At 52.6% G+C, this 57,671-nt stretch carries 52 protein-coding genes, 1 tRNA gene and 1 pseudogene (1 of these 54 running past the window's edge); 28 read left to right on the forward strand and 26 right to left on the reverse strand.

Translation table 11 applies throughout. The features are described 5' to 3' along the window. On the reverse strand, positions 1-1,701 hold a 1,701-nt coding region (locus tag SE15_RS07140), incomplete at its 3' end, for a CpXC domain-containing protein (RefSeq protein ID WP_201778071.1). A gap of 221 nt (positions 1,702-1,922) precedes the next feature. Here SE15_RS07140 and SE15_RS14915 point away from each other — a divergent pair. From SE15_RS14915 to SE15_RS07155, 4 genes are all read left to right on the forward strand, one after another. Beyond that, positions 1,923-2,180, forward strand: coding sequence for a type IV toxin-antitoxin system AbiEi family antitoxin domain-containing protein (locus SE15_RS14915; RefSeq protein WP_408033394.1), 258 nt, complete (start codon positions 1,923-1,925; stop codon positions 2,178-2,180). Then, complete coding sequence (locus SE15_RS14490; protein ID WP_160316684.1) at positions 2,116-2,271, forward strand: hypothetical protein; 156 nt, start codon at positions 2,116-2,118, stop codon at positions 2,269-2,271. Before SE15_RS14915 ends, SE15_RS14490 begins: the two co-directional genes overlap by 65 nt. Next, entirely contained in the window at positions 2,268-7,358 is a 5,091-nt protein-coding gene (locus SE15_RS07150; protein ID WP_054521442.1) for a DEAD/DEAH box helicase, read from the forward strand. The genes SE15_RS14490 and SE15_RS07150 overlap by 4 nt, the downstream gene beginning before the upstream one ends. 585 nt (positions 7,359-7,943) lie before the next feature. Next, positions 7,944-8,144, forward strand: a complete 201-nt coding sequence (locus SE15_RS07155; protein WP_054521443.1) for a hypothetical protein — start codon at positions 7,944-7,946, stop codon at positions 8,142-8,144. Between the two features lie 276 nt (positions 8,145-8,420). Here SE15_RS07155 and heR read toward each other — a convergent pair. Beyond that, positions 8,421-9,201, reverse strand: a pseudogene (gene heR, locus SE15_RS07160) (heliorhodopsin HeR). Positions 9,202-9,421: 220 nt separating this feature from the next. Then, on the reverse strand, positions 9,422-9,661 hold the full coding sequence (locus SE15_RS07165) for a hypothetical protein (protein WP_054521444.1): 240 nt from the start codon (positions 9,659-9,661) through the stop codon (positions 9,422-9,424). 22 nt (positions 9,662-9,683) lie between these two features. Between SE15_RS07165 and SE15_RS14810 the strand changes: the two genes are divergently transcribed. Beyond that, the gene (locus SE15_RS14810) at positions 9,684-9,809 is read left to right on the forward strand and encodes a hypothetical protein (protein ID WP_269082271.1); all 126 of its coding nucleotides are present in this window, start codon (positions 9,684-9,686) and stop codon (positions 9,807-9,809) included. A gap of 145 nt (positions 9,810-9,954) precedes the next feature. On the opposite strand, the gene SE15_RS07170 is transcribed toward SE15_RS14810, so the two are convergent. From SE15_RS07170 to SE15_RS07190, 5 genes are all read right to left on the reverse strand, one after another. Continuing rightward, positions 9,955-10,767, reverse strand: a complete 813-nt coding sequence (locus SE15_RS07170; protein WP_054521445.1) for a sugar phosphate isomerase/epimerase family protein — start codon at positions 10,765-10,767, stop codon at positions 9,955-9,957. Between the two features lie 78 nt (positions 10,768-10,845). Continuing rightward, on the reverse strand, positions 10,846-11,403 hold the full coding sequence (locus tag SE15_RS07175) for a GIY-YIG nuclease family protein (protein ID WP_054521446.1): 558 nt from the start codon (positions 11,401-11,403) through the stop codon (positions 10,846-10,848). A gap of 115 nt (positions 11,404-11,518) precedes the next feature. Further along, positions 11,519-13,333 (reverse strand): ATP-binding protein, encoded by a 1,815-nt coding sequence (locus tag SE15_RS07180; protein ID WP_054521447.1) that lies wholly within the window; start codon positions 13,331-13,333, stop codon positions 11,519-11,521. Positions 13,334-13,337: 4 nt separating this feature from the next. Continuing rightward, positions 13,338-14,489: a DNA double-strand break repair nuclease NurA gene (locus SE15_RS07185; protein ID WP_054521448.1), complete on the reverse strand. Its 1,152-nt coding sequence runs from the start codon at positions 14,487-14,489 to the stop codon at positions 13,338-13,340. Beyond that, entirely contained in the window at positions 14,486-15,607 is a 1,122-nt protein-coding gene (locus SE15_RS07190; RefSeq protein WP_201778072.1) for a Druantia anti-phage system protein DruA, read from the reverse strand. The genes SE15_RS07185 and SE15_RS07190 overlap by 4 nt, the downstream gene beginning before the upstream one ends. Positions 15,608-15,765: 158 nt before the next feature. On the opposite strand from SE15_RS07190, the gene SE15_RS07195 reads away from it, so the two are divergent. The 12 genes from SE15_RS07195 (at position 15,766) to SE15_RS07250 (ending at position 26,525) form a co-directional block, all read left to right on the forward strand. Further along, positions 15,766-16,050 (forward strand): transposase, encoded by a 285-nt coding sequence (locus SE15_RS07195; RefSeq protein ID WP_054521450.1) that lies wholly within the window; start codon positions 15,766-15,768, stop codon positions 16,048-16,050. 275 nt (positions 16,051-16,325) lie between these two features. Continuing rightward, positions 16,326-16,694 (forward strand): chorismate mutase, encoded by a 369-nt coding sequence (gene aroH / locus SE15_RS07200; RefSeq protein ID WP_054521451.1) that lies wholly within the window; start codon positions 16,326-16,328, stop codon positions 16,692-16,694. Positions 16,695-16,725: 31 nt separating this feature from the next. Next, a complete protein-coding gene (aroF, locus tag SE15_RS07205) occupies positions 16,726-17,739 on the forward strand; it encodes a 3-deoxy-7-phosphoheptulonate synthase (RefSeq protein WP_054521452.1) in 1,014 nt (337 codons plus the stop codon). Then, on the forward strand, positions 17,736-18,596 hold the full coding sequence (locus SE15_RS07210) for a prephenate dehydrogenase (RefSeq protein WP_054521453.1): 861 nt from the start codon (positions 17,736-17,738) through the stop codon (positions 18,594-18,596). The genes aroF and SE15_RS07210 overlap by 4 nt, the downstream gene beginning before the upstream one ends. Further along, complete coding sequence (aroA, locus tag SE15_RS07215; protein WP_054521454.1) at positions 18,593-19,906, forward strand: 3-phosphoshikimate 1-carboxyvinyltransferase; 1,314 nt, start codon at positions 18,593-18,595, stop codon at positions 19,904-19,906. The genes SE15_RS07210 and aroA overlap by 4 nt, the downstream gene beginning before the upstream one ends. Beyond that, positions 19,893-20,783: a shikimate dehydrogenase gene (locus tag SE15_RS07220; RefSeq protein ID WP_054521455.1), complete on the forward strand. Its 891-nt coding sequence runs from the start codon at positions 19,893-19,895 to the stop codon at positions 20,781-20,783. Before aroA ends, SE15_RS07220 begins: the two co-directional genes overlap by 14 nt. A gap of 3 nt (positions 20,784-20,786) precedes the next feature. Beyond that, positions 20,787-21,896 (forward strand): chorismate synthase, encoded by a 1,110-nt coding sequence (aroC, locus tag SE15_RS07225; protein WP_054521456.1) that lies wholly within the window; start codon positions 20,787-20,789, stop codon positions 21,894-21,896. Beyond that, positions 21,893-23,494 carry a 3-dehydroquinate synthase gene (aroB, locus tag SE15_RS07230; RefSeq protein ID WP_054521457.1) on the forward strand — a complete coding sequence of 534 codons (1,602 nt, stop codon included), beginning with the start codon at positions 21,893-21,895 and terminating at the stop codon, positions 23,492-23,494. Before aroC ends, aroB begins: the two co-directional genes overlap by 4 nt. After that, entirely contained in the window at positions 23,484-23,957 is a 474-nt protein-coding gene (aroQ, locus tag SE15_RS07235) for a type II 3-dehydroquinate dehydratase (RefSeq protein ID WP_054521458.1), read from the forward strand. Before aroB ends, aroQ begins: the two co-directional genes overlap by 11 nt. A 22-nt stretch (positions 23,958-23,979) precedes the next feature. Further along, complete coding sequence (locus SE15_RS07240; protein ID WP_054521459.1) at positions 23,980-24,279, forward strand: YciI family protein; 300 nt, start codon at positions 23,980-23,982, stop codon at positions 24,277-24,279. Between the two features lie 23 nt (positions 24,280-24,302). Continuing rightward, positions 24,303-25,142: a prephenate dehydratase gene (pheA, locus tag SE15_RS07245; protein ID WP_054521460.1), complete on the forward strand. Its 840-nt coding sequence runs from the start codon at positions 24,303-24,305 to the stop codon at positions 25,140-25,142. Positions 25,143-25,274: 132 nt separating this feature from the next. Beyond that, entirely contained in the window at positions 25,275-26,525 is a 1,251-nt protein-coding gene (locus SE15_RS07250; protein WP_054521461.1) for a glycosyltransferase family 4 protein, read from the forward strand. A gap of 5 nt (positions 26,526-26,530) precedes the next feature. Here SE15_RS07250 and SE15_RS07255 read toward each other — a convergent pair whose 3' ends face one another. Then, positions 26,531-28,021 (reverse strand): B12-binding domain-containing radical SAM protein, encoded by a 1,491-nt coding sequence (locus SE15_RS07255; protein ID WP_054521462.1) that lies wholly within the window; start codon positions 28,019-28,021, stop codon positions 26,531-26,533. Between the two features lie 152 nt (positions 28,022-28,173). Between SE15_RS07255 and SE15_RS07260 the strand changes: the two genes are divergently transcribed. The 6 genes from SE15_RS07260 (at position 28,174) to SE15_RS14345 (ending at position 33,881) form a co-directional block, all read left to right on the forward strand. Further along, entirely contained in the window at positions 28,174-29,394 is a 1,221-nt protein-coding gene (locus tag SE15_RS07260; RefSeq protein WP_054521463.1) for a sensor histidine kinase, read from the forward strand. Continuing rightward, on the forward strand, positions 29,363-30,016 hold the full coding sequence (locus SE15_RS07265; RefSeq protein WP_054521464.1) for a response regulator: 654 nt from the start codon (positions 29,363-29,365) through the stop codon (positions 30,014-30,016). Before SE15_RS07260 ends, SE15_RS07265 begins: the two co-directional genes overlap by 32 nt. 63 nt (positions 30,017-30,079) lie before the next feature. After that, a complete protein-coding gene (locus tag SE15_RS07270) occupies positions 30,080-30,937 on the forward strand; it encodes a hypothetical protein (protein WP_054521465.1) in 858 nt (285 codons plus the stop codon). Between the two features lie 144 nt (positions 30,938-31,081). Continuing rightward, complete coding sequence (locus SE15_RS07275; RefSeq protein WP_054521466.1) at positions 31,082-32,176, forward strand: glycerol dehydrogenase; 1,095 nt, start codon at positions 31,082-31,084, stop codon at positions 32,174-32,176. Positions 32,177-32,796: 620 nt separating this feature from the next. Continuing rightward, a tRNA-Asp gene (locus tag SE15_RS07280) sits at positions 32,797-32,869 on the forward strand. A gap of 202 nt (positions 32,870-33,071) precedes the next feature. Further along, complete coding sequence (locus SE15_RS14345; RefSeq protein WP_152965570.1) at positions 33,072-33,881, forward strand: hypothetical protein; 810 nt, start codon at positions 33,072-33,074, stop codon at positions 33,879-33,881. A gap of 9 nt (positions 33,882-33,890) precedes the next feature. Here SE15_RS14345 and SE15_RS07290 read toward each other — a convergent pair whose 3' ends face one another. The 3 genes from SE15_RS07290 to SE15_RS07300 are packed head-to-tail and all read right to left on the reverse strand — an operon-like array spanning position 33,891 to position 36,449. Next, entirely contained in the window at positions 33,891-34,556 is a 666-nt protein-coding gene (locus tag SE15_RS07290; RefSeq protein ID WP_054521468.1) for a class II aldolase/adducin family protein, read from the reverse strand. Between the two features lie 28 nt (positions 34,557-34,584). Next, positions 34,585-35,655 carry a s-methyl-5-thioribose-1-phosphate isomerase gene (locus SE15_RS07295; protein WP_054521469.1) on the reverse strand — a complete coding sequence of 357 codons (1,071 nt, stop codon included), beginning with the start codon at positions 35,653-35,655 and terminating at the stop codon, positions 34,585-34,587. Between the two features lie 14 nt (positions 35,656-35,669). Further along, a complete protein-coding gene (locus tag SE15_RS07300) occupies positions 35,670-36,449 on the reverse strand; it encodes an SDR family NAD(P)-dependent oxidoreductase (RefSeq protein WP_054521470.1) in 780 nt (259 codons plus the stop codon). 35 nt (positions 36,450-36,484) lie between these two features. Between SE15_RS07300 and SE15_RS07305 the strand changes: the two genes are divergently transcribed. Continuing rightward, positions 36,485-37,006: a cupin domain-containing protein gene (locus SE15_RS07305; protein ID WP_054521471.1), complete on the forward strand. Its 522-nt coding sequence runs from the start codon at positions 36,485-36,487 to the stop codon at positions 37,004-37,006. 29 nt (positions 37,007-37,035) lie between these two features. Here SE15_RS07305 and SE15_RS07310 read toward each other — a convergent pair whose 3' ends face one another. The 12 genes from SE15_RS07310 to SE15_RS07365 form a co-directional block, all read right to left on the reverse strand. Then, positions 37,036-38,376 carry an amidohydrolase family protein gene (locus tag SE15_RS07310; protein ID WP_152965571.1) on the reverse strand — a complete coding sequence of 447 codons (1,341 nt, stop codon included), beginning with the start codon at positions 38,374-38,376 and terminating at the stop codon, positions 37,036-37,038. Between the two features lie 69 nt (positions 38,377-38,445). Further along, the gene (locus tag SE15_RS07315) at positions 38,446-39,279 is read right to left on the reverse strand and encodes a QueT transporter family protein (protein WP_054521473.1); all 834 of its coding nucleotides are present in this window, start codon (positions 39,277-39,279) and stop codon (positions 38,446-38,448) included. Between the two features lie 126 nt (positions 39,280-39,405). After that, positions 39,406-40,197, reverse strand: coding sequence for an S-methyl-5'-thioinosine phosphorylase (locus SE15_RS07320; protein WP_054521474.1), 792 nt, complete (start codon positions 40,195-40,197; stop codon positions 39,406-39,408). Between the two features lie 25 nt (positions 40,198-40,222). Then, positions 40,223-41,005 carry an energy-coupling factor transporter transmembrane component T family protein gene (locus SE15_RS07325; protein WP_054521475.1) on the reverse strand — a complete coding sequence of 261 codons (783 nt, stop codon included), beginning with the start codon at positions 41,003-41,005 and terminating at the stop codon, positions 40,223-40,225. Between the two features lie 7 nt (positions 41,006-41,012). Continuing rightward, complete coding sequence (locus SE15_RS07330; RefSeq protein ID WP_054521476.1) at positions 41,013-42,725, reverse strand: ABC transporter ATP-binding protein; 1,713 nt, start codon at positions 42,723-42,725, stop codon at positions 41,013-41,015. A gap of 28 nt (positions 42,726-42,753) precedes the next feature. Beyond that, positions 42,754-43,623: a MurR/RpiR family transcriptional regulator gene (locus tag SE15_RS07335; RefSeq protein WP_054521477.1), complete on the reverse strand. Its 870-nt coding sequence runs from the start codon at positions 43,621-43,623 to the stop codon at positions 42,754-42,756. A gap of 727 nt (positions 43,624-44,350) precedes the next feature. Further along, entirely contained in the window at positions 44,351-44,782 is a 432-nt protein-coding gene (locus tag SE15_RS07340) for an SRPBCC family protein (RefSeq protein WP_054521478.1), read from the reverse strand. Positions 44,783-44,896: 114 nt separating this feature from the next. Next, positions 44,897-45,217: a putative quinol monooxygenase gene (locus SE15_RS07345; RefSeq protein WP_152965573.1), complete on the reverse strand. Its 321-nt coding sequence runs from the start codon at positions 45,215-45,217 to the stop codon at positions 44,897-44,899. Between the two features lie 26 nt (positions 45,218-45,243). Then, a complete protein-coding gene (locus SE15_RS07350; RefSeq protein ID WP_054521480.1) occupies positions 45,244-45,465 on the reverse strand; it encodes a hypothetical protein in 222 nt (73 codons plus the stop codon). 90 nt (positions 45,466-45,555) lie between these two features. Continuing rightward, positions 45,556-49,044: an AAA family ATPase gene (locus SE15_RS07355; protein ID WP_054521481.1), complete on the reverse strand. Its 3,489-nt coding sequence runs from the start codon at positions 49,042-49,044 to the stop codon at positions 45,556-45,558. Positions 49,045-49,258: 214 nt separating this feature from the next. Next, a complete protein-coding gene (locus SE15_RS07360; protein WP_201778073.1) occupies positions 49,259-49,759 on the reverse strand; it encodes a gluconokinase in 501 nt (166 codons plus the stop codon). 38 nt (positions 49,760-49,797) lie between these two features. Further along, positions 49,798-50,724 carry a VOC family protein gene (locus tag SE15_RS07365; protein ID WP_054521482.1) on the reverse strand — a complete coding sequence of 309 codons (927 nt, stop codon included), beginning with the start codon at positions 50,722-50,724 and terminating at the stop codon, positions 49,798-49,800. Between the two features lie 271 nt (positions 50,725-50,995). Between SE15_RS07365 and SE15_RS07370 the strand changes: the two genes are divergently transcribed. The 4 genes from SE15_RS07370 to pckA all read left to right on the forward strand — a co-directional run bounded on the left by SE15_RS07370 (position 50,996) and on the right by pckA (position 55,947). Further along, entirely contained in the window at positions 50,996-51,334 is a 339-nt protein-coding gene (locus SE15_RS07370) for an Asp23/Gls24 family envelope stress response protein (RefSeq protein WP_054521483.1), read from the forward strand. Between the two features lie 19 nt (positions 51,335-51,353). Next, positions 51,354-51,821 (forward strand): transcription antitermination factor NusB, encoded by a 468-nt coding sequence (gene nusB, locus SE15_RS07375; protein ID WP_054521484.1) that lies wholly within the window; start codon positions 51,354-51,356, stop codon positions 51,819-51,821. Between the two features lie 71 nt (positions 51,822-51,892). Continuing rightward, positions 51,893-54,316, forward strand: a complete 2,424-nt coding sequence (locus tag SE15_RS07380) for a glycoside hydrolase family 113 (protein ID WP_054521485.1) — start codon at positions 51,893-51,895, stop codon at positions 54,314-54,316. Positions 54,317-54,348: 32 nt separating this feature from the next. Then, positions 54,349-55,947, forward strand: coding sequence for a phosphoenolpyruvate carboxykinase (ATP) (gene pckA, locus SE15_RS07385; RefSeq protein WP_236690005.1), 1,599 nt, complete (start codon positions 54,349-54,351; stop codon positions 55,945-55,947). A 28-nt stretch (positions 55,948-55,975) separates the two neighbouring features. On the opposite strand, the gene SE15_RS07390 is transcribed toward pckA, so the two are convergent. Together SE15_RS07390 and SE15_RS07395 are read right to left on the reverse strand one after the other, a co-directional pair. Then, the gene (locus SE15_RS07390) at positions 55,976-56,737 is read right to left on the reverse strand and encodes a prepilin peptidase (RefSeq protein WP_054521486.1); all 762 of its coding nucleotides are present in this window, start codon (positions 56,735-56,737) and stop codon (positions 55,976-55,978) included. 17 nt (positions 56,738-56,754) lie between these two features. Then, a protein-coding gene (locus SE15_RS07395) for an MFS transporter (protein ID WP_201778074.1) crosses the window boundary here: on the reverse strand, positions 56,755-57,671 show its 3' portion. The gene runs 394 nt beyond the window's last position; 917 of the gene's 1,311 nt are visible here — the last part of the coding sequence; the start codon falls outside the window, past its right edge — the gene reads right to left on this strand; it ends in the stop codon at positions 56,755-56,757.

The following is a 57,671-nucleotide window of genomic DNA, read 5'->3' on the forward strand; positions in this document are numbered from 1 at the left end:
GTTTTCGTAGTGCGCTTCGGCCGCCTGCGCGTGGGCCTCCTCCCCACTCCGCTCGTAGCGCCTTAGCCACAGATTGCCCAGGGCGTGCTCGGTCATCGCCCAATCCGCAGGGGCCACCTCGCGACGGCGCACTTCCAGGGCGTTTTCGTAGTGCGCTTCGGCCGCCTGCGCGTGGGCCTCCTCCCCACTCCGCTCGTAGCGCCTTAGCCACAGATTGCCCAGGGCGTGCTCGGTCATCGCCCAATCCGCAGGGGCCACCTCGCGACGGTATTCCTGCAGGGCGTTTCGCAAATGCGCTTCGGCCGCCTGCGCGTGGGCCTCCTCCCCACTCCGCTCGTAGCGCCGGGCAAACAGGATGCCCAGGGCGTGCTGCACAGTCGCCCACTGGGACGGGGCCACCTCGCGACGGTATTCCTGCAGGGCGTTTCGCAAATGCGCTTCGGCCGCCTGCGCGTGGGCCTCCTCCCCACTCCGCTCGTAGCGCCGGGCAAACAGGATGCCCAGGGCGTGCTGCACAGTCGCCCACTGGGACGGGGCCACCTCGCGACGGTATTCCTGCAGGGCGTTTCGCAAATGCGCTTCGGCCGCCTGCGCGTGGGCCTCCTCCCCGCTCCGCTCGTAGCGCCTTAGCCACAGATTGCCCAGGGCGTGCTCGGTCATCGCCCAATCCGCAGGGGCCACCTCGCGACGGCGCACTTCCAGGGCGTTTTCGTAGTGCGCTTCGGCCGCCTGCGCGTGGGCCTCCTCCCCACTCCGCTCGTAGCGCCTTAGCCACAGATTGCCCAGGGAATGCTCGCTCATCGCCCATGCTTGCGGATGGAGGCTGCGGGTAAACGTCCGGCCGATTTCTTCGAACAACCTTTGTGCCTGTACGGCCCAGGCATCTTCACCGCTGATCTCATATAGCCTGAAATATGAATTTGCCAGGTTACCTTTCGCACTGGCGGCAAGCATCGGATCATTCTGCCGCTGGGCGTCTTCGATCAGCGCCTGCCAGCGGGTCAGCACGTCAGGCCACAGCTGTGGCCGGTTCTCGGCTTGTCCTTGCAGGGCAAGGGCTTCCTGAAAACGGCACTGGAGTTCGTTCTCCGCCGGAGACAAGTGATCTCCAATGGCGCGTTCCAGTTTCTCGCGCAGGTCGGGGCGGGATTCTAGCAAGCGCTGCAGGTCTTCCGGCGTGCGGATCTCCACCCCGCTGCGGGCGAGTTCTTCGAGAGCCTGGCGCAGTTCGGGGGGCAGTTGGGCGGCAAGGGCTTCCGCCATCTTACGCTCCACCGCCTCCAGCCCTTCGCTCAGCGCCACGGGCAGGAGCGGGCGCGGCACAATAGGTATATTTTCCAGCCAGTCCTCCTGCCAGGCCGCGCCCAGGCTGGCTTGCAGGTGTTCCAGCAGGCCGCGCGCCTGTTCGCGGTCTTGTTCCGCGGTGGTCTGCCGGGCGGGGGAGAAGAGGAGCCTCACCCCTACCCCCTCTCCCCCCGGGAGAGGGGGATGGCTAAAGTAGAGAAGGAGGGGAACATCCACCTGTCCCAGCGGGCCGCATCGCGGGCAGGCAATCTCGTGCAGTACCCCGTTTTTGGCCCGTTCCAGCAGGTCGGGGCGCTCGGCAGCATCCACAATGAGCCAGATTTCGGCGCGGAACGGTTGCTCGCATTTGGGGCAATTCAAGTCAGCGGTTTGTTGAAAAGAGTTGGACGTCCTCATAGCCCCCGGTCTTAAGGTAGTCTTGCTTTACTATAGCACAAGTTCCCAACGGCAGCAACCGAGGAAAACTCCCCGCCGCCTCCCTGATCTCCCCCTCCTGAGCGGCGTATGGCTCGGCCCTTGGGATAGCGAAGAGGGATGCCGTTGACAATCCCCCAACACTCGATAATAATGTAAGCATAAACTAGAATCTTGTTGTAGTTCCTGCACACAAAACCTGCATGACCGACCCTCAACATCCCTTTCCAATCGCCGAAAACCAGGTAGGCTATTTTACAACGCTCCAGGCGTATCGGGCCGGATTTTCCTATGTCCTTTTGGGCTATGATCTAAAAACCGGCCAATTCCTACGCCTGCGCCGCGGCGTCTACCGCCTCCCACTGTTTCCCCGCCACGCCCCATGCCGACCTGTACATGGTCTGGCTTTCGGCCGGGGAAAAGGACGTGTTCTCGCACGAAAGTGCCCTGCTGCTCTATAGTCCGACCGACCTGTGGCCCATGGAAATTCACCTCACCGTGCCGCGCACCGACTCGCTAGCAATGGAAATGACCTGGAGGCAAGGGGTATGACCATCTTCGACCTGCACACCGCCGTGCTGAACGAATACCGCGACTTTGTACGTTCCTTCATTCACATTGCCGACCCGCGCATCCGGGAATTTGTGGAGCGCACCCTGGAGGAAGAAGCCCATCTCTGGCCCGATCCCCTGCTTCAGGTGAGTCCCTCCTACCAGCACGGCGCCAGTGTAGACGAACTGGCAACCCGGGGCGTGCTCCATCCTGAAACGGCGCGCATCTTCCGCACACCGCAGGGGCAGCCCTACCACCTCTACCGCCATCAGGAACAGGCGCTCGAGAAAGCCCACCGCGGCGAAAGTTACGTCGTCACCACCGGCACCGGCTCCGGCAAGAGTCTCACGTACTTTCTCCCCATCGTGGACTTCATCCTCCGTCGGCCGGCTGCCGACACCACCGTAGCGCTCATCGTCTATCCGATGAACGCCCTGGTCAATTCGCAACTCCAGGCCCTAGAAGCCCTCAAAGCCGGTTACAAAGCCCGCACCGGACGGGCCTTCCCCATCACCTTCGCCAAATACACCGGCGAAACCAAGGAAGATGAGCGCCAGGCTATACGCCAGCATCCCCCCCACATTCTGCTCACCAACTACATGATGGCCGAACTGATGCTCGTCCGCCGCGAGGATCAGCGTTTCCTGGACCCCACCAGGGGAGGCTTGCATTTCTTGGTCTTCGATGAACTGCACACCTACCGCGGGCGGCAGGGTGCGGACGTCGCCATGCTCATCCGTCGCCTGAAGGAACGCGCGGCCGCGCCAAACTTGATTCACATTGGCACCTCGGCGACCATGCTCTCTGACCGAGACGCCACCCCGGTTCAGCGCCGCCAGGCCGTAGCCGATTTCGCCACCCGTCTTTTTGGTCACCCCTTCAGCGAAGCCGATGTCATCGAGGAGACACTCGTTCCCTTCACCCAGGGCGGCCTGCCCACCCCCGCAGAACTCCGCGCTGCCCTCTCCACCCTGCCATCTTCCATGCCCCTTTCCGAGTACCGGCAACACCCTCTCTCCCGCTGGATCGAACACACCTTTGGCCTTGCCCCCGAACCCGACGGGGGTTACCAACGCCGCACGCCCATCACCCTGCCCGAAGCCGCCGCCCAACTCGCCGAGCAGACCGGACTCGACTTAAAGAAATGTGAGGGAGCCCTGCGCGCTTGGCTTGCTCTTGGCGGTCAACTGGAGCGCGAAGAGGGCGGCCGTGCCTTCGCCTTCAAATTGCACCAGTTCATCAGCCAGGGCAGGGCGCTCTACGCCACCCCTGAGCCTGCAGACCGCCGCCGGTTTAGCCTCGATGGTCGCATACAGGCCGATCAGGGGCGCATCTTCCTGCCGGTCAAGTTCTGTCGCCAATGTGGGCAAGAGTATTACCATGTCTTGCAATCCGATGATCACTTCTCGCCCCACCCGCTTGGCGCGTTTGAAGAACTAGGCGAAGCCTACCGGCCCGGCTACCTGATGCTGGCCCCCCTTGAAAACGACTGGAGCGAGGACTACCTGCCCGAAGAGTGGCGCGAACCCAACGGACGGGTTAAGCGCGACGTACGCGAACGGGTCCCGCGCCCGGTCTGGGTACGTCCCGACGGCAGTTTCTCCGCCCTGCCGTCTCCAGACGCCGTCAAAATGTGGTATCAGCCCGAACCGTTCGGGCTGTGCCTGAACTGCGGCGAGTTTTACAGCCGCAAGGAAGAGGAATTCCGCAAATTGGCCTCCCTCTCCAGCGAAGCGCGTTCCAGCGCTACCACCGTGCTGGCCGTTTCACTCTTGCGCCAGGCAGCACGAACGGGCATTGCCCGTGACAAACTGCTCACCTTCACCGACAACCGCCAGGATGCCTCGCTGCAGGCCGGGCATTTCAACGACTTCATCCACCTGGCCGTGCTGCGCTCGGCGCTGGTCTCCGCCTTGAAGCAACACGGCACGCTCACGCCCGACCGCGTGGCTCAGGAAACCGTTGCCGTCTTGCAGCGCAGTTTCACCCTGCGCGAGATTGCCCTCAACCCCGAACTCGACCCCCACTCGCAAGCCGCCCGCGAAGTCTGGGAAACCTTCACCGAACTGACCGAATACCGTCTTTACGAGGACCTGCGGCGCGGCTGGCGCGTCATCCAACCCAACCTGGAGGAACTCGGCTTGCTGCGCATCGAATACCGAGGGCTCCAGGCGCTTTGTGAGCAGCAGGAAGCCTGGAATTTTTCTCCTGCCCTGACCCTCCTCGCCCCCCAGCAGCGAGAGGCACTCCTACGCCCCATACTCGATCATTTCCGTCGTAAACTGGCGCTCAACGCCCGTCTTCTCCAGGAACAGGCGCAAAGTCAACTGCGTCGCCGCTGCGAGCAGCACCTCAACGAGTTCTGGGGCCTTGACCCCTATAACCACGAATTGCGCCCGGCGAATTGCTTCCTGCTGTTAGGGCGATCTTCCCGCTCGGTTGATGGCTTTAGCCTCAGCTCGCGAAGCGCGGTGGGGCGTTACCTGTGTCGCCAACTGGGCCTGAGCAGCGAAGAATACCGTCCGGTAATCGAAGCCCTGCTCGATCTGTTCGTGCGCCACGGCCTGCTGGCGCGTCTCGATCCAATAGACGACCACCAGCGCTTCCAACTCGATGTTGCCTGTCTCGTGTGGCAGGCCGGGGATGGCACGCCGCCACCGCTCGACCCGCTCTACACCCGCCGTGCTTCCGCCGAAACCTACGCCAGCGTTAGGCGCCCGGTCAATGCCTTCTTTCAGCGTTTCTACCAGGAAAGCGCCGCCGACCTGGCCGGACTGGAAGCGCGTGAACACACGGCCCAAGTGGTCGCACCCGGTGAGCGTGAAAAGCGTGAGCGCCGCTTCCGTTGGGAAGCGAGCGACAGCAGCAAAGAAAGGGAGCTGGGCCGCCGCCTACCTTACCTAGTCTGCTCGCCGACGATGGAACTGGGCATTGACATCGCCGACCTGGACATGGTGCATCTGCGCAACGTCCCGCCCACCCCGGCCAACTACGCGCAGCGCAGCGGTCGTGCCGGGCGGCAGGGCCAGGCCGGTCTGATTTTCACCTACTGCGGCGCCCTCAACCCCCATGACCAGTACTTCTTCCATCACCGCCAGGAGATGGTAGCAGGCAGTGTGCGCGCCCCTAAACTGGACATTGCCAATGAAAGTCTCCTGCGCGCCCATTTACACGCCCTCTGGCTGGCCGAAATAAGCCTGCCCCTGCGTCAGTCCATCGAAGAAATCATTGACATCGAGCAGGATTCCTTACCGCTGCGCCCGGAAGTGCAGGCTGCCATCCAGTTGAGCGCCTCCACCCGCCAGCGGTTGCGCGAACGTATGCGTCGCGCCCTGCAGGCGGATGAACCCCTTCTTCGCGCTATGCCCTGGTTCTCCGATGAATGGTTGGACCGCATCCTTGAGGAGTCTCCCCAGGCGTTCGACCGCGCCTTCGACCGCTGGCGCGAGCTTTATCGCGCTGCGAAACGCCAAAGGGAGGAAGGCCGTGCGGAAGAAGATCGCGCTCGCAAACGCGAGGATCAGGAACGGGCAAAACAAAAACAGGAAGAAGCCCGCCGTCAATTGAACCTTTTGCTTCAGATTAATGTCAAAGAGGAAGAGAGCGATTTCTATCCCTACCGCTATCTGGCCAGCGAGGGCTTTCTGCCCGGTTACAACTTCCCGGCTCTGCCGGTGCGGGCCTGGGTGCCGCGCGGCGAGGGCGAATTCATCCCTCGACCGCGCTTTATGGCCTTGCGTGAGTTTGCGCCTGGTAACTTTCTCTATCACGAAGGTGCGCGCTGGGAAATCATTGGCTTCCAATCCCCGCCCGGCGGACTGGATGAACGCCGCCGTTCCGTGCGTCTGTGTTACACGTGCGGTGCTTTCTGCGAACCTGATCTGGACCTCTGCCCGGTCTGCAAGACTCGCTTCCACGGCGAAAACAGTCTGATCGCCTCCCTGCTGGACATGCCCAATGTCAAAACTCGCCGCCGCGAACGCATTACCTCCAACGAAGAAGAACGCCGTCGCCGCGGCTATCACATCGAGACGTTCTACCAGTTTTCACCTGCTTCGCCTAGAATAATCGAAGCCGACATCTGCCCCTCTCCCCTCTCCTACTCTCCCTTCTTCCACCTTACCTACGCCCCTTCTGCCGCCCTGCTGCGCGTCAACCATGGCCTGCGGGCCGCGCGTACCGAGGGTTTCGTCATCGACTTCGAGAGCGGTGCCTTCATCTCCGAAACCCAGGAGCAATCCCCGCGTCCCAAGCAGATTCAGCGGCTGGAGACCGTGCGCCTGAGCGTGCAAGATACTCAGAACCTGCTCCTGCTCCGCCCTACCGATCCAGCCTTGTTCCAGAATCGAACTTTTGAAACCACCCTCCGTGTAGCCCTACAACGCGGCTTAGAGCAGGTCTACCAACTGGAAGAGAACGAACTGGCCACTGAAAACATCGGCCGGGACGAGCACCGTGCCATCCTATTCTACGAGACCTCCGAGGGTGGCAGTGGTGTCTTACGCCGCCTTGTCGAAGAGCCAAATGCCCTAGCCGAAGTTGCCCGTGCTGCACTGGAGCGTGCCCACTATGACGAAAACGGTAAGGATCAGAACCCCGATTGTGTCGCCGCCTGCTATGAGTGCCTGCTCAGTTACAGCAATCAACTGGAGGCCCTCTTCATAGATCGGCGCGTGGTGCTTCAAGTCCTGCTGGATCTGAGTCGTAGCCGCGTGTTGCGGCGCGTCGGCAAGCGTACCTATTCAGATCACCTAGCCTGGCTACGCTCACTCACCGACGCCCGCTCCGAGCTGGAACGCCGCTTCCTCGACTTCATTGCTGTCCATGGCCTACGCCTGCCCGACAACGCCCAGCATGAACTCCACGAACCGCGCTGCGTCCCCGACTTCTTTTACGAACCGAACGTGTGCGTCTTCTGCGATGGTCCTGTCCACGACCAACCCGCACAACGCCGCTATGACGAGACCCTACGCGCCGAACTGCAGGCGCGCGGTTACCAAGTGCTTGTTATACGATACGACCGGGACCTGAGCGAACAGATCAGGAATTTTTCTCATCTTTTCGGAATAACCTCCTCTCAATCCTAGGGAGCAGTGCTTTTCATAATCTGATAAATGAGGGGAAGCCAAAATCATTGTGAGCTGCCAAGCAACAGTATGCATCTGGGAGAAAAGGACGCTGGAAGGGACGCAGGGAGTTCAACGCGGCATTGCGGAGAAGGCTCAAGGGGTGTCCGTATTGGCAGGCCGGTAGGCGATTTTGCCCCATCGTCACATCCCGCGTATAAAACACCCCATTCTCAATGCTCCAGTTCCAAAAGCCAAAATACAGCCTGCCACGCCTCTCCATCCTCCACCACTTCCTGGTTCAGCACCTTACGTTGTGCTTTCAAAATGCCTAATAGTGTAAGTCTCCTGCATGCGATGGTCACACACCAGAGCCGATGACCGCAAGCACGGTAGGTTCTGGCGGTTTTATTTTTCGGCGCGGTACAGGGCTAGATAGGGTGCAAGTCCCCACGGGCCAACTTCTTGCGGTAGCCATTCACTCTGTAGGAACGCGGAACCTCAACCACGGGATGGGGTGCGCCGTGCTTTGGGGTCCCGGTCTGCGATGGGGGGACGGCAGACGGAGATCCCGAAGTCCCCATCCAAACCCAAGGAAGCGCACCCATGCTGTCCCCCAAACTGCGAACCGCGTTTGCGCTGTCGCTGCTTCTGATGGGTGTCATCCCGATCCTGCCTCCGCTAATGCTGGCCCTGGTGAAGCGTCTGCGCCGTCCGCGGGTGCGGGTGTCGGAAGCGACGGCGCTTGGCCGCAGAGGCACGGCGCTGCTGCTGGGGCCGCGGCAGGGCAGAAGCGTAGGCCGCTGACTTTCCGCGACATGAGCCACCCGTTCGCGTCTCTCTCCTCGCCACTATGGGGTTGATCCGATACATTTCACCCACCCTGTAATTCCTGCTCGGCGTGGTCTTTTACCATTGACCCTTCGAGCCGGCGCGGGTGGTGGACTTTAGCATGGTGTGGGCAGTACTAGCGCTGTACCTATTGGAAGGCTGGCGGCATCAGTGGCAGTGCAATCGTCTGTCGGCTCTGAAGAAAAAAGGGGTGGACCTGGCTTCCACCCCTTTGACCGAACAAAAAGGGGGTTACATGGGTGCGAGCGTGCCTGTCCAGATCAACCACGCCAGCACGGTCTTCGCCAGCAAGCTTAGAACGATATAAACCAAACAGGTAATCCTTCCACGGCCCCAATTTTTTGTACTGCAAGACCATGTTGACGGCAAAAATATTGAAGAAGGCAAAGAGGGTGGGAACAATGGCATACACGAACGTCGGAGGCTTGGCATCGCCCGAATTGACTGCGCCGACAAAATACAGTGTAATCACTACCCACGGAATAAATCCAGCAATCGAACCGTAAATGAACGCCGTCCAGTCCACTTTTTGCGTGTACTGATTATGCAGTTCCATCATGATGCCGAATAGATTCATGGTGGCGTTCAGTGCAAAGATCAAAATAATTGCACCCAGATCCCAAATCCCCACCAGCATGCCGATCAGCACAATCATCAGGGAAGAACTGAGGGCGTACTCATAAAAGCGAATGGGGTTCATACCTTTCTTCAGATTTTCTACATATCGCCCATAACCGATGGTCGAGAGGTAGAAGTGCGCCACCGCCGAAATAAGCAGAAAACCCGCTACAGCGATCCCGAACGGCAGTTCGAAAACCAGTTGGGGGTTGGGACTCAGCGAACGGGTGGTGCGATCGAAGTTTAGGTAGTTGGTGAAGATGGGATAGGTGGTGTCATTGCTGACCAGAATCATGAAAATACCCTGAATGAAATGCAGGAATCCCATGATTAGATTAAAGCGGCGCAAACCGCGAAACACGTTTGGAGACGTCTCTACTGTAAGGGTGGTCATTTGATCCTCTCTTGATTAATCATAAAAACTATTTATAGTTATTGACGCTATTATAACCCTCATTTCTGTTTTATCTATTTTTTTAGAAGTTTTGTATAATGTTTGCACCCCCCAACACTGAAGCTAGAAAAAACAAGAACAGCCTCACTTGCGTCAGGCTATCTGTAAACAAAATAAAAACGCACTTTTTAAAACTTTACGGTCTTTACAGGGTCCACCCTCAAATGAGGACAACCCCGTCACAAGAGCTGGTAGCAAACAACCGCCCATCGTAGGAAAAAGCAGAGTCGGAAACGTTCGGGTCCGCCTTATGTACAAAGATGGCTTTTTGATTCTTTAAATCAACTGCCAGCAGCCTGCCGTTGTCTTGGGTGACAAGAGCCAAATCCTCGCCAGTATTTAACGCCACAGAGCTGAAATGACACCAGTCCAAACGCTCCTCGAAATTAGTGATTCTCATCTCATCCAGAGACCAAACCGTTATGCCAATATCTGCCGTCACCATGGTGGTGGCACGGGCGCACTTGGGGCATTCGCGGCTGGAGACGACGGGGCGCTACCTGTACCCGACCGCTGAGCGCATGCAGGAGGCGGTAGATGGGGTTTGAGGAGGGGAAACAGCTTGCGTTACCCGCTGGTGGGCGGGACGAGAGGATGCCACTTTGACGGAATCCACTTCAAACCACGCAAAGGGTCTGAAAACGCGGCGACTCCCACCAGTCGGGTGCACATTGTGTTAGCCCGCTCAGTCCTTCAAGATGATAACCCTATCGAGCGTTCTTTCGATGCGAAATAGGCAATTAGCTTGCGAAGGTCGCTCATTTTGACTTCCATTCCATCTTCAACTTCAAGAGAAATCGTTGCCTGTGGAGCGTGCTGCAATAAGGCAGTGTAAAAAGACTCAAAATCAATCGTGCCACGCCCAAGAGACCAATGATTGTCGCCAGTTTGATCGTTGTCATGCAGATGGATATGCCAAAGCCGATTGCCCATCCTACGTACCCATTCCAGCGCATCCAGTTCAGAAAACATATGCTGATGTCCGATGTCCATGCAAAGACCTAACCATGGATTGTCTACTTTATTTACAAGTTGAACCATCAAATCAGGTGACTTGTCTGTGTCATTCTCCAGAACAATCACGATGCCAGCATCAGCCCAACGGTGAATCTCCCGCTGCCAGAATTCAGTATTTCCCACGAGCCAATCTTCTTGTAGCTTGAATAAGTCGTTTTCGACCCTGTAGCCACTATGCAAGACAACACAACTTGCTTTGAGTTTCACAGCCACATCAAAAGTCATATCTAATCGGCGGTGAACTGCCTCGCGGAGGAGATGATCAATATGGGCGTATTCCATTCCAATGAAAGGACCATGGATGGCAAGGGTGCCCTGGAATTGATTACGAATAGCCCGATGTAATGTGAGCCGCGTTTGCCAATCCTGTTCAGAACGAATACCAATCATGCCGTAGCTGCCGAGCTCGATTCCAGCGCCAAGTTCAGCGATTTCAGCCAAGAAGGGGAGTTGTTCTGGTTCCCCACGCATACACATCATAAAGTTCATCTTGAAGTTCTCCTGATTGCGTTCGAGCGGGCTAACGGCTGGCGCTTCCCCTGCGCCGCAAAGCACAGCGGAGCGGCGTTAGGTGGAAGCGCGCGTTGGCCCGCTTTGCCTTTTCTTTTTTACTTCTCCAAGATATTCTTTGAGGTAGCTGATAGAACATTGGTTCGCAGATATATGCGGATACTGTTTTGCCATCCAATCCAAGAAATCAGTGAAATCAGCAAAATCGCTCAGTAAATAATACCCATCCCTGCTATATTCGATGCCCTTGTGCTTCATCCACAGTTTAAGTACACGCGCGGGCACTCCAAGGATTTTTTGAAGTTGCAGAAATGACTTATATCTCTCATTACTTGGCAAAGAGCTGTTGAGAGGAGGGTTGAACTTGTAGATGTAGTGTGCTTCAAGAGGTGTTAGGTATTCAGCAGGACATTCCAATATCGAGAAGCTATCAAACTCCTTGAATACATCTCGATTGTGTTGAGCAATTCTGGCGTAAATATCTGTTGACTGACCGACGTACACAGTAGTTGTACCCTTGATCAAGAAATACAAGCCTGTTATCTTCGGAAACGCTGGTTGTCTTCTAGCCAGCACTTGTTCTTCGTCTAAATCATAGTCTTCGTAGAAGGCCATTTTCTCTCGCACCCTTAGACCTAGAGCGGGCTAACGGCACCGAGCTCAGCCGCTGTGACCGAGGCGGCGAAGCTGCCGAGGGAGCAGTCGGCTGGAGCGATTTGTTAGGCCGTCCTTATTGCCCCAACTTGTTGGTATCCAGGAACTCCTCAACAGTATTGAAAGCGTTGAAGAACAACGGCGTCCCAGCAAACGAGAGTGGAGAGACTGGACCAATGGTCATAAAAGAATACTCTCTGCTTGCGATGTCAAACGACGAATGTGGGTCACGAAACAGCTGATAGAGGTCAAGGGCTTTGCTTCGCCCTCCTACCAGTTCGCTCAATGCTTTGAATTCGGCCCCCATCCCCAGACCAAAACCAAAGAAAAAGATGCGTAACTGCTCCAGGATTTCACGATGCAGACTGGAGAGAGTCTGACTGATGAACATCCATCCGACACCGTATTTGCGAGTGGTGCGTGCTGCGTCAATCAACATCCCACGCACCGCCCTTTTCTCTTCATTTTCAGGGTCTTCGCGGGGTGCAAGACGGTGCGCTTCATCCATTAGCACTAGCGTATTGAGGCTGCGATTCTTTATGTAAGCATATTCTGCCGCTGTACGCACACCTTCCAACAACCGTTTGATAACCAGTGCTTGGATCATATCGTTCCAGAAGAGAGCATTCCCTTGGGACTGCGATCGATCTCCACCAAACAGGGGCAGGCTTTCTATACTACTGTGACTGGTCTGAGACATCTGCTCAACCGACAAATCTATCACAATGAGAGGGCGTTGGGCTTGGGCGAGGTCAAACAAGCTAGCCAATAATCTTTCCACTCTCTTTGCCCCTGGTCGATCTTCCCGAAACAGTTGTGTAACAGGAAGCCAAACCGTTTGGTATAGATCGTTCTGGTTGGTATCAGCCATCTGCTGATGTACTCGTTCCCTAGCATCCTTTGAAGCATAGAATCGCACCAGTATACGTTCTTCCTGTAGGTATTTCCAGACCTTATCGAAGTTCTCTCTTCTGTGCAAATCAGCAAGACGTACGCTGTCCTTTTGCAACTGTTCACTTATAACCTCCGTAGCTTGACGCTGATTGTCCACTGCTTTAACGCCAAGTCTTTGAAAGAAGCCAGATTCTAAAAGAATATGTTCAAACAAGTTCCACCGGTCTAGTACCAAATTCCTCACGCCAAGCACCTGGACCGGTTTCTTAAGCCTGTTTAAAACATCCCTCATCGGCAACTGAAATCCGCCTAGAACTGCTTCACCCCGTATTTCCTTGGCAAATTCACCCTGAGGATCAATGACCAGAATCGCCATCTCGGGATAGCGGGCATAAGCCAGCAGGATCATCTTGGCGAGCACAGACTTGCCAGAACCGGTTTTGCCAAAAATGCCCAGATGGTAGGCCTCTCCAGCACCCCGGGGACCGGTATCAAAATGCTTGAACCAAAGCGGCAGAAGGGGCTTGGAACCGTAGACGTGCCCCAAGTAGAAAAGTTGGTCGCGGTAGGGCGAGAGCAGCTCGGACAGAACATCATCATTGACAAGATGGATGGGTGTGCCTGTAGCTGGGACAGTTCCCAGGATGCTGGGGCGGTAACCGTTGGATCCAGAAGAAAAGACAGCGCTAATCGTCATCTCTCCCAAGTGAGTATCCTGGCGCTCGCTGACTGCATCTACCCGCCCGCGCTGACGAATCAGGCTGCGCATCGTTGGATCCTCGTGCCAGACGTTGCGGAGTTTTACCTCGGTAATCTGCCCCAGCGCGTAATGAGAAAGGCCGTCCTGGTGATAGCGAAACAAGGCGAGTTCACCGACCAGCTTCTTGTTGACGGCGCTAGCCAAGATGTCCAAGGCCATTTCGCTAGTCGAGGATGGTGACCCTATAACGCCGATCCGCTCCGTCTTGTCTATAAGTTGGTCAAGACTCTTCTGCATAGGCTCATACTCCTGATTCAGTGCGATAGCCATGCAGGCCCAGAAAAACCTCGCTGATGCTTCCCTGGTAGCTCTCGGCAATACGCTGACTAGTTATCTGCCGGAACGTAGGAATAGCCTTTGGCAAGTGCTTTACTATCCGATCGGCCATATAGAGAGGATAGGGCTCTAGCACGGCTGGTGTACCACATTGGTGACGAATTCCATGGAGTGCAGTAGCCAAGCGCGCTGGATTTTCTGTTACTGCACGGCTCATTTCAATCCGGAGGGCTGGAAGCCAAGAATAAGGCCGATAGTAGATGACCTGGATCTCGCCCAATGATGTAATGATCTTCTCTGCAATGTGGTCGGCTGCTTTCCTACTAGCAGCCTCAAGCGGCTCCAGATTTAAGTGCCAAGGTTCGGGCGGTTGTTGCAGTGACCAGGGGGTTGTGAATTCACCAGCTTCCAGCAAAAAGCTTAAAAGCCCACGGTCGTCGTGTGTGTTGGGCCATCCCATCCTCTGCCCGATTTCCCGCTTTGTGGTGTACTTAGGTATTGCTAGCCAACAACGGTCACTTCGAGTTGACGCGAGTATCGTCCAGTAGGCTTCCAAGGCCAAGCTTGCCTGGTCAAGAAAACGGGCTGTGGTGTGCAAATGGAGAGTATCTCGACTCTTGTTCAATGCCTGATTGAAGTGAATAAGAGGAGTAGTGAGAGAGCCATCTAGGAAAATAACCTCGTGCGGCGCTTGAGCAGCTAACTGTAGCTCCATGCCGATCATCAGGGCACGTAGCATCGTGCCTGTTTCGGCCTCATGAGCCTCCGTTTCTACCCAAACGAGATGACGTGGCTCTGGCCAATGGCGCGTTTCTGAAGGCGGTGTTAAGCCTTCTACCGCAACGGCAGCCGCGGCGACTAAGTCGCTAGCTAGAAGTCGTTCCACAGTATAGGAGCCATCTATACCGCATGTCGTTGGAATAGGCACATATGGAAGTTCAGCATCACGGCGAAGCAAGCCTGCCTTTTCCAGGCTTGCTCGCCATTCCTGGCGGTGAGTGCGCACTCGCTCAAAATCACCTAAAAATTTCTGGCTAAGATCCTCTGTGCGTTGGAGAACCTCGTCCACCAAAGCAGCAGGGAGTTCACCAAAGGGACGTTCTACAGATTCCATCATTTTGCGGCCTTATCCTGTTCAATCAGCAATAGACTCTTGATCTCCTCTTTGCGCCACTTTCTCCATCCATCCATACGCTCTGCTCGTGGCAGCAACCAGCGTTCTCGCCACCAGGTGACTAGATCGGAGAACGGTAGGTTACGATAGGCTGGTTCAGTGTCACGGCCTTCCATATACGCCTCTAGATTGTCCACGAGACGAAACAGAAACACTTCACGCTTTATGCCGTGGCGGAGCAAGTCAGAGGAAAGGCCTAATCGATCTAGCGCGCGCACCATGGTTTGCCATTTCCGGCGCGGGCCAGTACCAAAACCGCCCCGTGTTGAAATCCCCTGACTTTCCAAAAAACGGCGGAATAATGGGTAAAGTTCCATCAGGTGGAAGGTGCCATAACCTTCGGTATAACCAAGAGACTCGGCAATACGTATTCCATTATACCGTAGGCGGTTATATAGGCTGCTCCGTCCAAAAGCACTGGTGGTCGTAAGCGCTACCAGATGAGGCGGCAAGATACGCTGTGCCATTTCGGTCGCACGTCCAGAATACTTATGCCAATAAACCTGGCGAATTTCATTAGAGGCTGCTATTAATGCTACCAGTTTCCCGCCCAACAGGCGATCATAGGGTGGTACAGCCCCCAACGTTTGAATGTCCATAGTCTGGTTGACCATTTCTGTCTTCCTGCCAGGGGGATAACGAAATAGGCGATCTCGCGCCGGAAAACTAAGAGGGGGAGACTGTAAGGCCAATAACCCAATGAGTTTATTGTTAGCCCGATCCATAATGAGGAACCGCAAGCGGCGACCATAGCCCTTGGAGAAGGGAATAGACCAAAGTAGTCGGGCCACACGGAAGAGATTATGTTGTTGTTCTGTAGTAACTTCGACCAATATGGGCTCAATATGCTCAGGTATGATTTCTTCGCCATTGGCGAAGAAAGGAAGATATTCAGGAAGATGTCGCCGAAGCCAATCCTGACGAGTTATGATTTCTAGTTGAGAAGCTGGCCTGTGGATCTGCCGCAAGCCCTCCTTGTCAATCAAAGGAGGATGTAACGTGCCATCTTCTGATATCAAAAAGCCGGCTTCCTTAAGCCTGTCAATTACAAGCTTCTTCAATCCTCCTGCATCCATTTCTAACGGCCTTTGTCGTATTGTGTTTGAGGAACGACGGGGCCTAACCAACACACCTTCAAGGACGGCCTCGCTATTATTAATTATATGGCTTTCTCAAAGTTCCTTGACGAATAAACAAAATTGTCCTCCTCGGTAAAAAAGTGATCCAAACCCGCCAGGCAGTAGAATACGGCATCACCAGCCTGACCCGCGAAAAAGCCTCGCCCAAGCGGGTACTGCAAATCAGACGCAAGCATTGGTTGATTGAAACCGGCTTGCATTATCGCCGGGAGGTGACCTTTCGGGAAGATGCCACGCGAATGACGAAAGGGACTGCGGCCCGGATACTGGCCACGGTGCATAACGTTGTCCTGGCATTGATCAAGCAGGCCGGACATCTTGACCGGGTTTTTGCCCTCCTTGCCTCAGGTCATTTACGACTTTGAGCGACTTTGAGAAAGCCATCCGTGATAGAACGCGAACCCTTGACATTTTTTATTAGAGTGAGTATTATTGCCCCCAATCCAGCCCAAGTAACCCGATTCCCCTATGTCAAGCATTGCCTTTTTCTACTTTTATTTTTATTCGAAACCACCTCGGAGCAGGTTGCTCCAAGAGGGTGGTTAGCCGTATGTGGTAGAAAAAGGCAACCCCCAGATTGGAAAAAACGACGTGGAGCAACCTGCTCCACGTCGTTGCTTTATATTCGGAGGTTGTCCTTATGTCCCTCATAGCCATCCGCGGTGCCATTACTTGTGACGAAAATTCAACCGCAGCCATTCTCGACGCCACGCGCCAGCTGATGAGCGCCCTCATTGATAAAAACCATCTCGATCCCAACCACGTCATCTCTATAATCTTTTCCGCTACTCCCGATCTGAATGCTGCCTACCCTGCCCAGGCAGTGCGCCAAATGGGCTGGTCTCAAGTACCCATGTTATGTCTGCAAGAAATGTATGTCACAGAAAGCCTTCCCCGCTGTTTGAGGGTCCTGATCCATTACGAGGCTACTTCCCCGCTTTCCCCCTGCCATGTTTATCTTGGTGATGCCCAATCTCTCCGTCCTGATTGGGCTCACATGAACAAATGAGATATTCAAATCTTGCGAAAGGAGGAGCACAATGATTGTCGTTATGAAACCCCAGGCTACTGAGGAACAAATCCAGCAAGTTATCCAGCGCATTGAGGACTACGGCTTAAGAGTGCACCTCTCCAAAGGCACTGAGGTGACCATCCTGGGAGTTATCGGTGATGATCGTATCATCAATCGCGATCAACTGGTGCACATGGAGGGGGTAGATAAATTGATCCCGGTGCTCAAGCCCTATAAACTTGCCTCGCGTGAGTTCCATCCCGAAGACACCGTCTTTGAGGTGAAAGGGGTGAAAATCGGCGGAGAGCAAGTTGTGGTAATCGCCGGGCCGTGCGCAGTCGAAAGCCGCGAGCAAATCCTGGAGGCCGCCCAAAAAGTTAAAGAAGCTGGGGCTCACATGCTGCGTGGTGGCGCCTATAAACCCCGCACCTCGCCTTACTCTTTCCAGGGATTGGGAGAGGAAGGTCTAAAGTACCTCAAGGAGGCCAGCGAGAAAACCGGGCTTCCCGTTGTAACAGAGGTCATGGACATTCAAACCCTGCCGCTTGTTTCTGAATATGCGGATGTTTTACAAATTGGAGCACGAAACATGCAAAATTTTCCCCTGCTTCATGCCGTGGGTGAATCGCAAAAACCCGTGCTTCTAAAACGTGGAATGTCCTCAACCTTGGAGGAATTGCTCATGTCCGCTGAATACATCCTCACCCATGGCAATCAACAGGTCATTCTTTGCGAGCGGGGCATTCGCACCTTCGAGAACTATACCCGCAACACCCTGGATATTAACGCGGCACCGGCCCTGAAGATGCTTTCACACCTACCAGTTTTTATTGACCCAAGTCACGGTACGGGGCGCTGGGAGTTGGTAGAACCGGTCTCTCGGGCCGCAGTGGCGGCCGGTGCAGATGGCCTCATCATTGAAGTGCATCCGCGTCCCGATCAGGCACTCTCAGATGGCGCCCAATCGCTCACCCCAGAGCGATTTGCAAGCCTGATGAAAACCCTTGTGCCAGTGGCGCTTGCTGTGGGGCGGTCTCTATGAAATCACTGGACGAGGTCAACTTTACCATCATAGGGCTGGGACTGATGGGCGCCTCCCTGGCCGCTGCCCTTCGACCTCACTGTCGGTCCATCTTTGGGGTTGATCAAGATCGTGAAGCCCTTGAATGGTGCGAAGCCCAACGATGGATAGATCGTGGCTATCAGCATCCCGAACAAGCGGTTGCTCAGGCCGATGTAGTGGTATTGGCCACTCCGGTACGCGCGATCCTTGATTTACTAGATATCATTCCCACGCATTTAAGCCCTGGCACCATCCTCACTGACATTGGGAGTACCAAAGTTGCCATCTGTCAAAAGATGCAAGAACTTCCACCCCATATCCACACAGTAGGCGGTCATCCCCTGTGCGGCAGGGAAGTGTCTGGTGCCTCGCATGCCGACGCCCAACTATTCAAAGATCGCACTTACGTTCTTGTTCCCACTCCAAACACCTCTGGCAATGCACTTGATCTGTTGACACAGATGGTAACGGCCATCGGCGCACGCCCCTTGCTCCTGAACGCTGAAACTCATGATCACCTGGTTGCCATCACCAGCCATCTCCCCTACCTGTTGGCCTGCGCTCTAACCCAAACAACCGCCCGAGTCCCTGATCCGGATGGCTTGCTTCGGCAGTTGACCGCCAGCGGTTTCCGAGATACCTCGCGCCTGGCAGGTTCCGATGTGAAAATGATGCTAGATATTCTGCAAACCAACCGTGAGAATATTCTGAAGGGTCTGGAAATGTATTTGCAAACTCTGCAGGGGTTGATTAACACCTTAGTGGAGGAACGGGAGGAGGATCTAAAAAACTGGCTGGTAGGCGCACAAGAAACCCGCAGGAGGTTACTGTTATGAGTGCAGTTCGCGTTCTTCCGTGCACAGGCTTGCAGGGCTCTACCACCCTGCCTGGGGATAAATCCATTTCTCATCGGGCTCTGCTGCTCGGCGCGCTGGCAAACGGCCCCAGCACGATAAACAATTTTTTACCCGGTGGGGACTGCCTGGCAACAGCGGGAGCCTTGCGTGCGCTCGGTATCTCCATCGAAACGCCATCTGAGCGCACCGTGATTGTGCACGGCAGGGGACTGAATGGGCTTCAACCATCCCACTCACCCATTAACTGCGTCCGTTCAGGGACAACTATGCGCCTGCTCGCCGGGCTTTTGGCAGGTCAATCATTTTCAAGTATTCTTACCGGAGAAGAACAGCTACTGCGGCGGCCGATGGAAAGGGTAGCGATACCCTTACGGCAAATGGGCGCTGAGATCCAAACCACAAACGGGCACGCTCCTCTTCATATCCAGGGACGGAGGCTCCATGGTACTCAACTCACGCTTGAAGTTCCCAGCGCTCAGGTCAAGAGCGCTATCCTGCTGGCTGCCCTTTATGCCGATTCCCCTACCACAATCCAAGAAACCGCACCAACCCGCGATCATACCGAACGCATGCTGCAGGCTATGGGTGCTGTTCTCGAAGTGCACACTTCCAACAAATATCGCAAAATGACCCTTTTCCCACATCGGCATCCCCTTACTCCCCTGGAAATCGAGGTGCCAGGCGATTTCTCTTCTGCGGCCTTTCCCCTCGTGGCCGCGCTGATCATCCCCGGTTCTCACATTCACCTCAAGAATATCGGCATCAACCCCACTCGTACCGGGCTTCTGGATGCCCTCATCCAAATGGGAGCCAGTGTCCGCATCCATAACGAGCGGCTGGTCGCTAATGAACCGGCCGCCGACCTGGAAGTACAATCCAGTCAACTCAAAGCGATTGAGATTGCCGGAGATCTTGTGGTGCGCATGATTGACGAATTCCCCATTTTCGCCATCGCTGCCACCCAGGCTCAGGGGAAAACAGTCGTCCGCGACGCCGCCGAACTCCGGGTCAAGGAAACAGACCGAATTGCAACCGTTGTCACCGAGTTACGTAAATTGGGTGCTGTCATCGTGGAGCGGCTGGATGGCTTTGAAATCACTGGGCCGGTAAAACTTCAGAGCGCGGCCGTCAGCAGCCATGGCGATCATCGCCTAGCAATGGCACTCTTTGTTGCGGGTCTGATAGCCCGTGACCCCATTTTTATTGATGATGTTGCCTGTGCTGCCGATTCATTCCCGGGTTTTTTGGAGACTATGCAATCTTTGGGAGCTGAGTATGCCTCAAATTGATAGCCAGACCCAAAAAGTAGGACTGATCGGCTGGCCCTTAGAACATAGTCTTTCGCCTTTGATGCACAATGCCGCCTTTGATCATCTGGGGCTTAACTGGGTGTATCTTGCTTTGCCCTTTCCGCCTCACCATCTCGAGGATGCTTTGCGCGGTTTGCGCTCATTGGGGTTCAAAGGTTTTAACATTACCGCCCCCTATAAACAGGCTATCCTGCCTTTCGTGGATGACATGAGTCCATTAGCCCAGATCCTCGGCGCCATCAATACTGTAATAATCCGAGAAACAGCTGACGGGAGCCGTGTCTTCTACGGCGATAACACCGATGTGGAGGGGTTCCTGTATGCTGTTCAACCCTTGCTTCAAAGAGTTGCTCACGACCATGCACTCATCCTGGGCGCCGGAGGTGCTGCACGTGCCGTTGCCTACGCTTTGTGTAAAGTCGGCTTCAAGACTCTGACCTTTATGGCACGCAATCTTGCGCGGGCTCATTTGTTGGAAGAAGAGGCCCAAAAATGGGGGTTTTCCACTTCGTTTAAGTCAGTACCGCCTTCAGCCGCAAGCCTCTGCGCCCTGGCTGAGCAAATCTCACTCCTGGTCAATGCCACCCCCGTGGGTACCTGGCCGACCATCCACGCCTCACCACTCCCTGATGATTTCGTCATCCCACCTCATTGCTTGGTAGTTGACCTGGTCTACAACCCGTCTAAAACTCGCCTGCTACTTCAGGCAGAAAAAGCTGGCGCTCTGGCCATCAACGGGCTAGGAATGCTGGTTCAACAAGGGGTTCTATCTTTCCGCGCCTGGACCGGGCTTGATGCACCCATAGAGGTAATGGTCCAGGCCTGCCTTAATGCCATTCATCATGTGGAGGAATGAGAGATGTTGCGCTTTCTGACCGCCGGTGAGTCGCACGGACCCTGCTTGCTGGCCATCATCGAAGGATTACCCGCCGGTTTGCCCCTCAATGTGGAAGCAATAGATCGTGAATTGTGGCGCCGCCAACAGGGATATGGACGAAGCCATCGCATGAAAATCGAGCAGGATCGGGTAGAGGTCTTGAGTGGGGTCATAAGGGGGGTAACCACTGGGGCACCTGTAGCGCTTCGAATTGAGAATCGCGATTGGGCTAATTGGAAAGAAAAATGGGAGCAGAATCTTTTGGAGCCACTAACCGTGCCACGTCCAGGACACGCCGACTATGCCGGAATGGTGAAGTACCGTCTTCTGGATGCTCGCCCGATTCTGGAGCGCGCCAGCGCCAGAGAAACTGCAGCACGGGTGGCCATCGGTGCTATTGCTAAACAACTGTTGGCACAATTCGGCATAACCATCGGGAGTTATGTTTGCCAGATAGGTTCTGTGGTGGCCAATATCCCGCCCCACTCCTACCCGGAATTATGGAAAGCCGCAGAGGCTAGCGAAGTGCGCTGCCCCAGCCCAGAAGACAGCGAACGCATGAAAAATGCCATTGATGAAGCACGCCGGGCTCGGGATACCTTAGGAGGGATCTTCGAAGTCCAAGCTCTCAACGTACCCATTGGACTCGGCTCGCACGTGCACTGGGATCGGAGGCTTGATGCCCGAATTGCGGCGGCCATTATGTCCATCCAGGCCATCAAGGGAATCGAGATTGGCCCCGCCTTTGAGAATGCCGGACTGCCGGGCACTCAAGTTCATGACGATCTATACCTCAGTGAAAATCAAACCGTGATCCGCACGACCAACCGTGCCGGAGGTATTGAAGGTGGTATGAGCAACGGCAATCCCATCGTAGTCAGAGCTGCGATGAAGCCAATTGCTACGACCGGCACACCTCATCAGTCGGTAGACATAGTCAACCTGCATGCTGCAACTCCGATCTATCAGCGCTCAGATATTTGTGCCGTCCCTGCCGCCTCGGTGATCGGCGAAGCCATGTTAGCTTGGGTCCTCGCCGAGGCGCTGGTCGAAAAACTGGGAGGCGACAGCCTGGAGGAAATGCGGCGATGAATCGGCGTATTATCCTCACCGGGTTCATGGGAACCGGTAAGACCACGACTGGGAAGATGGTCGCCGAACGACTTGGAATACCATTTGTGGATCTAGACGAAGAAATTTCTCGTCGGGCGCAGCGCAGCATCGCTGAGATTTTTGCCCAGGAGGGAGAACCGGCTTTCCGCAGGCTCGAATCCCGACTATTACGCCAGATCCTCGAATTGAAAAACGAAAATGTCGTCCTGGCAACTGGCGGTGGTACCTTGTTGAGTCCGTCCAACCGCTTACTCTGCGAGCAGGCCGGTGTTGTCGTTTGCCTGACCTGCAGACCTGAGGTACTAAAAGAACGTCTCCGGGCTGGAGAGATTGCAGAACGTCCACTGCTTAACACCGAGCACCCTGAAGGAGCGCTGCAAACTTTGTGGGAAGAACGTCAAAAAACTTATGCAGAGATTTTCTGGCAGTTGGACACATCCCGAAAAACCCCTGACCAAGTTGCCGAAAGCATTATCCGGATAGCCGAGATTCTGACCATGGAAGTTGAGTATCCCGGTGGCCGTTATAAAATCCTGATCGGCGAAGCTCTTTCAGAGTTGATTGGGACGATCCTGCAATCCCACCGGGTTTCACCCGGAACCCGGGTGGCTCTAATTTCAAACGAAACCATCGCTTCACTGCACGCACCTGCTCTTATGACCCACCTTCAGGCAGATGGGTATCCCGCTACGCTCATTAGCATCCCTGATGGAGAAGCCTACAAGACCCTTGATACTGTGCTTACCCTATATAATCAGTTGTTGGAAGCCAGAGTGGATCGCGGCAACCTGATCATTGCCTTAGGAGGTGGAGTGATTGGAGATCTTGCCGGGTTCGTCGCTTCTACCTACATGCGAGGATTACCCATCATCCATATCCCGACTTCGCTCCTCGCCATGGTGGATGCCAGCATTGGGGGAAAAACCGGTCTGGATCTGCCCCGTGGTAAAAACCTGATCGGAACGTTCAAGCAACCCCTGGCAATCCTGGTGGATCCCACTTACTTATCCACGCTCCCTCCGGACGAGCTGCGGTCGGGGATAGCCGAGGTCATCAAACATGGGGTCATCGGAGATTCCTCCCTTTTTACGCTGCTTGAAGCAGGTCCTACCAATGTGGCGCTCAATAAAGAGGTGCTGGCCCAAGCAATTCTTGTCAAAGCCCGCGTCGTGCAGGCAGACCCCTATGAACAGGATCTGAGAGCGATTCTTAATCTGGGACACACCATTGGCCACGCTCTAGAGACACTAAGCAACTATACAATCCGCCATGGTGAAGCCGTCAGCATAGGAATGGCTGCTGAAGCCCTGCTAGCACAACAACTGGGAGTGACCTCACCTGAAGTTGTTAGTCGGATTCATAAAGTCCTAAGAAAGTGGTCTCTCCCACTTTATCACCCTCTCTTAGAAAATGAGACTTTGCTTGAGATGATCCAACATGACAAAAAGCATAAACGTGGTAAATTGCAATGGCCCCTTCCCAACCAGATTGGTAAAGTGATCCTGGTATCAGATATTGACGCCCCCAGTATCATACGAGCCATTGAAACGCTCCGCGAGGTAGCCTATGAGTCGTGAATCCCGGTTCCATATTTTAGTCATCCACGGTCCTAATCTTGGTCTGTTAGGACAACGTGAGCCTTCTGTGTATGGAAAAAAGTCTCTTGAACAAGTCAATGAAGCTCTTATTGCCTATGCGAATAATCATGGAGGGCTGCTACACATCTTTCAAAGCAACTCCGAGGGCGACATCATTGATCGGTTAATTGCTGAAATGGATTGGCTAGATGGGATCCTCATTAACGCAGGTGGTTACACCCATACCAGTGTTGCCATCCGCGATACCCTAGCAGCCATTGGGAAACCCGCCATTGAGGTCCACCTCTCGAATATATATGCGCGAGAACCCTTCCGACACTCCTCCCTGCTGGCTCCGGTATGTCTGGGGCAGATAAGCGGGCTGGGCTGGCGTTCGTATCTTTACGGTCTCATGGCCCTGCTGGACATCCTATCTGAACGTGCAGATTTCACCTCATCCTGATTAGCTCAACGGAGGTAACCCAATGAAACATTTTCTTGTAGAAATCACTTACACTCGCCCATTTGAGGAAATCGCTCCCATTGTGCCGCAACATCGCGCCTTCTTGCAGGAAGGCTACGACCGAGGTTGGTTATTGATGTCGGGTCCCATGAACCCGCGCATTGGCGGGATTGTCATCGCCCGTGCCGAAAGAGAAGAGCTCCTGCGGAATTACTTCTCACGTGACCCTTACGCACTCCATCACATGGCCAGTTATCGGTTCTTGGAGTTTGATCCGGTCAAGTACCAACCCTTCCTGGATGAGTGGATTACAAAGGAATAACTTTTTAGAGAGGACAACTTAATATGCCTGTAAAGACAATAGCCTTCCAGGGCGAGCATGGGGCTTTCTCAGAAAGCGCCGCTCTGGAGTACTTTGGATCTCACATTCAAACCCTACCCTGTGACACATTTGAGGCTGTTTTTGAGGCCGTCGAACAGGGCAAAGCAGAGTGGGGTATCATTCCAATTGAAAACTCACTTGCCGGAAGTGTACATCAGAATTATGATTTGCTCCTTTCCCATGCCCTGCACATCGCTGGGGAATATTATCTCAGGATACGGCATTGCCTTATTGGTTGGCCAGGCGCAAAAATCGAGAATCTACAAAAAGTGATCAGCCATCCTCAGGCCTTGGCCCAATGTCGCGAAACCCTCCAACGTATGGGAATTTCACGCACAGAACCCGTATATGACACTGCGGGAGCAGTCCGCCTTTTACGGGAACACCCTGACCCCACAGTGGCCGCCATTGCTTCCCGGCGTGCCGCTGAGGTTTACCAAATGAGCATTTTGGCTGAAGGGATCGAAGATCACGCGGCAAATTTCACACGCTTTTTAATATTGAGCCGCGAAGCAGTAGCCCCACCCCCCAGCCAATCCAAAACCTCGATTGTATTCACTTTGAACAACCGTCCAGGGGCTCTTTTTCGCGCTCTCAGCGTGTTCGCCTTGCGCGAAATTGATCTAGCAAAGATCGAATCTCGCCCTTTAGTGGGCAAGCCGGGAGAGTACCTTTTCTACGTGGATTTCTTCGGGTCACTGGCTGATCAAGTAGTACACCGCGCTCTAGAAAACCTAAAAGAGTTTGCACCGATGCTTCGCATTCTGGGTTGCTATCCTTTTCACCCCCTGCCATCATCTTAGGGCTTTTGAATCTTATTCCTAATGCGCTCGGGTATTACAATTTAAGCAACCAATTAAGCAACAAATGACCAATGTATTTTCACTCTTACGCTAAAGATGATTACGTGCTTCTGATAACAGGGATTCCACGCCATGCGTAATTTGGGTTTTGTTTCTACTCGTTTTGCAGGCACAGATGGCGTCTCGCTGGAAAGCGAAAAGTGGGCCGTTGTACTTGAGCGATTAGGATATTCCTGTTTCTATTTTGCTGGTGAGTCCAACCGTCCACCCGAAGTGACCTACCTGATTCCGGAAGCCTCCTTTCATCATCCCGAGATTATTCAGATCAACAGAGTAGCCTTTGGGCAACGCATTCGGCCACCTTCACTTACAGAAGCAATTTTGCGTCTTAAGCAACATCTGAAGATTCACCTCCAGCGTTTTGTCTCGCAATTTGGGATCGAAGCCCTGGTGGTTGAAAACGCTCTTACCATACCCCTCAACCTCCCCCTGGGTTTAGCGCTGTGCGAGTTTATCGCCGAAACCGGCATTCCCACACTAGCCCATCACCATGATTTTTTCTGGGAGCGTACCCGATTCATGGTTAATTGCGTGTGGGATTACTTAAACCAGGCCTTCCCCCCCAATCTTCCCTTTATCCGCCACATTGTCATTAACTCATCTGCAGCCCACCAGTTGGCCCATCGTACGGGGATTGCTTCAGTGCTGATCCCTAACGTAATGGATTTCGAAAACCCCCTTCCTAGAGCGGATAATGGCTATGCGAAGTCCCTTAAAGGAGACCTGGGCATCGCAGAAGACGAATATTTCATTCTCCAACCCACTCGCGTTGTACAGCGCAAGGGTATTGAACATGCTGTTGAGTTAATCCATCGGTTGGGCTTAAAAGCGCGCCTGATCATTTCACATGCAAGCGGTGATGAAGGCCACGAATACGAACAACACATCCGATGGTTAGCCGACACACTAAGGGTGCCAGTCAATTTTGTGTCGGACATCATCCGAGAACAGCGCGGACAAACTCCCGACGGACACAAGATCTATGCCCTTTGGGATGTCTATCCACAAGCCGATTTGGTAACCTATCCTTCTACCTTTGAGGGGTTCGGGAACGCCTTTTTGGAAGCCGTTTATTTTCGCCGCCCTATTGTGGTCAACAATTACTCCATTTATGCCTTCGATATTAAGCCCAAGGGGTTCCGCACGATTGAGTTCGATGGATTTATCACCGGTGATACCGTTAAAAAGACACAGGAAGTGCTCACCCAACCCGGTCTGGCAGAGGAAATGGCCGAGCATAATTACCGACTAGGTCTCAAATACTATTCCTTCAGCGTCTTGGAACACCGCTTACGCGATATTTTGCTTTCCTGGTCCACCTAAGAAGTTCATCCCATACCTTGCTCACTCGCTCGAGCCACCTGACGAAAGTGAAAACCATACACCGCCAGGGTCACCGCATGCACAAACTTCTTGGGATATTTAAGAAGTGTCCGGATTAACAACGCCCAAAATTCCCGCCGTTCTTCTCCTAAGATTCCTAGTTCCCACACCGCTTTGAAAAAGGCCGCCAACTCATCTTTCTGAATGGGCACACGGATTCGTGGCGGTTCGTAATGATCTAAAAAGTTCTTTACGCGTTCGTAAAAACCCTGTGGACTGTAAATTTCGCGCAGGATGCGTTGATAACCCTCACGTAGTGCTTGCAACCCCATTTTGGGGATAATGTTCGTATTTCCATCGGTATTATCACCGCTCATCTCATCCAATAGCCGCCCCTCTGCTGCTAAACGTTCGTACAAAGGAGTACCATATGGGGCTTGCAATAAACCCACCATCGCCGTGACAATTCCACTGCGTTGAATGAATTCGATTTGGCGCTGAAATATGGTGGGAGGGTCATTGTCAAAGCCAACAATAAATCCCCCCATCACCTGCAAACCGAACCGTTGCAAACGGCGCACACTCTCCAGCAAATCACGACGCACATTTTGGGTTTTATGAGATTCCAAAAGGCTCTCTTCTTCCGGAGTTTCTATCCCAACAAAGACTGAAACAAAACCTGCTTCACGCATCATGCTCATGAGCTCTGGATCGTCAGCCAGGTTAATCGAGGCCTCGGTGATGAAAGAACAACCTCTTTTTCCTCGGCGCCAGTCAATCAAAGCCGGTAAAATCTCGTCTTTGATTTGACGCCGGTTACCGATGAAATTATCATCCACAAAAAAGATATTACGTCGCCAGCCCACCCCATAGTACATGGCATCCAATTCTGCAATAATCTGGTCAGCGCTTTTAGTGCGTGGCCGATGACCAAAAAGCGCCGTCACATTACAAAATTCACAATGGTATGGGCAACCACGTGAGTATTGGATGCTCAGCGAGTCATAAGCACTCACCTTAGCCAACCCCCAGAGAGGCACGGGGGTGGTTTTCAGATCCGCATATTCTTGGGCCGGATAAATAGATTGAGGTTGCCCTCGTCCCAGATCATCCAGGAAGCGGGGTAAGGTAACCTCTCCCTCCCCCAGAACCAAGTGATCCACCTCAGGGAATTTAGCCCACTCAGCCGAGAACAATGGGCCGCCAGCCACCACTCGTTTTCCCGCCGTTTTGCAGCGTTGTATCACTTCACGCGCTGAGGAACGCTGTACCACCATGGCCGAAATCATGACCAGGTCTGCCCAGTTGATATCTTCATCGCGAAGCGATTCAACATTCATATCTACCAGACGCTTTGGCCACTCCGGGGGTAACATAGCGGCTATGGTCAGCAGACCCAGTGGCGGCGACGAGGCTTTTTTCCCAATAAAGCGCAAAGCGTGCTTAAAACTCCAAAACGTATCCGGAAATTCCGGATAAACTAGAAGGGTTCTCATTAAGCGTTCTCTCCCTGGAAATTGATAGGATTTCTTGTTCTGAAGTGTAAACATTACTTCTTATCATGGGATGTGGCTATGGTCATACCCACATACTCAATTCATGCATATGTAGGGACCTAAGGAGCATACGTTTTATAATAAAGGTCACAATGAGTGAATCCCAACGTTCCATTTTTACTGCCAGCGGTGTTCATCTGGCCTTCTCGGTGATGGTGCTGGCGGCCTTCTTCACCACCTTAAGCACCATTCAGGACATATCCATTCCCCTCCTGGCCGCCACTCTGTTCATTGGCGTAATTTATCTGACCATCGGAATTTATGGTTACCAGGCCGTACTGACCCGTTCAGCCCCTCTCTATCGAATCCTGTATTTTCTGATCCAGATTCCACTAGGTATGAGCCTGGTTTTCCTGGATGGTCAGAGTGGTTTCGATTTTCTCGCTCTTCTTCCCCTGGTGGGACACAGTGTCATCCTGTTACAAGGTATGGAACGCCAAATTGTCAATGGCCTTCTTCTGGCAGGTTATGCGCTACTCACCATCATAGTAGGTGGTGGCTGGCAGACTGCATGGGCCAATACCCCGGTCTTCCTGGCTGGCCAGATTTTCATCCTGGTCTTCACTCAAATGGCGCTGAACGAAGAAAATGCGCGTCGAGAAGTGCAACAACTGCTCAAAAATCTCGAAGCCGCAAACCAGAAACTACGGGAGCACGCTGTTCAAGCAGAAGAATTGGCCATCACCCGCGAGCGTAATCGTTTAGCCCGAGAGATACATGATGGTCTTGGGCATCATCTCACCGCGATTAATATTCAGATTCGCGCTGCTCGCGCAATACTGGATCAAGATCCTCAACAGGCGGTTACTTTGTTGGGAAAAGCTGAAACGCTTACTCAGCAGGCTTTGCATGACGTTCGCCAATCCGTAGCAGCGCTGCGTGCACCGCTCGCCGAAGGTCCTCTGATTTCACAACTTCAGCAAATTTTGGAAGCCGGTTCAGCAGCAGGGATTAAAGCCTCATTGAAGGTCCAAGGCAACCCGCAGCCACTTCCTCCTCAGGTGGCCTTGACACTACTTCGAGCAGTCCAAGAGGGCTTAAATAACACGCTCAAACATGCCCACGCTTCAGAGATCCGTGTGAGCCTGGACTTTGAAGCCCCCTCTGAGGTTGTACTGACCATTCAGGACAATGGCATAGGCGGAATGGGATCAACACAGGATGGGTTTGGGCTGCTTGGGATGCGCGAGCGCGTCTCCCAACTCAAGGGTCATCTGGAAATTCACTCCAGCCCTGGTCAGGGTTTTCAAATACGAATGATCCTACCTAAACAGGTGGAATATGAGCAAAATAAAGATACTGCTGGTGGATGATCAGGCCCTTTTCCGTGAGGGCTTGAAAACGCTGTTAAACTCCCGGCCAGAATTTGAGGTAATTGGGGAAGCCAGCAATGGTGAAGAAGCCATACGACTGGCCCATCAACTACACCCTCAGGTGATCTTAATGGACTTGCGCATGCCGATTCTTGATGGAGTCCAGGCCACTCAACGCATCCACAACCTGCTACCCGAATGCCACATTCTGGTCCTTACAACATTCGATGACGACGAGGATGTCTTCGAGGGATTGCGGGCCGGGGCAATTGGTTACCTTCTCAAGGATGTCTCTTCGGAAAAACTTTTTGAAGCCATTCGTGCTGCTGCACGTGGGGAGTATTTTCTTCAACCTTCAATAACCGCCAAGGTCGTGGCGGAATTCTCGCGCCTACCCCGCGCCGTTCCCCGTTCCCCCGAGGCGGAAAAGATTCTCTCGCCACGCGAAATCGAAGTGCTCCGTCTAGTAGCCACTGGTATCTCCAACAAAGAGATCGCAGAACGCCTGTTCATTTCTGAAGGAACGGTCAAGAACCACCTTTCTAACATCCTCTCTAAATTGAACGTTAAAGATCGCCTTCAAGCCGTTATTCGAGGACGTGAACTGGGCTTATTACCCTAGAATGTGCCCACAGGAATATCTTTGTTGAGTTTGCCCTTTGTATACTACTAATCAGTAATAATCATGAGCGAGACCAAGTCCTCTATAACTAAGCGCATTCACCCTCCGCCTCCCTGGCATACAGCGATCGGAGCAACGCTCATCATTGCCGGTTTTTTGGTTCTTGCCGATCCCTTTCTCTGGCCAGGGCATCTCCGCGTGTTTTCATTCCTAGTCGCCGGGTTTCTGATCAGCGGTTGGGGACTGTGGGCACGGCGGTTATCCTTCTGGATCACCGGAGTCCTTTTGGCAGGCTTTGGAAGCGCCTGTCTGGCTTTGTTTCTGCCTTCCTTTGCTCCTACGTTTGCCCAAAAAATCGGCATCCTTATCACCGGAATGGGTGCCAGTTGTCTGATTATTGCCATCCTTACGCCGTGGTTTTTCTCACATCCCGCAGAATGGGCACTCATCCCCGCTGTCTTGGGGGCAGCGGGCTCATACGTTCTCCTCTACACCCCTGCTAGGTTAAAGGATTTTGCATTCCTGATTTTCCTTGCCGCTGGAACAATTTTCACCGTCATTGGTGTTCGAAAGCGTCTCATTGGGTGGCTGATCCCAGGTGGGCTTCTACTGGGACTTGGCCCGGGTTTCTCTGCACTCCTCGGCCATCTTTCCACCGCCCAGCCCCTTACTGCTATCGGGCTGTTCCTCCTATGGTTTGCTCTCGGATGGATGTTGATTACCCTGACCGCCCGAATGATCATGCATCGGGTTGTCTGGTGGCCATTGATCCCCGCTGGAGTAATCGGGGTTGCCGGCTTAGCCCTTTATATTGCCGGTAACCCGGCCGCTGCCCCCACCGTTCTCAGCAACATGGGCTCCATTGTGATAATCGTTTTTGGGCTCTATCTCCTGCTAATGCGCTACGGCGTCCGGCGTTAATCTCCTGTCAGTTAAGACAATCTTCCTCCACAACAGTGACATTCGACCCCAAAACAACATTGTGAAATTTTGAACAATATGCTACAATAGGTTTGTGAAAATTATCACTATTAAATACTGTAAGTTGAATTGGAGGTATACACTATGATCACCACAACCATTTTCCCAGGGCGCTATGTACAGGGTTACAACGCCTTGAAGTACTTGGGCGAGGAAGGTGCCCGTTTTGGGACTCGGGCTTTGCTACTGGCAGATCCCTTTGTCCACACACGAATTCTCCCTGACTTGCTCCCAACTTTGCAGGAAACAATTACCCCTCTTGTCGAGCCTTTCGGGGGTGAATGCTCCGATGAAGAAATTGAACGGTTAGTGCAGATTGGGAGAACCGGCGGCGTGGAATTTGTGATCGGAATCGGTGGCGGGAAAACACTGGATACCGCCAAGGCTGTAGCGCACGCTATAAAACTGCCGGTAATCATCGTTCCCACTATTGCCTCCACCGATGCACCTTGCAGCGCGCTTTCGGTCATCTATACTCCCGATGGTCAGTTTAAGCGCTATCTTTTCCTCCCTAAAAACCCAGACGTGGTTCTGGTAGACACGCGCATCATCGTACAGGCACCAGCACGCTTTTTGATCAGCGGTATGGGAGACGCTTTAGCAACCTGGTTTGAGGCTGAATCCTGCCAGATCAAACAGGCGCCCAATATGACCGGACGGCTCGGCTCAATGACGGCCTACGCACTGGCTCGTCTCTGCTATGAAACCCTGCTGACCTACGGCGTCGAGGCCGTAACCGCCAATCAGGCTGGCGTAGTCACCCCCGCCTTTGAAAAAGTTGTCGAAGCCAACACGCTGTTGAGTGGACTGGGGTTCGAATCCGGCGGTCTTGCAGCTGCCCATGCCATCCACAACGGCTTAACCGCTCTGGCACCCACCCACCATTACTATCACGGCGAAAAAGTCGCCATTGGAACATTGGCATCTCTTTTCCTGACCGGCAAGAGCCCTGCCGTTATCAACGAGGTCTACTCATTCTGCGAAGCCGTAGGTCTTCCCACCACTCTCGGCGAAATTGGACTAACTGAGGTTAGTGATGAAGATCTAATGCGTGCCGCCGAAAAAGCCTGCGCACCAGGTGAAACCATTCACAACGAACTGGGCGAGGTAACTCCCCAAAAGGTCTTCATGGCACTGAAAGCCGCAGACGCAGAAGGCCGGCGTCGCAAAGGGAAGTGATTCTGTTCCGATTACGCCTTTTATGCCCCATCCGCACTATATTCGGATGGGGCAAACTCATTTCGTAGTAGTTTTGTATTCTGTTCCAACCGATCCGCCCAGCGCAGGGCAAATGGCATCGCCTCTGTGTCTGTTGAGGTTATCTTCCTGTACCCGAGGATCCTGCCAGGCAAAGTATTCGTCCAGGAGTTGGTGCACAACCTCGGAGAGGCTTTTTCCCTCACGAGTGCCCCTTCCACATGCAACGATTCCGAGCGTTACCCCAAGGGAAGGACACACGAACCACCCGCACCTTCCCTCCAACATTTTCGTACGATTGTGCTCATAAAATACAATCTCAATATCGCTCACGCATTGCCATGCGTGCCAGATACTGATGGCTTTTAAGATATTTGGCCAGTGTGACAAATTCGGCGAGCGCATCTGGAAAGCACTGGTTCAGACAGCAAATAAGGCCCCGCCTGCACTTTGGCAATCAAATCACACTACTATAATCTGCCCACTCTAACCGCGGCAAAAAATAGGCAAACATCATATCACCATACCCAAAAACCGCAGGATTGAATAGAGAAGCGAAACCTTGACGATCCTTCTAGAGCATGATAAACTATCGCACGGTTGGGGGCGTGGTGTAGCGGTTAACATGCGGCCCTGTCAAGGCCGAGATCGCGGGTTCGAATCCCGTCGCTCCCGCTGCGAATGATCAAAAACCGGGTAGTCAAGCCCGGTTTTTGATTTTCTCCTGGAACCGTATTATTACCAACACCCACGAATACAAATCAAAGATAAGTTTCAGGGTCATTTTATCCAAAAAACAATCGCCTCTCGGTCATCAGACCGGTTTACAGGGTAAAATGAGTAAAATCCTCTAAGTTGTGGATCAGAGGGACATAACATGATTAAACCCCCCATTAACATAGTATGGGTGTTCCTGAGCTTCCTGCTTTTGACTGCTTGTTCGCATCTTGGTTTACCCCATCCTTCGCCAGAGGGAGCAATAAGCACCTCTCTTAGGTCCACTCCTTCATTAACTCTCTCACCCTCACCGACAATTACACTCACCCTAACACCTACCAAAATCCCCACCCATACGCGTACACCAACTACTACCTCCACTCCTACAATTACCTCAACACCAACCATCACTTTTACCCCCACCTTTGCTTTCCCTGAGGTCACGGTTAAGGTTCAGGCTCATTGCCGTTACGGTCCAGCACGGGCGTTTCTTCATGCAGCCGACCTATACCCCGGCGATCATGGAACGGTACGGGGTAGATACCGGTATAGCGCCTGGTTGTATGTGAAATTTGACAAGTTAAATTATTTCTGCTGGGTGGCTCCCTCGGTAGTAGAAGTGGTTGGGGATATTACTCGTATCTATTACACCGAACCACGTCTGCCAGGACCGAGTGTGCTGTACGGTCCCCCAGGAGAAGTGCGGGCTGTCCGCGAAGGAAACCAGGTTACAGTATCATGGAGCCGGGTGGCAATGACAGAAGACGATGATCGAGGCTACATGCTGGATGTGTTCATCTGCCAGCAAGGCAATCTGATCTGGTGGCCGGTGGCATTGTCAGATCAATATCAAACAAGTTATACCTTCACCGATGAACCCGGCTGCTCCCAGCCTTCGGGGGGTGTGCTTTACACAGTTGAAAAGCACGGATATTCCCACCCCACCCCTATTCCCTGGCCTTCTCCATAAAAGCACAATCTAACGAGAAATGGGCTTGGGACCATAACGCGAGAGATAAGACTCATGCAAAGCCTTGCATTCGGCTTCGTCAAGGGTTTTCACCTGTCCTCCCATTGCACGGGCAAGAATTACCAGACGTGCCGAAGTCTCGGCAGCAAGGGTAGCGCCATAAGCCTGCTCCAGGTTAGTTCCCACAGTAACTAATCCATGATTAGCCATGACGCAAGCCACCCCACTTTCGCCCATTGCTTTCTGGGTCACTTCAGCCACCTCCTCAGAACCAGGCCGGGCATATGGCGCCACCGGGACAGGCCCTGAAAGAGCAGTAGCCGACTCGATTAATACCATTGGAATTGGTTCATGAACGATTCCAAACACTGATGCGTAAGGGGCATGGGTATGGATCACGGCTTTAACATCCGGGCGCGTTTGGTAAAACCGCAGGTGTAGGGCAATCTCGCTGGTGGGTTGCCATTTCCCCTCTAGGATCTTTCGATTCAGGTCAATTACTACAATGTCCTCCGGAGTACGCAGGTGATAAGGAATGGCGCTTGGGGTAATGGCGATCAGTCCACTTTCCGGGTCCATGGCGCTGATGTTGCCTTGGCCAGTGTGTGCCAGGCCATCAGCAGCCATACGATTACCGATTATTACAATTTGTTCACGCAAATCTTTCAGGAGCATAACAACCACCCGTGGATTTGTCTTTTGGCTAGTCTAGAGGGCTCTCGGCAGAAAAACTGCGCGCAAGATCGTAAGGCGAAAACACACCTTTTGAGGTTACCACAGCCCCAACTAAATGGGGTGGTGTGACATCAAAGGCGGGGTAATAACCCTGAACACCTTCCATGGTTGTGGGGACTCCCATAGCATGCAGGACTTCCTGTGGATCGCGCTCCTCAATTTCAACCGAGGTAATTCGGGCATGACTGCGCGATGGGTTACCAAGTACATAATAGGGAACTCCATGATAATGAGCAGCAAGAGCAATCTGGAAGGTACCCACCTTGTTGACAACATGGCCGTCGAGGGTAATGACATCCGCAGCCGAGATAAAGACCTGAGCCATCTTGCGAGAAAGTATGTACGCAGGCATGTTATCTGTGATCACCGTCACCGGAATATCCAATCCCCTTGCCACCGAGGCAGTCAGACGGGCCCCTTGAAGGTAAGGGCGCGTTTCCGGACAAATGAGGGCAACCTCTTTTCCACGCTCACGAGCCACTAAAAGCGTAAATCCGATCAGGGTTTCGGCAAAACACTGGGTTAGGATTGTCACACGATTAGGCAGAAGATCAACTGCATAAGAAGCAATCTTGCGCGCATTGCGATAACGCTCATTCAAAATACGATAGGTGTGAATCAGCGTGATCTCTTCAGGGTCTTGCCCTTGTTTTAAGGCGTCTTCGGCCAATTGACGAAGATGTTCAATCTGTCGGGCCAGATCCTGCGAAGTCGTCGGACGGGCATGCGACAGTTCATAGGCAGCCTGTTTAAGGATAGCAATCGCCTCATCCATGGGTTTACCGCGGGCTTCACGCGCAGCACTTACCATCCCCAAGGAAGCAACCAGGCGAGGACCACCACTTTGAGTGACCATATCCCGAATTGCCTGAGCCGCCTGGTGATAATTTTCGCAGCGCACAAACTCCACTCGACGTGGATACACCCGCCGATCCAAAACATAAATCACGCCATCTTCATACTTGGCTACGTTTTCATATTGTAGTAAAAAGGGAAGCCCCTTATCTGCTCGTTCATCCAGTACATCTTCAATTCTCATCACTACCTCCATGCTCAAAAAATCGGACGACAGGATGCACCACCATCAATGATCAGGTTGGTGCCCGTTATCCAGGCTGCTGCGGGTGAAGCCAGGAAGAAGCAGGCCTCGGCAATTTCCTCCGGTTGACCCATTCGTCGTAAAGGGGCCGTTTCAAGCCATGACCGGACCCCCTGAGGCCAGGCATCTTCAATCCCTGGTCGGGCAATCAAGCCTGGCGACACTGCATTCACACGTATTCCATAAGGACCTAGCTCATAAGCCGCGGCTCGCGTCAACATTATCACAGCGGCCTTGGCAGAACTATAGTGACTATGCCCCATAGCCGGAGACAACCCCTCAATGGAAGCAATGTTGAGAATAACCCCACCCTCTCCCTGGGCAATCATTTGACGCGCCACCTTCTGGGTGCTGATGAAAACAGCCTGCAGGTTGACATCTATCACTTCCTGCCATTCGCCTACAGATAGGTCCAGGAGGGGAGAAACCGGATAAGTACCGGCGTTATTAATCCATACATCCACCCGGGCATAGGCATCTAATGTAGCCCGGAGCAATGCCTCAACCCCTTCCTCTTCGCTCAGGTTGGCCTGAACACAAATGGCCTTTCCCCCTGAGTGTCGAATTTCGTCTTGAAGCCTCTGAGCGGCCTCCGAATGGGTAAAATAGTGAAGGGCAATCGCAGCACCCGCTGACGCAAAGCGTCTAACGATTGCCTGGCCTAACCACCCGCTGGCTCCCGTGATGACAACCACTTTTCCGTGCATATCCAACCAGGAAGGAACATTGGACATAGGCAACCTCTTAAGACCAGGGAAAGGAATGTAAAATGCCTTCACGACCTTCGGTTAATGAAATCATTCGTCTCCTGAACTTAAAGCCCTTACCGGCTGAGGGTGGGTTGTTTGTACAAACCTATATCAGCAATGAGGTGCTTCCACCTGAGTGTATTCCTGGACGTTATAGAGGAGTTTCCAAACCCTTTGGAACCGCCATTTATTACCTTCTGACCTCCGAGTCCGATTCGTTTTCCGCCCTTCACCGTTTGCCCACGGATGAGATCTACCATTTTTATTTGGGAGATCCGGTTGAGCTGCTGCTGCTTTACCCGGATGGTTTGAGTCAAAGAGTCGTTCTGGGACAAGATATATTGGCAGGCCAATTTGTCCAGTGGGTAGTACCGCGAGGGGTATGGCAGGGTTCGCGCTTGCTGCCGGGAGGCGAATATGCCCTGCTGGGGACAACAATGGCGCCAGGATTCACGCCGGAAGATTATGAAGAGGGAAAGCGCGACCACCTCATTGCGCAGTATCCCAACGAAGCGGAAAGGATTGCGCAATTGACCCGTTAGGCAGAGGGTTTGAACATTCAGGGATGGTTTCATATTAAGCGGGGGTTGTAATCGGGGTAGAAACTGGCGACGTCCATTGCCAGTGACTTAATCTCTTCCTTGATGCGTTCCTCATCTGCTGTCAGCAAGGAACCCTCATGGAGGACAAGATTGCCGTCAATGATCACGTTCCGCACATCACTGCTTTTGGCTGCATAAGCAAGATGTGAGATCACATCATACTGTGGTATTAAGTGCGCGCCCTCAAGGCTAACAGTAATGAGATCGGCTCGTTTTCCAATCTCCAAACTACCAATCAGGTTGTCTAGTCCTAAAGCCTTAGCCCCGCCGAGGGTGGCCATATACAGGACTTCCATAGCGGTCACAACCGTGGGGTCTTCGGAAGCCCCCTTATGGATCAGTGCTGCGGTGCGCATTTCTCCCCATAGATCCAGGTCGTTATTCGAGGCAGCCCCATCGGTGCCCAAGCCGAGGGTAACGCCCTTTTTCAACAAAGCAGGGATTGGAGCGATGCCAGATCCTAACTTGAGATTGGATTCAGGACAATGAATAACAGCCACTTCCTGTTGAGCAAGCCGTTCGATTTCATCATCTTGCAAATGGACGCAGTGGACCAGCACTGTCCCGTGATGGAGCATTCCCAAGGACTCCAGGTAGCCAATTGGAGTCATGCCAGTGCGATGAATCAAATTTTGTACTTCGGTGCGTGTCTCACTGGCATGGGTGATCAACGGCAAGTGGTATTCCAGCGCTAAGCGATGTGCAATTTGAAGTGACTCCTGGGAAACGGTATAGGTGGAATGCACCTGAACGCAAGGATGGATTCGTGAGTGATTCCTGTAAGTCTCGATGAATCTGCGTACAGGCTCTTCTTTATCCCGAGAACCTTCATTGCCTACGGTGTCAATTAGACCAATGCCATTCACCAGACGCAAGCCAGTGATCAATGCGGCTTGCGTGGTGGCCTCAGCTTGCCAGTACATATCAGCAGCAGTGGTGATTCCCCCGCGAATCATCTCAACAAACGCAAGCGTACTGGCTTTATGGACATTTTCGGCCGTGGCAAAGCGCATCTCCAGTGGCCAAATCCTGGTGAGCCAGGGTTCCAGGGGAATATCATCGGCAAAACCACGGAAAAGGGTCATGGCCGCGTGGGTATGAGCGTTTACCAACCCTGGCATAAGCACCTGATGGCTTCCGTCAATAGTCACCCTGGCCTGACTTTGGGCAAACCTTTCTACAGGTCCCAGATCTACAATAATACCGTCCCTTATCCCCACAGCACCGGAAGGGATGATTCTGTTTGATGCATCCATGGTGAGAATGGTAGCCGCTTTGATCAAAATGTCGTAAGGCTGATTTGAATCCATGAACACCTCGTTTGCTTCCAATAAGAGCAGGGAGTGGAAAACCACTCCCTGCTCCAAAAAGAAGGTCTCTTATTCGGCTTCTTCAACGAACTGTTCACGGCCCGACATCATCAGACTGCCAACAATGATCAGGATGAGGAAGGGCAGAACACCCAACCACACCCCTACCTGACCTTTTTCGCCAGAACCAAATTGGAAGAGCGCTTGGCCATAGAGTCCAGTGGAGATGCCAACCCCCACAATCAGGCCCCCAAGAGAACCAACAATGGCAAGAATGGCGCCCAGCTGGCGGGCAAAACCAGGCGAAACATCTTCCTTGCTCATAATGTCGGTCCAGATCAACCCCCATTGTTTAACCCGGGGATACAGAAGGAGGAGCAAAGGCGGGCCGAGAACCAATTCTGCAATGGCATTATTGAGGGTAATGACGACGGAGAGGAAGGCAAAGGGAATCAAGCCGGCCAAGTCCAGGTACCAGGCAATGATGATAGCGCAGGCTGCGGCTGAGGTGATCACAATGATGATATAGGCTAGAAGCTTGCGCCAGGAATTGATGGTTTGAGAAACATCGTTAGCCGGTATCAAACCAAGGGCACCCCACATTTTATATGGCAAGAAGCCGAGGAAAAAGTTACCAAAGAAACCAAAAATGCTTCCCCAGCCCAGGGTGCCTCCGAAGATATCTCCAATTGTATTACCGATGGCAGAACCCCATGCCCCCGCCGGACCGAACATCAAACCAAAGATCACGGGGAACACATTAGCAGGACGGACCTCCGTAATACCCGGAATGATCGGAATTCCGCCCTTAAAGGGAATGAGCACGGCAGCATAGATTGCAGCAGAGAGCGCGGTCAAAATAATCATACGCGTGTTCTTCCACATGGAAAAAACTTCTCTCATTTTGGGCCTCCTGGCAAATGAACATAGATGGAGATTTAGGGAGACAAAAGGTGGGCAAACTTACAGATCGAAAAACCTGTTCTCTCGATAGCCAATCCTCCTTTCTGAGCTGGGGTTGAAGAGCGCTCAGGCGCGTTCTTCCTCAGGGGGATGAAACGTTAATCGTGCAGATTCACAATCACATGAAGATAACCCCGAACTTTTCAGGGTTTGCAAGAACAATGTTAAGATGCTTTTTTTCAGAGTTGCCACACCTTCTTCCAGAAATGTAATTTCCTTGCCAGATTCAATACCGGCTGCCCAGTTAATGGAATAAGCCAGAGCCGCATAATGAAGGCCCAGCTCACGCGCCAGGGGAGCTTCGGGGACACCGGTCATCCCGACCACATCACCGCCTAAGATTGAAAACATACGGATCTCGGCAGCCGTTTCCAGGCGTGGCCCGTTCGTGCACACATAAGTGCCCCTGGGCGAAATTTTCAATCCCATAGCAGCCCCAATTTCAACTAATCGTTGCCGCAATGCTGAGCAATAAGGATATGACATCAACGTGTGAGCAAAACCCTCTTTGCCGCCGTTGAAAAAGGTGCTTTCCCGATTCTGGGTAAAGTCAAGGAATTGGTCAACTACCACTAAACTCCCGGGGGGAAGATGAGCAGAAATAGAACCCACTGCAAGCGTGGCTAGCACATGGGTCACACCCAGTTGGTGAAGCGCCTTGATGTTTGCACGGTAGTTAATCCGGTGAGGAGGGATGCTGTGGGTTGTTCCATGACGTGGAAGAAAGAAAAAGTCTTCCCACTCCTCCTCGCCTTGGAACAACAAAACATCGCCATAAGGGGTATGAACCTTCTCTGGACGAAGATGGATCCCCTCCAACGTGTCAAAGCCTGTTCCTCCAATAATGGCCGCGCGCATTTTATCCTCGTCTCCGAAATAAATTTTAGAAACGAATTAATCCAGGAATATCGCCAAAGCCCCGGATCTTCAGATAAGTGGTGATGACAAACATCACTAACATTAACCCCAACATCCAGTAATCCGCACGCTGCATTTTGATATCCAGGTAAAAAGTACGCTGTTCGCGGGCTCCAAACCCTTTGGCTTCCAGCGCCATTCCAAAGATATTGGTATTGCGAATGGTCGAAACAAATACGGGAACCAGCAAGGGGAGGTATTTTCTTATGCGCTCCAAGAGATTCCCGCTATCCAGATCTAGACCACGGCTACGCTGAGCTTGAGCAATGATAAACACGCTACCTACAATTGTGGGCACCAAACGCAAGGCGGTTGAGATGGCAAATCCCACCCGGTAGGGTAACCCGAGGCGGATCATGCCAATTACAAATTCCTCATTGCGAGTCGTGCTCATAAAAATCATACCGGCGGTGATCAAAGTGAGCATGATCAGAACACGCCCCAGACTGTATGCCAGTGACTCGACGGTAAAGATCCAGAAAAGTCTGGTCTGACCCCCAGCAAATAAATTCCATATGATGAGACCGGAGACAGCCAGTACCAGCATGATATAGCGAATCCGGCGTAAGTTGATGAGCGAGTCGGCTAGAATTCCCTGTACCACAACCAGAGCCGAAATGGGCAAGATCCATAGTGGGTTTTGATAGTAGAGCACAATGACGAAAGTGACGAGAAGAATGATGATCTTGGTGCGGGGATCCAGCCGATGAAAGAAAGTATCGCGATCAAGGTAAATCTCGGAGTCCATGGCAAATTTACTCCCGCGAAGTTGTTTCGGTGCAGGCAATCAATTCGTCAACGGTTAAGAGAGTTTTTCCTAACCGATTGGCGAATGTAACGTGCATGGGGGGGCGGAGATAAGCGTCCACCAGTTCCTGGTCATGGGAGAACACTTCACGTGCAGTTCCCTGCAAGTAAATCTGTCCATCTTTCATGACATAGACCCGGTGGGCATATTCGGCTACTACCCACATGTGATGGGTCACGAAAATGATCGTACTGCCGTTTTCATTTAGGCGACGTACCAAATTCATCATACTGCGTTGCTCGTTGTAGTCCAATCCCGTTGTGGGCTCATCCAGAATCAGGATCTCGGGCTTGGCGGCCAGGACTGAAGCCACCGCAACTCGCTGGCGACCGCTCTTGGTAAGACTAAAAGGATCAGCGTTTTCATAGCCCGCCAGACCTACGGCCTCCAATGCTTCCGTGACAGCCTGCCGGATGGTTTTTTCATCCACCTTGCGCAAGCGCAGCGTGAAAGCCACCTCATCGTAAACGGTGTTAGAGAAGATTTGGTGGTCAGGGTTTTGAAACACATACCCCACTTTATGTCCGAGTTCAAAAACCCCTTGTTCGCGGGTGGTGCGTCCGTCTACCCAGATCTGTCCACCCGTGGGCATGAGTAATCCGTTAAAATGCTTAACCAGGGTGGTTTTACCACTACCATTCTGCCCCACAATGGCGACCATTTCGCCGCGCCGGATCTCAAGATCAATGCCTTTCAAGGCCTGTGTGCCGTTGGGATATGCAAATTGCAGGTTTTCGCATCGAATTAGAGGAGCACCGTAGCGCAGTTCACGCGTCCGGTCCTGTTGCTGTAAAGATTGGTAGACGCTATCAGAAAGTTGCCATTGCTCTTCTCTAAACCGTTGAATTCCGTCGTTAATCGTTAGGGGAGTATCTGAGTTGCCTCCCATCCGATGGAAATATTTAGTTACCCCCAGAGGCATAACACCGTGTTGCTCAAGCAGGTCCACGTCACGAAGGACTTCATGGGCAGGTGCGTAACGAATCGGCTTGCCTTCATCAAGAAGCAAGATTTTTTGTGCCTCTAAGACTTCCTCCGTTTCATGTTCGACGACTAGTAGCGTCAGATCATCGCGTTGGCGAAGATGATTGGCAATTTCAAATACCCCCGCTTTACTAATGGGGTCGAGATCCGTAGTTGGCTCGTCCATGACCAATACTTTCGGATACATTGCGAGAACAGAAGCAATGGCTAATTTCTGCTTCTGACCACCCGAAAGCGTAGCCGGGGAACGTCGTTTCAGGTTTTCTAAGCCCACAAAGCGAAGGGCCTCGTCTACGCGCCGGGCAATCTCATCCCGGGGTACGTTGAAATTCTCCAGGCCAAAGGCCACCTCTAATTCTACGTTGGTAGAAAATAATTGGGCCTCAAAATCCTGAAACACCATACCAGCAACTTCAGCCATTTCCGCAACGCGCGAAGTCCGAGTATCCTTGCCGCATACTCGGACTTCACCAGAGAACTTACCGCGGAAAAAGTGCGGAACCAGGCCATTAATGCAGGCAGCCAGGGTGCTCTTGCCCGCCTCGCTTGCACCCATAATGGCCACGAACTCACCTGGCATTACGTCGAGCGAGACATGTTCAATGGCATTACGCTTTTGCCCGCGATAGCGGTAGGTTAGGCCTTTTATGGAAATAATGGGTTGTTCCATAGCCATCCTTCTTGTTTCAAAATTTGCGTCTTAGTCACTCTTCTTGCGGGTTAGAGGCACGCATAATTGCGTCCCAAATCAGGTATTCGTTTTGGTTAGCAATCTGCGACATGCGCATGGCTGTCAGAACATATAAACCCTGGATCAGGGCGTGTTGGGCAACCCGCGAGGCCAGGGTTTCAGGACGCGATTCGTGAGAAACGCTAAGCAGGACAACATCAGCCAGTTTGCTGAGTTCTGAGGATGGATTTCCGGTAATAGCGATAATCTTGCAACCATGACGCCGTGCTTCCTTTGAAGTATTGATGGGGGGTTGAGAAGCACCAGTTTGAGATATGACAACCAGCACATCATTTTCGTCCAAAAGGGCGGCTTGCATGAGTTGAAGGTAAGAATCGGTCTCAACCTTGCAGTTCAGGTTAAGTCGGCTAAGTCGGTTGTGTAACTCATGAGCCATGGGACCGGACGTGCCAACCCCAACGATTAAGATTGAGCGGGCATTCCGGAGTAAAGTCACAGCACGCTCAAGGGAATCTTCGGTCAAAAGATCGAGGGTATCCTGCATTGCCTGGATACTACCTAGGAAAACCTTGCGCATTACCGTCAAGGGAGGATCATCTTTTTGAATGTGATCAAAAATTAGATCGGGAGAATCAAGAAGAGAGCGCATTAAGGCGATTTTGAGTTCGAGATAGCTCTGAAAACCGAGGGCACGGCAAAAGCGTACAACGGTAGCATCGCTGACGCCACTGTGAGCGGCCAGTTCGGCCAGAGTCATCTGCATCACCTTCTGATAGTTGACCAGGATGAAGTCAGCAACCTTCCGCTCAGAGGGGGAAAGCGAGGGATAGAAGCCACGAATATGGGAGAGGGCGCTGTGGGTGAAGGTACTCTCGTCTGTCATTGATGTGAATTAAAAAATTGCTTATTTGGGCAGAATAATTCAATTGTAAATATGTAAATACACGGCATTGAGATTCTTCTACCAGTAAGTTTTCTTCCCTCCCCCTGAAGTTAATTTTTATATTTTGGCACTTATGATGAAATGCTACTACATTCTAGCAAATTTCACAAAGGTAGTCAATATCCTGCGCATTGAAAAATCTCGTCATTTCCATAGGATAAGAGGTTAAGTCACTTTCCTGATTTTTGTTATCGTCAATCCTCCCTAAATAATGGGCTCGAATTTACCTCATTATGATTCCCCAGGTAACGATGGTCGAAATAGAAATTGCAAGGGATTATTATGAATTATTATGAAAAGATGCAGGTTATGCTCATTACGGGGCCCCTCACTGTATACCCACCCCCACAAGGGCAGAAAAGCCTCTGATGCCAGACACTTCCCAGTTTGCGCTAATAACACAATAAGCGCGGAATGCACCTATGAGACAACCTTCGATGGTACCATGGAGTGGTGACAACTTGATTAGATGCCCCCGTGCAGAACGGCCAGACCCTCCCAGCCTGGATTCCACCTAATTTACGAGCCACCGCATGATAACGTGGAAATCAGCGACAGGGCACCTGTAATCCAAAAGCATGCTTTGGCTTTTTGGAACGTAAATTAACCTCATCACCATAAGAAATCCGCCGACAGGTACCTCCTTACCTGTCGGCGGTATCGCTTTTTATCCTTCCATACAGGCTTTTAAGTTAGCCAGTACGGTTATGGCTTCATGTTCATTCATCTTATGGATAATCGGCTCAGCCAATTTGCTAGTAACCGAGCCGGGAATGGTGTAATCAACCTTAAGGGTGACTTGGGTAACACCCTCCTTTTCCTGAAAGATCCAGATGAAGGTGCTTGGGATGCTGCTTTCGTTCTTATCCACGATGCGCTCATTCTTAATGAACTCAATCCACTCTGCCCTGCCGTCGAAACGGATACCAGCCATCTTGTACGTCCAGTCATAGGAATATCCACCGTTGGGTAGGGGCCGAACGTTTCTTACCTCCTGCAGACTGGGCCAGATACCAGGCAGGTTTTCGGGCTTAGACATAAAATCGAACACCTTTTCCACAGGTGCATGGATCATGATAGAGTTTTCAATCTTGGTCATGGCTCTTGCTCCTTATTATCTCCTGAATGGTTGACTTCTTTAAACCTGTTTACAGCAGACAGGCAAACCCGGGGAACCCATCAGGCTTCCCTGTCTGCCGTTTGAAACCGAGGACTATCCACTGGGCCGGATGGGCGCAGGCGCCACTGGCGATGGATACCAAAGCTCTGCAGTCACATTAAGGGCAAGCGTATGCAGTTCAGACCATACTTTTTGCGCATCTTCATTCATATACCACGTTGCCCAGGCCGCCATATCGGGAAACTCGTAGGTTGCTACAATCTGGGGGGCACCGAAGGCACCTCGAAACGCTCGAAACTCAATGACCCCTGGGATTGCCAGAGTTCGGGGGATCGAGCTATTGAGCCACTGCAAGTAGGCATCAGTCTTATCCGGGTGGATATCCCACTTGACTACAAAAAGCACCATTGTCATTCACCTCCTTTCTGTTCAGATTCCACTCATCCGCTTCCCTGATCCTTTGTCAACGAGGATAGAGGAGCGAGAAAACCCTCGATAAAGACAAGCAGTTGATGCACCTCCTGAAATGTCATCCCCTCACCGCTTTGCACATGCTCAATGCGCCCGCGCCAACCCATTTCTCGGCCCGTATCTCCCCACCCCCTTTCCCACCAAAAACGGATCACAAAGGTGTGTTGCGACTGTTGCGTATGGCGAGGCATATGATCTCCAGAGAAAATAAAGACTGCTCTTTCAAAGAGCAGTCTATCAAAAGGGTGTCAAAAAACCTCAAATCGTCCGCATTCTTCAAATCATAGATCATGCCTCGCGAATTCAAGGTAATGCTGCCGCCGGCGCAGGTCGGGGATACGCGCAGCCTTGGCTTCAATGATGCCATCAGACAGCCTGTTCACTTTATCTGCCGCTTCAATACGACAAAGCGCTCGAAGGACATAGGAGTGAGCACGATAGACCTGTTCAGTACCAATCCAAGCCTCATCGCTCTGGGGCATAAGATCTATAGCACGCTGAGTATGTGCCAAGGCTGTTTCAAGATCGCCTTGCGCTAACCGAACCAACCCTCTCTCCAATTCACCCCACATTAGGTAGGTCGGTACAGCAATGTTGTTAGAAATTTCTATTGCCTCTAAAGCGTCTACCAGGGCTAACGATAGGTTTCCCAGATTACGTTCAGCACGAGCCAGCGCTGCCAACCCGACTGCCAGATTGCCCCGGCACTCGCTTTCACGTGCTAGGGCTACCGCCTCCGTTAAGAATCTTTGGGCCGTATGATATTGGTGAGTGCTACACGCCACCAACCCCAGCCCAATGAGCGCTTCCACTATTCTCCGACGGTGCTGGATCGGACGCGCTCGTTCAATAGCCTTTTCCAACCAACACTGCGCTTCAACCGAATCGCCCAGATGGTGCAACGCAAAACCGATGCCAACTTCAGCGGCCACCAGCAAGTGTTCCGTGCGAAGCCCTTTTTGAATGGTCATCGCCTGATGAAAGGTTTCCTCTGCCACCACATAGTTGCCCCGGCAGAGCTCCCAGGAACCAGATTGTATCAAGCCGTATCCTTCTGCTGAGTGGGCGCCAATGCGTTGGGCTAATCCCAGATTATAGGTTATATATTGCTCTGCCTCCGCAAATCGCCCCATCTTCTGAAGGGTGGCAGCCATATCCAGGCCCGCCCACACCATGCCATTGTAATCACCAATCGCTTGATGGGCAGCATAAGATTGTTGCTGATAAGCAAGCGCACAGGCGTAATTTCCCAGATGGAAATGCACGTAACCCAGAATGTGAATGATATGCCGACGCGTCTCATCATCCATCCCCGGAATCATCCTCAGAGCAGAATCAAGGGCCTTCAGAGCCAATTTTGGCTTTCCCAAGAAGTAATAAGCAAAGCCAATCTGGGTCAATAGGTAACAATAAGCCGACCTATCCGGGAGGCAGTCGGCTAAAATCAATCCTTCCTCCGCTACTTCAATAGCCCGCTCATACTGCGCATCCAAGTTTAGATAACGGGCATGCTGGACTTTAAATTGTAGGCGAAGGTATGCATCACTACTGCTCTGGGCTAGTTTGCCCAGTGCCTCTAGATCGGCATCACGTTCCGTCAGGCGTGCCTGGAGAGAGCGTAATTCGGCTCGGCTGATCAAAATCTGGCCACGGCGATGCAAATTTTCCGGTTGAGTGCACTCGGGATCCAGTTGCTCTAACAACCCCAACATTTGCCCCAGGTGCTCCTCCGCCTCCTGCCAGGCAAACACCGAGGTAGTCCTTTGTGCCGCCAAGCCATGGTAATGCAACGCTTTATCTAATTCACCACTGGCATCAAAGTGGTGCGCCAAAGCACTGGATACTAAGGAGCGGTCCCCATATAAACCCTCCAGGGCTTCAGCAATCAAACGGTGCAGCCGCTGACGTCTTCGATGGTGAAGGCCCATGTAAATTGCCTCATGCACCAGGTGGTGTACAAACTCATAGTCATGGCTGGTAGCTCCGCTTCCCTCGCACAGAAATCCCTGACGCAGTAATTCATCTATCGCTTCCAGTGCGGTTTCTTCATCCATCCTACTGGCTTGACATATAAGATCGAGATCAAAAGCGCGACCTGCAACCGCCGCATAAGTAATCCACTCCCGGGCTGATGGAGTTAACTGGTCCAGCCGCGATTGAATGAGATCACGTACAGTATTGGGTATAGGCAGAGAGCCTTCTGGCAAAGGGATTGCTGCAAGAGCACGCAATGTCTCAACCGTGAAAAATGCATTACCCTGAGTGTGCTCGTACAAGCGATCGACATATTCGCCTTTAGTAGTGCGCCTAACCAGTTCTGCGACTGCCTCCAACGGAAGCCTTTCCAGCACAAGGTGCTTTGCCAGACCATCGCGTGCCAATTGAGCTGTCACTTCGGCAAATGTACGAGAGGGAATGACGTTCTCTGGACGAAATGTGGCAAGATAGAGTACACGCACGTCAAATGTCTGCCGCACTAAATAATGAATTGCGGCCAGGGTCGTATCAGTTGCCCAGTGTAAATCTTCCAGTAACACCAACAAGGGAGCACGAGATGCAAAATGACGGATAAGCGTCGCAATCGCATGGAATAAAATGGCTTGCTGATCCGGTAGCAAAGAACCGGTTAAGGGAACAGACCGCGTGGAGGATATCTCGGGTACAAGACGCGCTAATTCATTCCTTGCCCAGGCTGGTAGATCCAGCCATATCTCCTCCCCCTGATGAATCAGGTTACGCAAGATTTCCGTTAGCAATTGGTGCGGTAAGAGTTGCTCTGACTCGAAGCATCGTCCCTGCACAACCATTCCATCATGCCAACGTACCGTGGCTGCGAATTCTTCTGTCAGGCGCGTTTTCCCAACCCCGGCTTCACCGCTGATGAAAACCACATGGCCCTGCCCTTGAGTTGCTTGCTCCCAACACGCCCGAAGCGCATTCATCTCGCGCCCGCGCCCTATGAAAGGTGGCTGCTTAAAAATGTCCCAAGGTGGCGGTGCCTTCAACGAAATAGGCTCAAGGGCTATTGGAACAGTGAAATGTGCACCGAGCAGGCTTTCTACTTGCTCAAGTATTTCAGATGAGGGGGGAGCATGGAACTCTTGTTGCGATATTTCACAGCAGAGCCGCCATTGACGCCGCGCCCCAGCCAGATCGCCCAATGCAACGAGAGAACGTATCGTTGCAAGGTGCATGTCTTGCATCAGTGGATCATGCATGAGGTATTTTTGTGCGTAAATCAATACTTCCCTAACATTCCCATGTACTTCATGCCAATCCACCAGGCGCTTTAGCGCGTCTAAATACAGAGCTTCCAGGTAATAACGCTCTTCAATGCACCAGTCGTCATAAAATCCCTCAAGCAGGTCACCCCGGTACAACTTAACCGCAATAGCCAGATCCTCTGGCTCGCATGGATTCCCCTTCACCCGATTCTCAAACTCGGTTACATCCAGCCAGAATGAACTGTTTGGATCAAATCGTACGGCGGTTGAATCAGTAATAAGATACTCTTTACCAAGCGACCTGCGAATCCGCCACAACGCAGTGGTCAAGGAATGACGTGCGTGGAGATCATCGCGATCACCCCAAAAGAGTGTAGCAAGATCATCCCGCAGATAAGAGCGATCACGATGAAGGATCAGGTAAGCCAGCAGCGATAGGGTCTTTTGCGTCGCGAGAGGGGGTAATAGTTGATTGCCCTGATAAATTTCCGGCCGCCCCAAAAGGTAAATGACCAAATCGGGGCGCGTAACACTCTCCGCCTGCATGCGGCGTTCCTTTCACTACAATTACATTTTACACTTTATTAGCACCCAATGTAAATAGGCCAAATTTATATTATCCAGGGCAGATATCCCAGCCTTTTACCACTCTCTTTGATCATAGATACTAAAGAGTTTTTTACAAAACCTATGCCACAGGACTACCCCGCTATGCATTTACGCTTACGAGGCGGTTCCTAGACCATACCATATGTGTGTATCACGATATGAAACATGCCACCAGAATGTCTTTCACAATCTCGTTGACTGGTCGACTTACGTCCACCGTTACAGCACCAATCGGTTCTTCCAAAGTTTCGAACTGGCTTTGGAGCAGCTCGGGTTTCATAAAATGGCCTGAACGGCCCAACATCCGTGAGCGGATAAGATCATAACTACCTTTGAGGTAGACAACCTGACCTCCTTCATTGCCGTTCAGCAAGGTTTGTCGGTAACGCTCCTTAAGCGCAGAGCAGGCCAAAACCAGGGACCTCCCCTCGCCGAGACGAGAAGCGATCAAATCATGCAGAGTTTCTAGCCACGGAAGACGATCCTCATCGTTCAGGGGAAAGCCTGCTGCCATTTTAGCGACATTTTCAGGGGGATGAAAGTCATCTCCATCATAAAATTCCCATCCCAATGTTTCAGCCAGAATCCTCCCCACAGTGGTTTTTCCGCTTCCGGCTACTCCCATCAAGATGATAAACCGAGGCGCTCTCATAAAATGACCGCCATCACCAACCGCCCCAAGCTCGCCTATTAATAATTTGCTATACGAAAGAGCAATCCGTTTCCCGATGGATCTCGCAAGAAAAGCCCTTCTTCCCAATACTCAATGCGCTGGTCTTGAGCCTCAAGATTCTTTTCCAGACGTTCCAACTCCTCAAGGCTCGGAAGATCGAAGGCTATATAATATAATCCAAGCGCATCTGAGGGTGCTGGAGGCACCCCCTCGCCTTGCCAGGTATTATAGCCTATATGGTGATGATAACCACCCGCAGAGACCATTCCCATCCGAAAGCGGTAAGCCACGCCCATATCATCAAAGCCTAATACCCCATGATAAAAACGTCGCGTGCTCTCCAAATCCGCCACGTAAAGATGAAAATGTCCAAGCCTTGTTTCCGGAGGCACGTTCACATCCAGATGATCATCATCTTTTAGATAAGCAAATAAGGCATCCAGATCAAGGGGTTCTCGGCCATTACTGGGCCGTCCATCAGCCCATTGGGCTATCAAGTTTCCATTTTTCAGAAGGAATACCCCATCTTCCTGCGACTCACAGTAAAGCTCAATTGTATTGCCTTCTGGATCGTCCAGATAAGTGGTCTTGGTCATCACATGATCGGTCGGATAATTGGGCCAGCGAAACGCCAACAACCGAGCAATGGCACGAGCCAGTTCACGGCGACTCGGGAAAAGAATGGCAAAATGATAAAGTCCAGCAACCCCCTGATAACGCTTTCCCTTCTGGATCTCGCTCAAACGAACCAGATCTCGGCCAGCAACCCCCAAACCAGCACGATTATCTTCCCACCAGTTCAGTGCAAGTCCCAATACATTCTGATAAAAGGCAACTTGATGTTGAAGATTAGCCACTTTCAGATGCACATAGGCAGGTGTCGTCTGAGGGTGAATCCGATGAGGAGCAATAGCCACAGGTTTAGGTACTTCTAATGTATTCATTGGGCCTCCGTTCCATACCGATAATCCCAACTCGCAAGTCAGATCAACAATTGCCCAAAAATTTCTTTTTAAGCGCTACCCATTAAACGACACCAATGTTGTCATGTCAATCCACATCGCCACTTTTTTGTTGTTTACTCAACATAGCAAACCAATTCCATCCCAGAGAGATAACGCAAGGTCAGGGTTTAGTATCAAGAGGATCTTTACACCGGGCCATTGTGCTTTGGGGTTATAATAGTCATGAAAACCGTTTCTAACCGGAGGAAGGATGGTAGCGCATAGTCGCCCCCCTGGAAAAACCACAGTCGCTCCCGAGGTATTGGTCACAATAGCCCGTTTGACCACCCTGGGTATTCCCGGGGTAAATCGCCTTGCCACCTATCCGGGCGAGGTTAACCGCTTATTCGATCGCGGTGCTAGCGAGGGCGTCAAGATAAACGTGGAGGATGATAAAGTTTATATTGACATTTACGTCATCCTCAATCGTGATGTTAATGTACGCGAAGTAGCGCGTAATATTCAGGCTCAGGTGGCACGCGCTATCACAGAGATGGTGGGCATGGAAGTAGGAAGGGTCAATGTTCACATTGAAGATATTCAATATTAGGTACACCTAGTTAAGTCCTATGAAGCAGCGAACCAAAGCTCGCAGCGTCGCGCTTCAAGTTCTTTACGAATGCGACCTTACCCAACATACGCCCGGGCAAGCCCTTGAACAGCGCCTGGCTGAAGAACATCTTGAGCCCGAGTTGGCAGAATTCAGCCGCCAGATCGTTTTCGGCGTCTATCCCATAGTAGACAAACTTGATCGGTATATTGCACAGCATGCGCCTGAATGGCCGTTGGATCAAATCTCGGTCATTGATCGCAATATCCTGCGTATTGCTCTGTGGGAATTTGCGGTAGCCGGATGTACACCGGTAAAGGTGGCCATCAATGAGGCCATTGAACTGGCCAAAACCTTTGGTTCTGACAGCACCCCCCGCTTTGTTAATGGAGTTCTGGGGAGCCTGGCCAATCGTCTGGATGAAATTCGCCAACAGTTCCAACGGGAAAAAGCCCAGGAAGAAGGGTTATCCCCTCGAACAACCTGAACACAGATCCTCACTGTGTTACCAGTACCCTGCCTGTCCGTTTTTTGTCTTCATAGGAGGAATTATCCTCAATGACGCTTCGATCACTCCTCAAGCATCCCCGCTTAACCCTCCACTTTGTGCTCAGCCTGCTGGCCTCAATCAGTCTTTCGGGTTGCCAGGCATTGACAATCTTCCAACCCACTCCCGCCCCCTCCACCTCGACACCAGCCAGTGTCCCTCTTGTGCCCCTGACCTTCCAAGTCACTGTTCCTTCCGCTACCTCCAGCGGGGATGTCATCCTTGAGGTCGTGGACGAGGTCACAGGCATAGCACTGAACTCTCAGCGATACAAGATGCAACCTGCCGGAGAACAACGGTACACCCTGGAATTGGGGTTCCCCGTAGGAAGCGTGGTGCGCTATCGTTATCTGCGTCAGGAGATCATACCCCAAGTGGAACGCAATCCCTACGGCCAACCAGTGCGCTATCGTCTGGCAGTGGCACGCGCCCCTGCGATCATTGAGGATCATGTTGTGGCCTGGCAGGGAAGCGGCCCAGTGATTGAAAGTGGCAGATTAGTAGGCCAGGTATTCGACGCCACAACGCGTGCGCCAGTGGCTGACGCATTGGTATGTATGGCGGGCATCCAAACTTTCACCACCTCAGATGGCTCGTTTACCCTGGAGAACCTGCCCCCCGGAAAACATAACCTGGTGATTCTCCCTACAGAAGGGTCATACCACGTTTTTCAACAAGAGGCGGTCATTGCCCCCAATGCCCTGACCCCCGCTCAAATTGCACTTCAGCCAGCCCGGCTGGTGAACCTCACTTTCGTAGTCCAACCACCTACGGAACATATTCGGGGTTTACCCCTGCGAATCGTTGGTAATCTCCGCAGCCTGGGAAATACCTTCGCCGATCTAGAGGGTGGTTTGAGCGTTCTGCCTTCTCGTGCCCCTCTTTTGTCTCTGCTGGATGACGGACGCTACACCTTTACACTCAGCCTTCCCGAAGGCACCGACCTGCGCTATAAGTACACACTTGGAGATGGTTTTTGGAATGCGGAACACGCCTTAGACGGTAGTTTCAAGGTTCGCCAATTAATCGTCCCCGATCATGACACCACCATCAACGATCAGATCGAAACCTGGGCCATGGACGATTCGGAGAGAAATCCGCTTACCCTTTATATTAAGGCCCCTCCCGAAACCCCAGCAGACGAACGAATATCCATCCAATTTCGCTTATATACATGGACGCCAGCCATCCCTATGTGGCCGCTGGGAAATCAGCAGTGGTTGTATGTATTTTATAGTCCACAGCACGCCCTGGGCGAGGTGAGTTACCGCGTTTGCCGTAATGAACAATGTGGCCTTGCTGATGACTTGGCTACCGCAGGCAGTACGGCCTCCGGGCTTCCCCTCATTTCATCAGAAGGCAGTAATACCATCACACACCAGGTCGAAAAATGGAACAATCTAACTCCATGGAGTTTTACACCCCCCTCAATTGAAAGCGCCACCCCGCGTTCCTCATTTGTCGCGGCTGTCGAAGTCGCTCCCCACCTCTCCCCCCTCGCCCTTCCCCACCTTCCTGCCACGTTTATGAGTATCCGGGAATTGAATGCCAACTGGATCATTCTTAGCCCGACCTGGTCTTTGACCTCGACCACCCCACCCCGCCTGGAGTATGTCCCCACTAACGGTATTAGCAGTGCCGATCTAAACGCACTTGTCTCCAATGCCCAACAACAGGGCCTAAGTGTTGCCCTTTATCCCCGCACAAACCCATTTGCCCTTACCCAGGCCCTCAGCGACAATCCGAACAGCATAGAGACTTGGTTCTCCGAGTACCGCCGTTTTATCCTCCACGTGGCGGACAAAGCCGCACAATCCCGTGCTCAGGCTTTGATCTTAGGCGGTCCAGAAACAGAACCCCTTCTCAGCATCCACGAGGCAGATTGGCGTGATCTAATCACAGCAATCCGCCAGAAATTTACTGGACAATTAATTTGGACCATTACCGAACATCAACTTGAAACACCTCCTGCCTGGCTTGATCAGGTGGATGGGGTCTATGTTTTGCTCTCATCGCTCCCCAACGATGGTTTTCCGGATGAATCACAACTCAACGAAGCCATGGGAAATTACCTGGATGCTTCGCTCTCATCCCTCTCCCAACAACTCGGCAAACCCCTTTGGGTTGGCATTGACTACCCCAGTGCCCAACCCATTCAGGATGGGTGCGTAGTGCACCAGGAAGGATGCCTGTCTTCCGAGCACCTGATTTGGAACGGGTCACTTCCCAGTCTATCACCCGACCTTGATCGACAGGCTCGGATCTATCAGGCGATTGCAGTAGCGATAAATGCTCGTCCATGGATCAGTGGCTTTACCACCCGAGGTTACCATCCGGCCGTCAATCTGACCGATGCTAGCCCCTCGGTGCGTGGTAAACCTGCCGCCGCCGTGTTAAGCGCCTGGTTTCGCGCCTGGAAAAATGCTTCTCCCTAGAGGTTAGACACATATAAAAAGGAGCCTCCTTGGTGAAAAACTTAGTCAACTTATCCATCCGACCCAGTCTGGAAGCGCAGGGGCTTTACAATCTGGGTGATATCCGGTGGAATCTCTCAACCGCCCAACTGGTGGAAGAGATCATTCGCAATAAGGAGGGTTGGCTCTCCCATCATGGAGCCATCGTGGTCCACACGGGCAAACACACCGGTCGCGCCCCACGAGACAAATTTATTGTGGCATATCCAGACCACGACGATATCTGGTGGGGACCCATTAATTCTCCCATTTCACCAGAGTATTTTGCTCGCCTCCACCAAAAATTTGCCACCTTTTTCCAGCTCCGCCCAATTTACGTGCAGGATGTATGGATTGGTAATCACCCCGCTTATCGCCTACCCGTGCGAATTATCACCGAGAAAGCCTGGCATAGCCTCTTTGCGCGCAATCTGTTCATCCGCGAAGAACAGACTACTGGCCCGCATTCCAATCCGGAGTTCACCCTGATCCATGCGCCGTCTTTCCGCGCCAATCCCGTAGAAGACGGCACGCGCTCCGAAACTGTGATTGCCATAGATTTCGTGCGTCGTCTGGTCCTGATTGGTGGCACTGCGTATGCTGGGGAGATCAAAAAAGCAATGTTCACGGTTATGAATTACCTGCTTCCTCAGCACCATGTGCTGCCAATGCACTGTTCCGCCAACGTGGGCCCCCAAGGAGATGTTGCTCTTTTCTTTGGGCTGAGTGGCACTGGTAAAACCACTCTCTCTTCCGACCCAGAGCGCCCTCTCATCGGTGACGACGAGCATGGCTGGGGAGAGGACGGCATTTTCAATTTTGAGGGGGGCTGTTATGCGAAAACGATACGCCTAAACGCCCAACTTGAACCCCTAATCTGGTCTGCTGTTCATCGTTTCGGGACCGTGCTGGAGAATGTGATTCTCAATCCCGATTCTCGCCTTGTAGATTTTGAGTCTGATACCATCACCGAGAACACCCGTGCGGCCTACCCGCTGGAATTTATCCCACACGCATTGAAGGAGGGACGTGGCGGACATCCTCAACATATCTTCTTTCTGAGCGCAGATGCTTTTGGTGTCCTTCCACCACTTGCACGCCTGACTCCTGAGCAGGCGCTTTTCTTCTTCCTCACTGGTTATACGGCGAAACTTGCGGGCACAGAGACAGGGTTGGGGCGCGAGCCTCAAGCCACCTTCTCAGCGTGCTTTGGCGCTCCTTTTCTTCCGCTCCATCCTACGGTTTATGGTCGGATGCTCAAAGAAAAGATCCAGCAACATGGAACGCAGGTTTGGTTGATCAACACCGGCTGGACTGGTGGCCCCTACGGCGTAGGGACACGCATTCCGTTGCCCTACACCCGTGCTATGGTGCACGCAGTACTATCACACGGACTGGACAGTGTCCCTTATCACCAGGACCCAATCTTTGGGTTATGGGTGCCCGAAACGTGCCCAGGTGTACCCAGAGAGTTGCTCCAACCGCGCCAAACCTGGAGCGATCCTCAAGCCTATGACCAACAGGCTCGTACCCTGGCTGAGCAATTTCGTGCTAATTTCGAGGCAATAACCGAAACCTCACTTACCGTTGCCTTGAACCACCGCGAGGGCTAAAGCCTATCAACTACCTTAGAGTTAAAGGCTACGCCAGGTACATCAAAACGGCCGCAGCCACCAGCAAAAATGGCGTGTAAGGCAGCGCGGCGAAGGGTTGATAACGTCGGCGCATCAACAACCATACGAGATACAAGGCGCTTACGAGACCTCCTAACAGGATTGCAAAGAGCAAACCGATCCCTATTCGCGGCCACCCCAACATCAATCCCAGCACCCCACTTAGAGTCACATCCCCAAAGCCCAACGCCACCTCATCTGACTCAAGACCGCGCCTGCGCGCTGCCCAACGCACAAAGATTTCTCCTAGATAGTACAGGGCAAGCATAATCCCAAAGCCCAGCCCGCCTCCCAAAAGGGTCGCTTGCCAGCCATTAAGCCATATCCCAACAATTGCCCCAAGAAGAGCACCTGCACCGCTCACCTCGTACAACACTACCCGATACTCCCAATCCATCACGAGCACCGCACTGAAATATAGCAACAATCCCCATGCCATATAAAGGGGAAGCCGGTCTGGAGGAGGCCATATCCACAAGGCCAGCGTTAGAAGGGGAAGAACCACCTGGACAACACGCGCTCGTTGAGGGCGCTCCGCCCCACACGTCGTACAGGGACGCAACAATATGTAACGCATCAGGGGGTAAGGATGTTGGCAACGCAGGCAAAGTGCTGGGCTTAAGCGTCGGGTTTGCGGGAGAACATCGGCAAGGTAGTTAACCACTACGCCCATCCCGTAGCCTAAAAACAACACAGCAACCATAGTCAGGCCGAACAGAAGCGAGTTCATACTCCTGAACCTGGGGCTTAAAGGGTCACCGGTTGTGAGGTTTGACGAGCGCGCTCCTGCTCCGCCCGTTCCTTGAGCTCACTGCGCAAGGCGTGAATGTCTTTGGGTAGGAAGTAAATAGCAAACAGGAAGAAAAAGAAGCACAGCAACCACGCCCCGATGCAAATAATGAGAATTGCCTCCCTCAAAGATCCATTCACCGCAATCAAACCGGCTATCGCCGGTGCCACAGCCGATCCCCCTTGTTCAATCATGTTTTGTACTGAATTGGCCGTGCTCCTTACTTCTGGCAGGGTTACATCATAAACCGTGGAAAGAACGTTCGGTGAGGCAAAAGGAATGAAGATTGCCGTCAGGCACAGCATCGCTGTGAACAGGGTCTTTTGTTCCAAAGGCACGTTGATCGTGACCCAAAGTAGAAGGGCTCCGGTAATGACTCCAAATGCACTTACGATCAAGCGCCCGCGTGGAGTCCGCTTGAAAAGGAAATCCCCCAAGACCCCACCAATCGGATAACCGGCTGCCAGAAAGAGCACAGCCGCTACCATGGTGATGAGCACCTCATTTTGGGAAAATCCTCTCTCGGTCTCTAAATAGCGGAAGAACCAGAAGGTGATAACTTGCCATGGGAAAACTCCAAAAAACCCCTGGGTAAACAGAAACAACAAACTGCGTTTCTTAAACAGCCCAAGTGCCGTTTTCCAATCGAAGCGATAGGTGCTGATTTGCTCCAGCCCCTCAAATTCCGGTTCGGCCCCTCCGCGCGGCACTTCTTTGACGCCGAGAAAGATCACCACCGAGAGCAGAATACCCAGAGCCCCGGTCAGATAGAAAACTCCCTGCCAATGCAAACGTCCAACCAGAGTTAGTGCCAGCACAGTCCCGGTGATATAGCCCAGCGGAGCAGTGATTTGCAAAATACCGTACACCTTAC

This window comes from Thermanaerothrix daxensis, assembly GCF_001306145.1.
GTDB lineage: Bacteria > Chloroflexota > Anaerolineae > Anaerolineales > Anaerolineaceae > Thermanaerothrix > Thermanaerothrix daxensis.

Bases quoted from the DNA above. Each gene is read 5' to 3' on its own strand.
- SE15_RS14915 (WP_408033394.1), top strand. From the start codon at position 1,923: ATGACCGACCCTCAACATCCCTTTCCAATCGCCGAAAACCAGGTAGGC.
- SE15_RS14490 (WP_160316684.1), top strand. From the start codon at position 2,116: ATGGTCTGGCTTTCGGCCGGGGAAAAGGACGTGTTCTCGCACGAAAGT.
- SE15_RS07150 (WP_054521442.1), top strand. From the start codon at position 2,268: ATGACCATCTTCGACCTGCACACCGCCGTGCTGAACGAATACCGCGAC.
- SE15_RS07155 (WP_054521443.1), top strand. From the start codon at position 7,944: ATGCTGTCCCCCAAACTGCGAACCGCGTTTGCGCTGTCGCTGCTTCTG.
- SE15_RS07165 (WP_054521444.1), bottom strand. From the start codon at position 9,661: ATGAGAATCACTAATTTCGAGGAGCGTTTGGACTGGTGTCATTTCAGC.
- SE15_RS14810 (WP_269082271.1), top strand. From the start codon at position 9,684: ATGCCAATATCTGCCGTCACCATGGTGGTGGCACGGGCGCACTTGGGG.
- SE15_RS07170 (WP_054521445.1), bottom strand. From the start codon at position 10,767: ATGAACTTTATGATGTGTATGCGTGGGGAACCAGAACAACTCCCCTTC.
- SE15_RS07175 (WP_054521446.1), bottom strand. From the start codon at position 11,403: ATGGCCTTCTACGAAGACTATGATTTAGACGAAGAACAAGTGCTGGCT.
- SE15_RS07180 (WP_054521447.1), bottom strand. From the start codon at position 13,333: ATGCAGAAGAGTCTTGACCAACTTATAGACAAGACGGAGCGGATCGGC.
- SE15_RS07185 (WP_054521448.1), bottom strand. From the start codon at position 14,489: ATGATGGAATCTGTAGAACGTCCCTTTGGTGAACTCCCTGCTGCTTTG.
- aroH (WP_054521451.1), top strand. From the start codon at position 16,326: ATGTCCCTCATAGCCATCCGCGGTGCCATTACTTGTGACGAAAATTCA.
- aroF (WP_054521452.1), top strand. From the start codon at position 16,726: ATGATTGTCGTTATGAAACCCCAGGCTACTGAGGAACAAATCCAGCAA.
- SE15_RS07210 (WP_054521453.1), top strand. From the start codon at position 17,736: ATGAAATCACTGGACGAGGTCAACTTTACCATCATAGGGCTGGGACTG.
- aroA (WP_054521454.1), top strand. From the start codon at position 18,593: ATGAGTGCAGTTCGCGTTCTTCCGTGCACAGGCTTGCAGGGCTCTACC.
- SE15_RS07220 (WP_054521455.1), top strand. From the start codon at position 19,893: ATGCCTCAAATTGATAGCCAGACCCAAAAAGTAGGACTGATCGGCTGG.
- aroC (WP_054521456.1), top strand. From the start codon at position 20,787: ATGTTGCGCTTTCTGACCGCCGGTGAGTCGCACGGACCCTGCTTGCTG.
- aroB (WP_054521457.1), top strand. From the start codon at position 21,893: ATGAATCGGCGTATTATCCTCACCGGGTTCATGGGAACCGGTAAGACC.
- aroQ (WP_054521458.1), top strand. From the start codon at position 23,484: ATGAGTCGTGAATCCCGGTTCCATATTTTAGTCATCCACGGTCCTAAT.
- SE15_RS07240 (WP_054521459.1), top strand. From the start codon at position 23,980: ATGAAACATTTTCTTGTAGAAATCACTTACACTCGCCCATTTGAGGAA.
- pheA (WP_054521460.1), top strand. From the start codon at position 24,303: ATGCCTGTAAAGACAATAGCCTTCCAGGGCGAGCATGGGGCTTTCTCA.
- SE15_RS07250 (WP_054521461.1), top strand. From the start codon at position 25,275: ATGCGTAATTTGGGTTTTGTTTCTACTCGTTTTGCAGGCACAGATGGC.
- SE15_RS07255 (WP_054521462.1), bottom strand. From the start codon at position 28,021: ATGAGAACCCTTCTAGTTTATCCGGAATTTCCGGATACGTTTTGGAGT.
- SE15_RS07260 (WP_054521463.1), top strand. From the start codon at position 28,174: ATGAGTGAATCCCAACGTTCCATTTTTACTGCCAGCGGTGTTCATCTG.
- SE15_RS07265 (WP_054521464.1), top strand. From the start codon at position 29,363: ATGAGCAAAATAAAGATACTGCTGGTGGATGATCAGGCCCTTTTCCGT.
- SE15_RS07270 (WP_054521465.1), top strand. From the start codon at position 30,080: ATGAGCGAGACCAAGTCCTCTATAACTAAGCGCATTCACCCTCCGCCT.
- SE15_RS07275 (WP_054521466.1), top strand. From the start codon at position 31,082: ATGATCACCACAACCATTTTCCCAGGGCGCTATGTACAGGGTTACAAC.
- SE15_RS14345 (WP_152965570.1), top strand. From the start codon at position 33,072: ATGATTAAACCCCCCATTAACATAGTATGGGTGTTCCTGAGCTTCCTG.
- SE15_RS07290 (WP_054521468.1), bottom strand. From the start codon at position 34,556: ATGCTCCTGAAAGATTTGCGTGAACAAATTGTAATAATCGGTAATCGT.
- SE15_RS07295 (WP_054521469.1), bottom strand. From the start codon at position 35,655: ATGAGAATTGAAGATGTACTGGATGAACGAGCAGATAAGGGGCTTCCC.
- SE15_RS07300 (WP_054521470.1), bottom strand. From the start codon at position 36,449: ATGTCCAATGTTCCTTCCTGGTTGGATATGCACGGAAAAGTGGTTGTC.
- SE15_RS07305 (WP_054521471.1), top strand. From the start codon at position 36,485: ATGCCTTCACGACCTTCGGTTAATGAAATCATTCGTCTCCTGAACTTA.
- SE15_RS07310 (WP_152965571.1), bottom strand. From the start codon at position 38,376: ATGGATTCAAATCAGCCTTACGACATTTTGATCAAAGCGGCTACCATT.
- SE15_RS07315 (WP_054521473.1), bottom strand. From the start codon at position 39,279: ATGAGAGAAGTTTTTTCCATGTGGAAGAACACGCGTATGATTATTTTG.
- SE15_RS07320 (WP_054521474.1), bottom strand. From the start codon at position 40,197: ATGCGCGCGGCCATTATTGGAGGAACAGGCTTTGACACGTTGGAGGGG.
- SE15_RS07325 (WP_054521475.1), bottom strand. From the start codon at position 41,005: ATGGACTCCGAGATTTACCTTGATCGCGATACTTTCTTTCATCGGCTG.
- SE15_RS07330 (WP_054521476.1), bottom strand. From the start codon at position 42,725: ATGGCTATGGAACAACCCATTATTTCCATAAAAGGCCTAACCTACCGC.
- SE15_RS07335 (WP_054521477.1), bottom strand. From the start codon at position 43,623: ATGACAGACGAGAGTACCTTCACCCACAGCGCCCTCTCCCATATTCGT.
- SE15_RS07340 (WP_054521478.1), bottom strand. From the start codon at position 44,782: ATGACCAAGATTGAAAACTCTATCATGATCCATGCACCTGTGGAAAAG.
- SE15_RS07345 (WP_152965573.1), bottom strand. From the start codon at position 45,217: ATGACAATGGTGCTTTTTGTAGTCAAGTGGGATATCCACCCGGATAAG.
- SE15_RS07350 (WP_054521480.1), bottom strand. From the start codon at position 45,465: ATGCCTCGCCATACGCAACAGTCGCAACACACCTTTGTGATCCGTTTT.
- SE15_RS07355 (WP_054521481.1), bottom strand. From the start codon at position 49,044: ATGCAGGCGGAGAGTGTTACGCGCCCCGATTTGGTCATTTACCTTTTG.
- SE15_RS07360 (WP_201778073.1), bottom strand. From the start codon at position 49,759: ATGAGAGCGCCTCGGTTTATCATCTTGATGGGAGTAGCCGGAAGCGGA.
- SE15_RS07365 (WP_054521482.1), bottom strand. From the start codon at position 50,724: ATGAATACATTAGAAGTACCTAAACCTGTGGCTATTGCTCCTCATCGG.
- SE15_RS07370 (WP_054521483.1), top strand. From the start codon at position 50,996: ATGGTAGCGCATAGTCGCCCCCCTGGAAAAACCACAGTCGCTCCCGAG.
- nusB (WP_054521484.1), top strand. From the start codon at position 51,354: ATGAAGCAGCGAACCAAAGCTCGCAGCGTCGCGCTTCAAGTTCTTTAC.
- SE15_RS07380 (WP_054521485.1), top strand. From the start codon at position 51,893: ATGACGCTTCGATCACTCCTCAAGCATCCCCGCTTAACCCTCCACTTT.
- SE15_RS07390 (WP_054521486.1), bottom strand. From the start codon at position 56,737: ATGAACTCGCTTCTGTTCGGCCTGACTATGGTTGCTGTGTTGTTTTTA.